The organism is Chryseobacterium pennae (genome assembly GCF_003385515.1).
Taxonomy (GTDB): domain Bacteria; phylum Bacteroidota; class Bacteroidia; order Flavobacteriales; family Weeksellaceae; genus Chryseobacterium; species Chryseobacterium pennae.
In genome coordinates this window covers 57,672-98,682 of sequence record NZ_QNVT01000023.1, presented here as the reverse complement: position 1 = coordinate 98,682, position 41,011 = coordinate 57,672, and the positions used below count along the sequence as shown (strand labels likewise).

Here is a 41,011-nt window from a genome sequence, read left to right as displayed (position 1 = left end):
CCAAGATTCAAAAACAACTTATTATATCTACAGAGCGGATGGAACAAAGGTTAAAAAATCAGGAACGGCTGGCTTAGCTACAGATTATCTGGATGGTTTCCAATATACAGAATCGAATTTGAAATTTGTTCCTACTTCAGAAAGTTATTTTAATTTTGAAAATAATAAGTACATTTACAATTACGCAGACCATTTGGGAAATGTACGATTGAGTTATTTCAAAAATGGAACGGGAATAGAAGTTCTTGAGGAGAATAATTATTATCCTTTTGGGTTGAAACATAAAGGGTATAATATATTAGGAAGTAATCCAAGCTATAATTATAAGTACAATGGTAAGGAGCTCCAAGAGACGGGGATGTATGATTATGGAGCAAGGATGTATATGCCGGATCTGGAAAGATGGGGTGTGGTTGATCCTCTGGCGGAGAAAATGAGAAGATGGAGTCCATATAATTATGCTTTTGATAACCCAATGAGGTTTATTGATCCGGATGGACGAGCTCCTAAGACTGATTTCACCTTTAATATAAAAACAGGTGATGTAAAACAAGTTGGAGAAACGAATAATCTTCCTGATAGAATTGTTAAAACAGATAAAAATGGAAATGTAGCATATAATAAAAAAGGAGAAGCTAAAATAGAAGTAGATAATATTGCGAAAGGAATTTTAAAGGATGGGCAAAACTTTAAAACTAGTGACAATATTATTGATGTTGGAGAGAAAGGACAACCTACCTTAAAGCAGTTAGAAGACTTTGCAGTTAAGCTATTTGATTATGTAGGAGTTGAGTTATCTGGAGCCTATTTATCTAATGAAGATTCGAAAGATGCCAAAATTAATAGCGTTTATATGGATGATTATGGAGGTAATTCTTATTCAAGCTCTATTACAACTATTAATCGAAATGACTTAAAGAGACGTGGATTATATACAAATACTAGTTTTCATACGCATCCTACATTGGGGTATAGTAGAAGTGCTAGTACATCTGCTTCACAAGCTGATAGAGATTTTAGGGATAGCTGGAAGGAATACAAATTAGTTCATAATTTTATAATATTAACAAGACCTGAAACTGGACCTGGTGTTGAAAAAGTAGATTATACAAATGATTAAATACTATGAAAATGAAGATATTTTTATGTCTAATAATTTTACAATTATCATTATCTTGTACAGCACAAAATAATACAGCTTCTGTTTCAGATAGTTATAATACCTCTGTAAAGAAAGCTATAGATGACTTTTATAAAACTTCATCATTACTAAAATATGATAAAATTTTTTCGGTTTCTTACAAAAATATAGATCATAATATTATCCAAGTGAATATTATTGGTAATGCAAATAAATTTTATATAGAAAATGATAAGCCTTTAAATAGGTTGCCTACAAAATATGTAGAATATAATGGTAAAATATTTTATTGGAATGATAATAGTCAAGATAAATTAGATTCTTCAGTAATTAATAAATTAGGACAATATGGATTGATTGAATATAATACAGATGTTATTGAATACAATATAGATGATAAGAAGAAAGGAGTTAGTTATTTTTTTTGTATGAAAGATTTAACTAGATATAAAAAAATTACATCAAATATTTCTATAACTCAACCTCCTAAAATAAATTGTAAATAACCCAAGCTGCCACACAAAAGGATTTGTGTGGTATTTTTATTATCAATTAGCTATATTTACCAATACAAGGATCACCTTGGAAATACAAGGATAAGTTTTGGAAGAAATAGCAAAGGCGCTCTTGAGATTACTGATGCCAATGACTATTATCCATTTGGAATGAACCATCTGAAGACCGGGAATGCATTCTTTGGGAAGGGGAGTTATAAAAACTATAAGTACCAAGAACAAGAATTACAGGAAACTGGCTTTTACTCCTTCAAATGGAGGAATTATATGCCGGACTTAGGGAGATTCATTACTATAGACCCGCTTGCAGAAAAATATGTTTATAATAGTCCTTATGCATTTGCAGAAAACAGAGTTATTGATGGTAGGGAATTAGAGGGATTGGAATGGGTAGCGAGTAGAAACTTGGAAAATAAAACTGTCAACTTACATCTTACATACAAACCTGTAAATAATACGGTAGGAGCTCTTTCGAATGTACAAATGTCTACACTGCTTCGAGAACGTGAGGCTCAAATTGTATCTTCTTTCGGAGGAAAAGACTCTGCTGGAAATCAGGTTAATATTACTTTTAGCCAAAGTGATAAATCAACTATGGTATGGGATTATAATATAGGTTATGACGCTAATAATGTTGATGACTTTAAAGGTAAAAGTCAAGAATTTATTGATAATGCTGTAGTTCGTACTGATGGAATGACTGATACTAATAACAATACACAGACAAATAGAACTCAAATTAATGTTTATACCACAACCGGACTTGGTTCTGATGAGGCTGGATATGTAAAATTTGATAATAAAGGTAGGTCTGATGTGGCTAAAACAGGTGCTCACGAAACTGGTCACACGTTAGGAATTAAACATGATGATAAAGCAACTTTAAAATCATCTCCAGATAATTTAATGCGAAGCGGAAGTCCGGGTACAAAAATAACTCCAGAACAGAGAACTAATGCTATAAACCTAGTAGAACAACAACAACAACAACAACAACAACAACAACAACAACAACCAAAAACTAGATAATGAAAACTTTTAATAGAATAGTAATTTGTTTTTCATTTGTTTTTATAAGCTGCTCTGCTTTAAAGACAACTGAAATATATGGTACAGAGATGGAGATTGTTGATAATGTACGATCAAGAGTTATGATTAAAAAATTTAATGCTCAGGATAAAAATAAATCGTTTTTAGATTTTACATCGCAGTTTGATAATCTTATTACAGTCAAAAATGGGGATAGTATAGTTCTCAATGAAAAAAGCAAAACATTGCCAATGTTAGGATATGCAAACTCTTGTTTAATTTTTAATAATAAAGAAGTTACAATCATTATTGATAATGAGCAGACAATAAAATTAAATAAAGAACAATTGCCTAAATACAAGTTTATATATGTTGAAAGAGATAAAAATCATTATAAAATTGAATATACAAACAATGCAAAATCTTTTCAATAAATAATGTTAATAACAAATCCCCCCTCGAAATTGCGAGGGGGATTATCAGTATAAGTACAATGGTAAGGAGTTGCAAGAGACCGGTGCATACGACTTTGGAGCTCGCCAATATATGCCAGACATTGGGAGATGGAGCGTGATTGATCCTTTAGCAGAGAAAATGCGTCGTCATAGCCCTTACAACTATGCGTTTAACAATCCAATTAGGTTTATTGATCCGGATGGAATGCAAAATGAGGACTGGAGAGATAAAAATGGAAAAGAACTATCTTCAGATCAATTAAAAAATGTAAAAGTTTATATTTTTTATAATCCGAGTGCTGCAGATGGATTTAGTGATCAAACGATGAAACAATATGCTGAGTATGAAAAGAAATTTGGGAAAGGGAGCGTTGCTCTTAGTGATGCAATGACAGAAAAAGATTTTGCACAAGATTGGGGTGATATGGAAGGTAAGCCTTCTGAAATTGTCATGAATCATCATGGAAGCAATCAACAGTTACATTTAAATATAGACCCTGATAATAATCTTGAAACTAAGGATGGGGAATATATTGTGTCTACTAATAACGGAAAAACTAACAGTTCACAAACCCCAGGAAAGGAAATATCAGATTTACCTGACCCTAAAGCTGATATTTCAAATGCTACATTATTTTTAAATACATGTAATTCTAATAATCCAGACGCTGCACCAATGACTGCAGGGACAACGTTAGCAAAAGGATTTAGTAGAGATACCGGAGTTGGACAAGTTAGAGGAACAAATAAAAAGGTTAATTTTAATGGTTCTGGTCAAGCAACTACTCAATGGTATTATGGTGGAGTTTGGCAATATTTTAAAAACGGTCAGCAACCATCACAAACAATGAGCCTTCCATCCGGAAACTTTAGAGTCTACCCTTAAAAACCTTACTCATGAATAAAAAAATAATTTTAGGAATATCTATATTATCAATAATACTTTTTCTCATTTATTTTGTTAATAGAGAAAAGAGAGTTGATACTGAATTTATGGGCGAATATAATTTCAAAATTTTTAATGATTCTCTTTTTAAAAGTTCGTATTTTCATGAAAGTTTTGGATATATAATATCGGATTATGATTTAAAAAACATTGGTATTAGTATTTTATCAAATACTAAACTTAGTAAGACAGATGAATACATCTTCGTTATTAATCATCCAATTAAAAAAGTTGTAGAATATGATGACGGAATTGATTACGTAAAAAAAACTCCGATAAAAGTTGAGATTGATTCAACAAAGACTACAAACAAAATATATGTTTATCGATTAAAGAATCAAAATAAATATAGACTTATATTGCCATAGTTTTGTTTTCTTCGTTATCGTACGAATCCTTTAATGTGGAAGATCAAGATAAAACCTCGCAGTTTGCGAGGTTTTTGTGTTTTATGTTGTTCTGTTTTGTATTAGAAAACAGAACAAGAAAAATAAATCTTCAGGATAATACTTAGGAATAGAACGATCTGTCTGACCTGTCGTACCGAATCTGCTTTTGAAGAACAGGCTTACGGAAATCTCGGAACAACCTTTCCTAATATAGGAGATCCCCTAGCATGGAAACTGGATTTTGTACCCACTTCAGAAGGCTTTTACAGTTTCACAGAAAGCTGTTATTTTCACCAGTATAAAGATAAAGATATGATAATATATTGCGCTACGGATATTAATGTAGTAATACCATTTGAACATTTAAATGGTATCTCATTAGAAAATTTAAATCTTCATAGAGCAAATCTAGAAGATGCCGATTTGACAGGTTCAAGTTTTAAAAACTCTAATCTTAGAGGGGCAATTTTATTCAATGCAAAAATGAACGGGTGTAATTTAGAATCAGCTAACTTAATTGTTGCTGATTTAAGAAATACGGATTTATCAAATGCAGTATTAAAGAATAGTACATCAATTTCCACTTTATTTGAAAATGCAAATCTTCAAAATGCAAATTTTGAGGGAGCAAATATTGAAGGAGCAAATTTTCGAAATGCAAATTTAAAAGGAGCAAATTTTGAATATGTTTTAGGAATTGAAAATGCAATATTTGAAAAAGCTGTATTTGATACTAAAACGAAATGGCCTGAATATTTTAATGTTAAAAATTCTAGCGATGAACAAAAGTAGTTATAGCCCCACAGATATCGTGGACTTGAAGTCCGCGATTGATAGTAAAAATAAACCTATCACAATTGCAGTGGATTTTATGTTATAAAGTACCGGCATTTTTAGCGAAAATTGGTAAGCATTTTCTATCCGAGTCTGAAAATGGTTTGCTTATCTTTCTTTTCGGGCTGCTCTATGAAACGAATCTGTTCAGGTTCAGTTTTATTTGCCAAAATTATTTCTTTAGGAATAGAACCGCAGTAATTAATAATCTGATCAATCGATATGTCAAAAGTTGTATCATTTTCTATAGCACTATGCAGATAATAAACTGAATTTTGGGCATAATTCTGAGTCCTGGGCAACAGCTATAACAAGCACTTAAATGGCTTGTCGGATCATTTAAAAAGAAAATTTACTCACAAGAGTAAAAGTATCATATTTTCAATAATAACAAAAAAAACATTACGGGCTTTTCTATATTAACTAGAAGAAATCACCATATTACAAAAAACTGCTATATTTACCCCCAATTAATAATACTTTTAACCAAATGAATGAATTTTCCGGATATGAGAAAATGCCTGATACCTTAAAGAAGATTGGGCTTAATGAGAATGAACTATCAAAATTAGATAAATTAAAATGGGTAGTGACCGAAAAAGTTCATGGTGCTAATTTTAGTTTTTCCTATCAAGATCATAAGCTTCAATATGCCAAAAGAAGGGAATATCTTAATTGGGGAGATGATTTTTTTGGATTTCAGCTTGTTGTTAATCAGTTAGAAAGTACGATAATCAGCTTATTTGAGCACTTGAGTGCTGTAATTCTGGGGAGCAGGTATATTATCTACGGAGAATTGTTTGGAGGGAAATATCCTCACCTTGATGTTCAGGATGTTGAACATGTACAGGCGATCCAAACAGGAGTCTATTACGCTCCGGATATCCATTTTTGTGCTTTTGATATAGGAATCGTCAATGAACAGGGGACAAAGTATTATCTTGATTATGAAACTGCAGTCTCTTATTTTGAGCAATTTGGTGTTCCTTACGTAAAACCTTTATTAATAGGGAAGTTTAATGAAGTTCTGAACTTTAACACCAGGATAAATTCTCCTATTCCCACCCAACAGTTTAACCTTCCGGAATTGGAGCAAAACCTCATAGAAGGAGTTGTGATCAAACCTTATAATTTGAAAAATATCGAATTATTATCCAATCGGCCGATTATCAAATTGAAAAATCCTGAATTTGATGAAGAAGAGAAGTTCCATAAAGCTGAGAAATGGTCATTTATTCCTGATATTTCTTCGAAAGCTGAAAATCTTTCCTTTATTATTGATGAATTAAGAACGTATGTGTCACAAAATCGGCTGGAGAGTGTGCTGTCTAAAGTAGGGGCCTTGGATATCAATAATATGCTTCGTATCTCTGAAATTAAATCTGAATTTTTACAGGATATTATTACTGATTTTAATGAAAATAATGGTGATCTGCTCAAAGAACTGGATCTCGAAGATCAGAGATGGATTACTGAAAGACTTCATTCTGAAATTCAGAAAATAATTTCAATAGCGGCAGAATAAAAATAATGTAATACAGATAAATAAAAAACAGAGCAAATTGCTCTGTTTTTTTTATTAATAGGTTATCTCTCAATCATAATATTTTTAACGAACGTCTGTTCCCCAACTTTTAAAATCCCTACATAAACACCTCTTTCCAAGGTAGAAACATTAATTTTAGTTTCATTATTCACTTTCAATAAAGTTCTTCCTGATATATTTGTTATTTCAAAGCTGAAATTTGCTGTTTTATCAGGCAATTCAATATTAAGAATATTGCTGGCAGGGTTAGGGTAGAGCTTTATATTTTCCAATGAGTTTTGTGGAGCTGTTTTATTTGCGCCTAAGGTTGTGGAAGCTGTTGCAAAATGCTGTAAAGCACCCACAGTAGCCTTTCCAATATTATAAACATAAACAGGATCTACATTCGCAAAAGTATCCTTGGTAGTATGAGGATAGCTGCTTCTTATTCTTTCAAAAAAACCGGTGATCACTTCACCCTTTCGTTCAAAAGGAATATAATCGGTGTCTTCAGCAGGATCTACAGCAGTCTGAAGCGGAGAATAGAGTGCTGTACAGTTTCTGAGCTGTTGGGTTACTGCAGCAGATGCGGCATTATTACTTGAAACACCACCCTGGTCTTCATCACAGTATACGGTATTGTTGTTATTTCCTTTTACACCACCTACCTGATCCAGGTTGAAAACAAGTTTTATATCCAGTTTACGGACACCGCCCTGGTAAGCAACATTATTAACATAATGACTGCTGCCTATCAATCCTTGTTCTTCTCCGGAAAAATGAATAAACTTAATAGAATACTCTGTAGGAACATTTTTCAATATTCTGGCAGCTTCCAGAATGATAGACGTTCCACTGCCATTATCATTTACTCCAGGTCCATAAATTGTATCGAAATGCCCACAGATAATTACATACTTGTTTGGATAAAGCGTTCCTGTTTTAGTAATGATTAAATTCTTTGAATTCGTTGAACCATAGGTAAAAGGACTTTCCTCAATCTGACTGGCAGTATATCCGTAAGACAGATATTTGTTTTTGATCCAGGTTAAAGTATTTGCATTGGCTACAGATCCTGTCTTTTTTATACCCAGATTGCCGAACTCCTGAAGATTTGTAGTAATATTAGTTTGAGTAACCATATCAGCCCGGTCTTTATAAGCCTGAATAAAAGTTTGAGCACTCATAGCTTGCATAATCAGTGAAGTGCATAAAAATGTGGTAATTCTTTTCATATAAATTTATTTATTTGGTACCACGAATGTAGTAAATAAATCACAATAAAGTGTGTAATATTTTATGAATGCCATAGTATTTTATTTGGAATATATAAAATAGAGTAGTGATTCTGTAGAATGCTTATAAATATGGTTAATTGAAAACTAAACCCTTTGAAGGGTTTCAAAGGGTTTAATGTATTTAAAATGAAAATTGTTAAGGTTGAAAAATTACTTGGCAATAATAACTTTTCTTACCACAGTCTGATCTCCAGCTTTTATAACACCAACATAAGCACCATTTTCAAGACTGGAGACATCAATTCTTTTTTTATTGGAAGTTTTAAGGAGTGAGTGTCCCTGAAAATCTGTAACTTCAAAACTGAAATTTTTAATATTAGAATCAGGAAATTCAATACTGATAAAATTTTTAGTAGGATTTGGGTAAAGCTTTATGTTTTCCAATGTGTTTTTTGGACGAACTTCATCCGTTCCTAATGTTCCTGAAGCAACAGCAAAATGTTGTAAAGCACCAACAGCCGCTTTTCCTATATTATAAATATATACGGGATCTGTATTGGCAAAAGTGTCGTTGCCTGTATGCGGAAAGTTACTTCTGTTCCATTCAAAGAAACCTGTAATGGTTTCTCCTTTGTTTTCAAAAGGGATGTAATCTGTATTTTCAGCAGGGTCTACATCTGTCTGAAGTGTAGAATAGAGTGTGGTACAGTTTCTGAGCTGTTGAGTTACTGCAGCAGAAGCTGCATTATTACTGGAAACACCACCTTTATCTTCATCACAGAATACGGTATTATTATTATTTCCTTTTACACCACCTACCTGATCCAGGTTAAAAACAAGTTTAATGTCAAGAACACGGTTATTTCCCTGGTAAACAACATTATTCACATAATGGAAACTTCCCAGAAGTCCCTGTTCTTCTCCAGAGAAATGAATGAATTTAATAGAATATTCAGTAGGTATTGTTCTTAAAATTCTTGCTGCTTCTAAAATAATGGAAGTACCGCTGCCATTGTCATTCACTCCGGGGCCATTGATGGTATCAAAATGTCCACAAATGATAACGAATTTATCAGGATACACTGTTCCTGTTTTCGTAATGATTAAATTTTTGGAACTGCCTCCCCCAAAAGTAAAGGGATCTTCTTCCATTTGGCTGGCAGTATATCCATAAGAAAGATATTTGTTTTTAAGCCAGTTTAATGCATTGGCATTGGCTTGAGAACCTGTTGTTTTAATTCCCCAACCCGCAAACTCCTGAAGATTGGTAATAATATCCGTTTGGGAAACAGCATCAGCCCTGTTTTTATAGGCCTGGATAAAACTTTGGGCTTCTATAGTATAGGTTGCTATGGCAGTTAATAAAAAAGCAGTAATTTTTTTCATCATACAATCTTTATTAGAATTATTATTACACTTCAAGGGAACAACTGATTCATTATTGAAGGCTGATTATTTATCAATGATTACCTTCTTAATGATATGATTTTGACCTGTTTTTACAGATACCATATAAACTCCTTTATTTAATGAGGTAGTGTCTATGTTCCGCTGGTTTTCTGTACGGAGTAATACATTCCCTGTCATGTCAGAAAGTTCAATATTGAAAGGTAGATTACTTTGAGGGAGCTCAACCGTTAGCAGATTCTTTGCAGGATTAGGATAAATGTTGACTGTCTCCAAATCCTTTTGTGCAGCAGTTTCGTGAGTTCCCAGAATGTCATTAGATGTAGAGGCAACGGCAAAATGTTGTAATGCACCTACAGCCGCTTTTCCTACATTAAACACATATACAGGATCGATATTGGCCAAAGTATCATCCGCAGAATGCTCATTATTACTTTTGATACGCTCATAAAACCCGGTAATTGTATATCCTTTCTCCTCAAAAGGGATATAGTCTGAGCTATAGGCATTGGAAATATAAGTCTGAAGAGGAGAGTAGAGGCCGGTACATACTGCCAGTTCCTGCGTTGCAGCAGCAGATGCCGCATTGTTAGCAGATTGCCCGCTAATATCTTTTTCACAGGTAATGGTATTGTTGTTATTTCCCAATTGACCACCTACCTGATCAATATTAAAGACAAGTTTAATATCCTGTTTCCGTACATTTCCCTGATAAGCAATATTATCAGCATAATGATAGCTGCCTATCAGACCCTGTTCTTCTCCGGAAAAATGAATAAATTTAATAGAGTATTCTGTAGGAATATTTCTTAATATTCTAGCTGCCTCCAAAAGAATAGAAGTGCCACTTCCATTGTCACTTACTCCTGGTCCTACTATAGTATCATAATGTCCGCAGATAATGATATACTTATCAGGATACACCGTACCTGTTTTAGTAATCACTAAATTTTTGGAATCGCCTCCCCAGAAGGTAAACGGATCTTCCTGTATCTGGTTTGCGGCATATCCATAAGAAAGATATTTATTTTTAAGCCAGTTAAATGCATTGGTATTTTCTGATGATCCGGTCGTTTTTACCCCAAGATTAGAAAACTCAAGAAGGTTGTTATTAATATTTGCCTGAGAAACCATATCCGCTCTGGTCTTATAAGACGGTATTAGATTTTGTGCTCCAATATGGTGTAATGCTAAGGATGTAAATAAAAAAACAGCTATTTTTTTCATTTATTCAATTGAATTATTTTTCAATTGCTAATATATGAATTAATCATTATTTATTTCGCTTAATTAGCTTTATTAATCGCTATTTAATTGATTTTTCAATAATGATTTATCTTGTTGTATTATTGATCTTAAAACTAATTTAATTTTCATCAGATTACCTAATTATCATATTATTTTTTATACCATGGAGCCATTAAGCTATATAAACAAAAAATCCCGGAAAAATCCGGGACTTATATTGATAACAAAAATAGTATTCTACATTATTTTACTTGATCTACAACAGCTTTGAAAGCTTCAGGGTGATTCATTGCTAAATCTGCTAAAACTTTTCTGTTAAGCTCAATGTTGTTCTTTTTAAGAGCTCCCATAAATTGAGAGTAAGACATTCCGTGCTCTCTAGTTCCCGCGTTGATACGAGTGATCCAAAGTGCTCTGAAGTTTCTTTTCTTCTCTTTTCTACCACGGTAAGCATATTGCATTGCTTTTTCTACCGCGTTTTTAGCTACAGTCCAAACGTTCTTTCTTCTACCGAAAAAACCTTTAGCTTGCTTAAAAATTTTCTTTCTGCGAGCTCTTGAAGCTACTGCATTTACTGATCTTGGCATAATTTAAATTGTTTTTTTTGAAAAGGGCGGTAACAAATGTTACTCTTAATTGGCACCGTTTCAGGGTTAAAATTTTGAATTTGTTTTTGAATTCTTATAAACCGAATATAGATTTATAAAAACTACTTAATTGCTAATTGACGTTGAACGCTTTTCTCATCCACTTTAGCTACGTAAGAAGTAGTAGTAAGATTTCTCTTCTGCTTAGTTTCTTTCTTAGTTAAGATGTGGCTTTTGTAAGCGTTTTTTCTTTTGATCTTACCTGTTCCAGTAAGAGCAAAACGTTTCTTAGCACCTGATTTCGTTTTTAATTTTGGCATTGTTTTGCTTTTTTATTGTTTTTGTTATCAATATCTGTTTTGGCTACTCCTAAAGACGTTAGGAATAATAGTGTGCAAAAGTACGAAAAAAAAGTGATACCTGAAAGGAATTTTTAAGTTTCAGAGGAAGTCTCTTATATTGATACCCTGAATGCATGAATAAAAGAAATTTATGCATTCAGGGTACTATAAATTTTTCTGTCTGAAATTTGTCGTTACAGGTGAGTTGTGAATGAATTAAATAATGATCATTAATAAATCCATCATATTCATAACGCGGATAAGTTCCAGCTGCTTGATCTATTTCTTTGAAGAAATCAGTAAGGCTTCAGAAAAACTATCATCAGAATAGCACACAGTGTATTTTTAAGATTTAATAAACTCCAAAAGATCTCTGTTGATCGTTTCTGCTTCTGTAGTAGGCATTCCATGAGGGAAACCTGGATAAGAAATCAGCTTTCCGTTTTTAAGTAAGGTAGCAGCCACTTTTCCCGTGGTTTCAAAAGGGACGATCTGATCATCTTCGCCATGCATTACCAGTACAGGTATTTCCACACTTTTAAGGTTTTCTGTAAAATCTGTTTCAGAAAAAGCTTTTACACAATCGTAATGCGCCTTAATAGAACCGCTCATTCCCTGTCTCCACCAGTTTCGCTGGATTCCTTCAGACACTTTTGCCCCTTCTCTGTTATACCCGTAAAAAGGGAAAGTTATATCAATAAAGAACTGCTGTCTGTGGTTGGCTGTATTGTTTCGGATATCATCAAAAACAGCAATGGGAACTCCATTAGGATTATTCTCATTCTGAACCATAATGGGCGTTACCGCACTTACCAAAACTGCTTTGGAAGCCCTTCCTTTTCCATATTTGGCAACATATCGGATCACTTCACCACCACCAGTGGAATGGCCAATGTGGATAACGTCTTTCAGATCCAATGCCTCTACAATTTCTGCCACATCTGAAGCATAGGTGTCCATATCATGGCCATAAGGAGTTTGTTCAGATCTTCCATGTCCTCTTCTGTCATGGGCAATAACCCTGTAACCCTGCTCCAGAAAGAAAAACATCTGTGCATCCCAATCATCACTGGATAATGGCCAGCCATGATGAAAAAATAAGGTTTCGCCTTTTCCCCAGTCTTTGTAATAGATTTCTGTTCCGTCTTTTAGTTTTAGTGTGCTCATTGTTTTTATTTTTAGATTAGTTTATTCAACTTTTTATATTCACAAATGTAGATAGGAAATCTTCAGAATACATTGATGTAAGATAATAATTGATCGGAATAAAAAAAACGGGTAAACCTATCATTAACGTTAATTTAACACCCTGAGATCAGGAAGACTATTAAAAAACGAAGTATGAAACAGAAACCGTTTTACCTGTTATAAAATATAGCTGATAATCGGGATTGTATTATGTTTTACACCTCTTTAATATTGATGAATATTTCGGAGTATGAAAACAATAGTATGTAGTATCTTTTTTATGTTGACCTCGGTTATGGCCTGTACACAGGAAAAAACAAACAAATCTTTACCAGATCCTTCAAAAATGAAGAACATAAATAGTGTCCCATTTTTAACCAGGCAGAAACTTTTTATGTACGTAGATAAAACAAGTCTGAAACCTGTCATCAATCAAAAATTCAAAAGCGCATCCGTATTTACTTCTACAGGTTTTGCTGTTGTTGTAAATGAAAAAAATGAATATGCTGCCATCGATGAAAATGGAAAGATCGTATTAGGCTTTTCAGCTGAGGAAATCAATTTGAATGTGATCAACGGGCTTACATTTTATAAAAAAGATATTGAATATGAGAAGAAAATGCCGGTCTGGAAATGGGATTGGAATATTATGGGAAGTGGCATTAAAAAAGAACAGACCTATCACAAAATAGAAATTGGAGTAGTAGAAAGTCAGCAAGTGCTACTCAGTGAAGATGTTCCATATTTAGAAGATAATTATTATCTCAACTTCATTTCTGTGGACGAGACCCATGTATTTTGGAACGGAACTCTTTATGAAGTTAAAAAGAACCGCTTACATAAAATTGAAAACAATATTGCAGAGCTGTTAGAAAATAAACGGTGGCTCAAAGGCTCAGATGCAGAATTTTCAATGTATGGATTAAGTCAGAAAAAAGCAATTCACAGCGGATTAAAAGGCTCTGAAACCCTTTCAGTACAGTTTGAAAAAGAAATCATAACACTGAATGAAGTCAATAAAGAACGGTATGCACCGGAAGTACCTAAGCTTTTAGCAGATAACAAAACCAATGATGTTTATATTTTCCCACAATATGAAAAGGTATTTCCCAGGAAAATTACAAAAGCAACATCTTCGCAGATTGAGTTTATTAGAAAAACTTCTCTAGTGTATTCGATCACCAATTCCCCATATTTTTTATTGGGTGTTTTTAATTATGATCATGACATTTGGGCTTATAGCTGGCTTTATATCGATACCGAAGGGAATATTACGGATTCCATTGGTAGCTATGATTTTAAAGTCTTGGACCGGGTCGGAAATTTGGTGTGGCCAGATAGAAAAATGATTTTGCCCGATGAGTTCATTAACAAAGACTGGAAATTCGGAAAAATAAAATACTATAGTGGAATGGATGACTGCTACCTTATCGCAATTGAAGATGAAAAGCAACTGAGAACCATTGGATTGTGGAACAGCCGTGAAAAGATCTGGGAAATAAAACCTCAATACTATGATATTTCAGTTTTGGATACCAAGAAACAAATCTATGCACTTCAAAAAGAACAAGACGGATTGTATACACTTTTGGACAATAAGACTAAGAAGAGTATCGGATCAAAAGCTTATAAGTCTATTAATTCAGAAGGGATGGTGAGTATTAAAAATACTTTAGGAGAAACTGTGTATTATTATATTGATGTGTATTCCGGAAAAGAATATAAAGAATGATAAATATTGCCAGAAGCTGGAAGAAGGAGGCTGGAAGTTACCTTCTGTCATAATTGGCAATGATCATTTCGTAATTAAATTACTTTAAAAGATCAACAATTATTCTTTATGTTCATCATGACTTCCTTCTTCCTTCTTCCGGCTCCCGGCTTCCAACTATTGCATTCTAACCCATTAAAAACCACCGTTATCAGGGATATTTTGAGCCAACATCTTTGATTACCTTTAATTCGAAGATTTATTAAAGAGAAGAGGGTGAAACATTTCGTGATTTTAACTTCATTTTTTGCATTGCTAGGGTGTAAAAGCAATGCTCAGAAATTGCAGGTGACTCCCATCTACACAGAACCGCAACGGGTTACCAAAGAGATTCCTGAAACAGGGAGAATCCAAACATATACAACTCTTAAGGCGGTTGTAGAGCGCCTTAACCCAATGATTTTCATGCTTTCAAAAAATGCTGAAACGCTACAGTTGCGAATACAGGGAAATATCAGTTCCGGTGGACATTCTGTTCATCAGGTGAGAAAAATTGGTTTTGAAAAAGGAGAACGAAATGGCAATACCATTACACTACGATATTACGTAGAGATCAAAAAGATTCCTGGTAAAGAAAGTGCTGATGTGAGTGGATATAATTATACAAAAGATGAAATCTACAAAATACCGGATGATGTTAAGATCATAAGAATTGAATTGTACGAAGATAAGATCAATACTCCATCAGATAGAAATCCACAGCTTGTTGCTCATCAAACCTTTAATTTCTTTGCAAAAATCTAATGACACTATATAATAGGTTCAGTCTATCTCCGGATTTTATGACAAATACGCCGAATATAAATCTCAAAAAAAAGGTTATGCTTGAAGAATTTATTAAACTGATTAAAAAAGCAGAAATACTGGATGAAGATCCTAAATTTTATGGATCCAATTCCGAAGAAAATATCAGCAGAGTAGAGAATGCTTTAAAAATAAAATTTGATGATTTTCTGAAAGCTTACCTGCTTGAATACGGCGGCGGCGGAATTCCTGACCTGTTGCATACCAATGGAATTTTACCTGAAAATCCATTGAGTGATAATCAGTACACATTTTATGGAGCCACTGTTTATGCACGGCAGGAGTTTCAGTTACCAGATCATTTTTTAGTTATAAATTCCAATTTTCCGTCCGATGTTTTGGTTTTAGATAGCCATTCCGGAACAATTTACAATTATGAGATGTACTCCCAAAACAGAAGCTCAACATTGTATCCTAATTTTGAAAATTATCTTTTAACAGAATGGGAAGCCCTTATTGAAGAATATTGAATCAAACATTAGATTATTATGATGAAAAAAAAGTTGGCAAATCCACCATCAGATAAGCGTGATCGTGAACTGTGGATGCAGCATGGAGTAGGTTATATTGTTTTTGAAAATATCCGGAAATATGCAATTGGTAACATACCGTCAGAGATAGATGAAACCCTTCGTGAAGCTCATTTGAAAGCTATTGATAATACTATTTATGGAATGATGATGCAAATGGACGGAATTTTTAATCCTTTAGAAAATGAAAACTACCACTTAGCACTACAAACCAATATTGTTTTATATAAAGATGGAAAAGTGATTGAAGAACTCAACACTCTTGATGGTGATGGAATGTGCATGGGATTTCATGGGTGGATTGATGATGATTTTGGAAATAACGAAATTGTAATTCCAATCCCTGAAAAATGAATTCTGATTAAAAGAATAGCTACAGTAGCCAATCACTAAAAAAAAGATGTAATGATAAATCTTACCTCAGAACAACAAAATTTTATCAACGATAACTTCTACGAAGGCATTCTACAAAATGAGTTGAAAGAGTCAAAATTCAAACAATTAACAACGTCTGAAGAATTGCATTATCTTGCTACTCAACATAACTGGGATGATGGGGTGAAAGTTTTACAATGGATTGCAGAAAGCCCTGTTTGCTCTGAAGCAACTGCCTTGGAGTTATTTTGGTTGGCACAGCCGCAGGATTTCCAACAGTATGCATTAGATCACACACTCAAGAATGAATCTCAAAATGAGGTATTTACCCTTTTGAAAATACTTCTGAAAAATTATCCCAATCATTTTTATCAAAAAACAGCGATTGAGTTTGATCCTACATCATTTTGTGACAGTGAATTTATGATTCCTGACTGGATTTTTCAAAAAACAAATGGCGAAGAAAGTTATATATATTATGAAGAAAGCGATGTAGAAGTATGGTTTGACAGAGAGTGGGAAAACAATATCAGATGGGCTAAATCTACAATTGAACTATTCAACATTGCTTATTTTATAGAGGAACCTGAGTATGCAGCATTGGTATTACAGAATCGGTTCTGTGACAAAGGAACTGCAGTGCTGGTATTCTGGCGATTGTATACCGAGTGTTCTCTTTATACCTATACAAACACAATGCTGCAGGGAATTATTAATAAGATTGAAAACAACCATTATCCCGAAATATTGAGCTATAACCCTCAAACTGATGAGAAAGTTGATTACAAAAAGAAAAAAATAGCTTGGGAACTCCCTGAGATTTTTAGAAAACCTGTTTAAAACATATCTATGAACACTTTACAAGACTTAGAAAAAGAATATAATTTTACCTATCCCGAACTCTACAAGCAATTGTATACTGATAAAATGCTCGATTGGGGGGCAGAAGGAAACGGCTGGTATACCAATGTTTTTCCAATGCTCAAAGAAAATCCACCTTTGCTTTTATTTGGAAATGATATTGAGATCTGGGATCCTATTGCTTATCGTCACGGAATCAGAGAAATTATCAAGCATGAAGTGTATGATATTAACCCTAAATACAGGATGGTTCCCTTCGCTAAAAATGGGGCAGGGGATTTGTATGTTTTTCAGTTTGATATGGAGGTCAGTGGTGAAGTTCCCATTACGTTTTTTGGTCATGATTCAGATGCTGAAATTTTAGCTAAAAACCTTCAGGATTTTATTTTCAGACAACTTTTAGAATCTTTGACAGAAATGGATGAATATTCTATGTTTGAAGGAGATTCTGAAGAAGAAATCAAGATTAATCTGCAAAACCAATTAAACACACACCGGAAATATTTAACTCCAAAACAAGTTGAAATTTTAGAAGATATTTATAAACGTGATATGTTTGAATACACCTATAAGACTTCTAATGGTGGTGAATTTGAAGCTAAAGGCATGTTGACTTTTGATGAACTGGAAAAAATTGTTAATAAAGAAATTGCTTTTGAAAAACTGAACCAAAGATTCGATTACTTTGAATAAGTAACTATAAAGAATGATGACAATGAAAAATATTTTTGTTTTCCCATTTCTGTTTGCGGTGTTGATTACAGTATTCAGCTGCAAAGAACCTGAACGGGAAAAAACAAACTTCCCGAATTATCTGAAAAATACCGAATGGATTGTAAATGAAGGCGGACTTATCACTCCGGATGGAGTGAAAACCTATTATATGTCTCCAAGAGATACGGCATTGATTTTCAATTTTCATGCAGTACACTTTTTAGATGCAGAAAAATTCAAAAGCTATGATGCCTGGCAGTGTGGAAATGATTGCTTTACAGAAATACATGGAAGGTATTATTTCACAGAAAAGAATCAAATACAAATGGAAATCGACAGTATGAGTAAGTCTGAGTTCTGTGATGCACCAACACAGATTTTCAAACCATCAAAAAATATGACTTTTGATCTTACAAAAGAAGGGAAACAGTTAAAGCTAACAAGAAAATAAAATGACAGATTTAATAAAAATTTTTCCGGAATATGAAGATGTATTTCATGATGATATTGAAAATCATAAAAAATATTTTCTTCCGATTTGTTCAATTAACCTGAAAATTATCAATCCATCGGAAGATCAGTGGCTGCATATTATTTCTGTAAAAGAAATTTACGATGGCTGCGTTGGAGAAAATAAACCGGAATATCATACAGAATATACCAAAGCAGATATGTTTGGCTTTGATGTCATTGATGGCAAATATAAATTTGATGCAGACTGGAATTATTTCTCAGTACATACCGAGATTTCTCCGGAAGATTATGGAAATAAATATTCAGATCTAGAGATTGAATACAATATGAATGAGGCAATGTATCAATTGAAAAAAGAATATTATCAAAAACAGAATAAGCTTTATGATAAAGACAATGATCGACCGGGCTTAATGGTGGATGATATCCGTCGTTTAGAACGTTTACGTCAACTTACAGTTGAAAATCTGGAGAAAGATAATTATTCAGAATATCTGGAAGAGCGTCTTCAGAAGAAGGTTTTTGGAATTTTTGATGAGCTGAATACGGCAGCTCTTCCGTTAGAAGAAACTCACTTCGGTGGAGATAACCTGATTGAGAAGCCATATAAAAAAGATAATAAAGTAATGGATTATATTGGATGTTTAGAAGGCTATGATTTTCAAAATGCATCAGCTGATCTATTGTATTTATTTTATGACAAAGAACTTAAAAAAGCGGTTATTTGTTTAGAATACACATAATCTGAAAGAACTGACAATTGAAAATTACCAGGTAAAAGTATAAAGAATGGAATTATGGCATAAGCAAAATCTTGATCAACTAATAGGTAGAATAGTTGATCAGTTTTTGTACTTGTATAAAAAATGCACAGAAAATAATGATAAAATATATGGAATGACCATTCACTGCAATTCATTTTGTATAACCTCATATCTGGCTGTTGCATCACATAGTCAATTAAAAGAAGAATATGATGAGTTAAAGTGGCAACTTGATGAATGGGTAATTACAGTTGATGATGGTGTTTATGCTGATGATTTTTTAGATCAATTTAATAAAGATATTAGAGACTATTTTGGAGAAATAATGCTGCCAAAACTTCAAAATGGAGCTGATGAAAAAGAAGAAACTGAAAAAAACATACAGTTTTATATATTAGGAATGAAAAAAGCTAAAAAGTCATTATTTAATATTTTAGGTTTAGAGATTGAGAATATTGTATTCATTTTATCGGTAAATGAGCATCCTGATGTAGCACTACGTTCGGCATTAGAGATAAATTCATACTCTGATTCCTTACAAGAATTTGTTGAATATAAAAATCAGAACAGCTAAACTATTAGGTTTTTTACATAAGTAATTTTCTTTTGCAGGTTTGAATTCTTAGATTGATTAGGCATAAAAGAAAGCTGAAAAAAGCCATTAATTACTCTTAATAGCTTCGCAGGTATTTTACTTATATTTACGTTCTTTACCACAATAAAAATTAATAGAGATAAGGTTTTGATGTACAGGTTATTATTGATGTTGACTTTATGCATTTGTCCGTTTTTTGCTTATGCACAAGATGTTTTAAGCAAATTAGAGAAGGAATATAATAATGCTTCAGACAAAACAACAGAGCAGTTGAGCCTGGCTCCTAAATATGCTACGGCCTTATTTTTCCATAAATTTAAACCGGAATCCTATCAGATTTTAGCCCATAACATTTCCATTGCAACAAAACAGAATGACGGGAAATATGCTACCATTTTGTATGCTGTGCAGGCAATGAATTACAGACTTGACAATAAACAAGCAGAATCTTCAAAAAGTCTGGACATGGCCAGGATCTATAGCCTAAAAACCAATAGTAATGAAGCTAAAGGCTATATGGAATATGCTAAAGGCTGGATTCTCACCCGTAATAATAAAACGACAGAAGCTGTTACTGCTTACCTGAAAGCAATTAATTATTATGAAAATTCACCAACGACTTCTACATTGTACGGAAGATTCGGGAATGTAGCCAAAGAATTATCCACTATTTATTCTAACCTGAATGAATATCAGCTGGAAGAAAAATACAGCAAACAGTTTCTATTGCTAGCTTCCAAACAAAACGATCCCAATCTTATTTTCGATGCCTATATGCGAATGGGCTATATGTACGAACAGAAATATGCTCAAAATCCCTCAGATATACAGTTGAGAAACAAAACAGAACAGTATTATCTGCAGGCTATTGCTACTTTCAACAAAAATAAAGGATCTATGCTCAATAAGAGCAATCTTTCTTATGCAGCCATTAATTTAGCCAATTTATATATCGAGTTTAACCCTGATAAAGCCATGCAATATGCTCAACTGGCCAACAAAATAAGTCTGGAGACCGGTGATCCTATTCATATTGCTTCTTCATTTGGGATTTTGGCAGAGCTGGCCATTCAGGATAAAAATTACGATTTGGCAAAATCTTATTTCCTGAAAGCCTCTATGGAAATTGGGAAAAGCCCTGTCAGAGACCACAATATAGAATTATCTATTCTTGAATCTTTATCGCGAATCAGCGAAGAACAGGGTGATTACAAAGATGCATTGACTTATTATAAAAGGTATGTAGATCAATACAAAAGTGTTTATGATCAGGAAAAACTGGATATTACCAAAAGATTAGAGTCACAGTTTGAAAAAGAACGACAGGAACAAAAATATATAAAGCTGCAGCTTGAAAGTGATAAAAAAGCACAACAAATTAAACTGATCAACATTCTGCGTGCACAGCGCGAACAGGTATACAATAACTTAAAACTGGTAGAGGAAAATCAAAGGGAACGCCTAAAGTTTTCAGAACTTGAATCAGAGAAAAAAGAACAGCAGCTTCGTCTGGCAAAACTGGAAACCCAGCAAAAGAACAACGATATCAACAGTTATAAAAAGCTGTTGGCCTTCAAAGAAAAAATTAACACCTACTATATTGTTTTTATTTTCATCTTCATCATCCTGATTTTCCTATTGCTTTACGCCTATAAACAACGGGTAAAATCAATTAAGCAAAGAGACGAATTACATGCCTTAGCCATGGAAAAAGAAAAACAAAACTCCAAGATCTCTACGCTTACTGCATTGCTGGAAGGGCAGGAGCAGGAGCGTGGCCGCCTGGCGCGGGATCTTCATGACGGATTAGGAGGTTTACTTTCAGGAACGAAACTTCAGTTGTCTATTTTGAATCCTAATCAATCTGAAAACATAGAAGAAGGGATTTCAAAATCAATTAATCAGATTGATGGTGCAGTAGAAGAACTGAGAAGGGTAGCCCATAATTTAATGCCTGATTTACTCATGAAATACGGTCTGGTAGCTGCTATTCAGGAATTTGCTTCCCGAATGTCTAACAGCGCATTAAATATTCATACCGAATTTATCAATTACCAAAATTCTTTATCAGAAGAAAAACAGCTGCTTATTTACAGGGTCATTCAGGAATTGGTTAACAACGCCATAAAACATGCTAAAGCCACTGAAATTATTATTCAGATCAGTGAAGAAGAAAATATATTGCATCTTACTGTAGAAGATGACGGTAAAGGATTTAACCTCTCCGACTTAGACTTTAGAAAAACTGCAGGTTTTCATAATATAGAATCAAGAATACAATTTTTAAAAGGAACAATGAATATCAATTCCCAATTAAATATTGGGACCAGTATAGAACTTCAAATTCCTACCCAATAAACATGATAAAAGTAGCCATAACAGACGATCATCCGCTTCTATTGGAAGGGTTGAAAAATATTTTAGGAAATAACGAAAATATAGACGTTGTAGATTGCTTCAAAAACGCTTCAGAGATGAATGCCGGTTTGAAAAAACAGACAGTCGATATTTTACTCTTAGACATCAATTTAGCAGATATCAACAGCATAGAACTCATAAAACCATTAAAGAAAAAATATGAGAACCTTCAGGTTATTATGCTTAGCGTTCACAATGAATTGCCTGTCATCAACAGTACTTTAGCTGAGGGGGCATTAGGCTATATTCAGAAAAATGCTTCAGTTTCCGAAATCCTGGAAGGGATTAATACCGTATATGCCGGTAACCGGTTTTTATGTTCACAAACCCGTTCTGTTTTGGAGAAAAAATCATCAGACGGCTTAAGTCAGGTACCTAAATTAACGCGAAGAGAAAAGGAAATTCTGGCTGAAGCAGCAAAAGGATTGACTACCAATCAAATGGCCGAAAAGCTTTTTATAAGCCCGCATACCGTAGAAAGTCACCGAAAAAATCTTATTGAAAAATTCCAGACCTCTAATCTGAGCTCAGCCATTAAACTGGCTATAGAATATGGTTTGATTATCGAATAATCTATTGATAAGGAAGCGCAATCTGTGGGAGCTTAAACATAGGTTCTCACAGATTGTACAAATTTCACAGATGATATTGAAAACATTCTGGATAATTACTTCAAAATCTATGTCTTTATATGGTTAAATACCTTTAACGCATCAAAAACTATCGCTTCATCAGAATCGATAAAATCGATTCAATTCTTAGCTTTAGCCATTGTCTTACCTTACCTTACCTTTTCCTCTTAAAAATCTTAATGGTTTAATATATTTCAAAACTTTAGCCATATTCAAACAACAAAAAGGCCTGCTTACATCGTAAAAGCAGACCTTTTCTATATATAATCAAATAATTAGGTGTGTAATCTTTAGTCTTTGAATCTCAACGCAGCCTGGAATAGGTTTTTCTTTCCTGTCAAATCATATTCTTTATTATATTCAGGCTGATACATCAATAGATAAACTCTTCCGTCAAAATCTTTTAAATTGATAGTTTGATCTACCATCACATCATAAAACCTTGTAATGGTTCGCGTAGCTGTCCATTGTTTTAAGTTGCCTTTAGGGTTTTTATCAAACCTGTGATCTTTTACATCTGTATAATACCAGTATGATGGTGCAGAATCCATTAATAATAGTTCTTTATCCTTGTTATAAAGTTCCTCTGCCATTCCTGTACTCTGAAACCATGGAACCTCCGTATTGAAAATACCTAAAGCCCCTGCATAGATATCCTTATCCGTTGTAGCTCCTACTAAAAAGCCTTCAAGATTAGTAGCCGTAAACTCAAATACAAAAGGTGATTTTTTCAGATCATAAACATCATTTACAGGTTCAATTACTTTTCCGTCCTGCTTAATAACTACTTTTAAAGCTTGTGCAAAAGTCATAAAACTTAATAGACAGAAAAGGAATGTCAAACTTATTTTTCTCATGGTATATCTTTAAATAACTGCTGCAAAGATATTGGACTTTACTCCCATAAACACTGGCTGATTTCAGGGGTTTTTATTTGATTGCAGGCTCAAATACAGTTTTCTTAAAACAGATTATCCTTCAGCTGAATTTTTATAAAAGCAGTTTTTTGCTTTTTACCAGGTGCCGCTGCTGAATTAATAGGATACACTTCAGCATAAAAAGTTTTATCATCCTTCCAGAAAGCCTTCGTTTCGTTAGCAATTTTAAAATTGGTAAAGTTTACATACAAGAGGTTTTCTTGATTATGGGTTTGCTCCAGATATTTATTGATCTCAAAATTGCTTCCTACATCACTATTTGAAGAGATTGAAGAAATCCAGTTTTTTCCGGGAAGAATCTGAGGATATCCTCCTGTAAACAAAGCAAAATCAGCTGTTGATTTTACATTATAAAAAGAATAGTATGTATCTATGGTCTCTACTGAATTTTCTTTGAAAACCTCCAGATGCAGGTAAGGAGACTGTCCAATATATTCATTGGATAAAGTTCCGTCTTCTGTAGATACATTTTCATGTTGTGTAATCACGGTTTCTTTTGAGGTATCTGTATAGATCCAATTTTCGCCTTTTAATTTAATCTGAGGATTCTTTACTAACACTTCATCAATTCTATTTTTAGAAGCTGTTATAAATTCCTGTTCCGAAATTTCGTTGATTGTACCATATTTACTGAATGATTTATTTTTTAAGTCCTGAGACTTCTTCAAGGTACTGCTTCTGATCTGATAAAGATCTACACCTTTTAAAGTAAGGTCAAATGAAGCCGTGAATTCTGATTTCAAAACAAAAGCTTCAATACTGTTTGAAATAGTATTATTAATGCTATAGTGAATAGAGTAGAAGTCATCAAACTCTTCAAATCCATAATAATTATCGAACTTATTATAAGCTATTTTCAGATGGACAGCGTTTTTATTCGGAGATACAAAAAACTGTACAGAATCCAACTTGGTAGAGAGTTCAAAAGGGACCTCCTGCACATTGTCTACTCCTTTTATCTTTTTAAAATCAGCAAATGTTATTATCTTCTGGCTAACTTCAGTTTTTACATTATGTGTTTCTGATGTTTTATTTTGTGGGTTACATCCCATCAGAACCACTGTAGATGATATGAAGAATTGATATAAGGGTTTCATTTTTTATTTTTTGACAAATGTATCGGTATTCAGATGAGTGGGCAACAAAACCCCTGAATATGGGCAATAAATGGCTGAAAACAGGGATATATTGAATGATGAATTTTAGGCATTTTTGCAAATGATAAAACTAAGTATTGATTGCAGATGAAAAACGTAATAACCAGCTTTTCAGTTGCGGTCGCTTTATTGGCTTCCTGTTCACCTTCTACAGAGAAAAAAGGGAACAGAGCAGATGCTGCGGTTGCAAAAATAGATACCGTTTCCAAACCTACCCCTAAAAAGGATACTGTTTCAGCAATAGAAGAGATACCGGAAGATTTCTCGGCATTGGTTCCTATTGATGTATTGAATACAAAAAGTACAGATGTATATGAGAAATATGGTATAGAGTTCTCTGGAAACTGTTATTCGTGTGATTTGGCAAGTCTGTCCATAACAAAGAATAAAATTGAATGGACCAATGTCTGTGATGAAAAGGATACTTTTGAAATTAATGATTTTTCATTTTCCGGCGAAGGAAATAAGATGATTGTAAAAACACCAGAGAGAATCTATATTTTAACTCAGATCGATAAGGCACCCGTTTATGAGCTGGCCGTAGAAGGACAGAAACTCGAATTAAAAAATAAAAGAGTAGCAAAATATTTTACGACCCGAAAAGCTTTACCGCTTTTTAAAGAGCATAACTGTGGTGATTTTGAAGGATAAAAACTAAGACTAACCTGTAGAAATGGGGGGCAATACAAATGATGACTACATAGCCCCTCTTTCTATTTCTGATGAAACGATACCATGAAAATTTAAAATAAAAAAACCTCAAAATAATTTGAGGTTTTTTTATATGTAAAATAATGACTTAATTATTTTGCTGGTTTTTTAGGACTCATCATCATAATCATTCTCTTTCCTTCAAGCTTAGGAAGCTGATCTACTTTACCCACATGCTCCAGTTCCTGAGCAAGTTTTAAAAGCAAGATTTCTCCCTGATCTTTAAAGATAATCGAACGTCCTTTAAAAAATACGTAGGTCTTCAATTTAGAACCTTCTTCAAGGAATTTTTCAGCATGCTTCTTCTTGAATTCGTAATCATGGTCATCTGTCTGAGGTCCGAAACGGATCTCTTTCACCACCACTTTTACTTGTTTAGCTTTAAGTTCCTTCTGTTTTTTCTTTTGCTCATATAAGAATTTTTTATATTCTAATATTCTTGCAATAAAAGGTTCTGCTTTATCAGAAATTACTACTAGATCCAATTCCTGTTCCGCAGCAATCTGTCTTGCTTTGTCAATTGGATAAATTCCTGGCTCTACGTTATCGCCCACCAAACGAAGCTCTCTCACACGAATTTTATCGTTGATCAAGTGTAAGTCCTCCTGTACAGGACGTCTTTGTGGGCCCCTGTTGTTAAATCTTTGTGCTATTGTATTATAATTTTATTGGTTAACTACTTATTGATATTAAAAGATTGAGAGATTTTGAAATTAATAATCTCTCAATACCTTATTTTAATTTATTAAATGGCAGCTTCCTTTTTGAAGTAAGCTACGAAATCTTCCATATTCATTACTCCAAGGTCTCCTTCACCACGTCTTCTTACAGAAATTGTACCATCCTTTTCTTCATTTTCTCCTACTACAAGCATGAAAGGAATCTTCTTCAATTCAGCATCACGGATTTTTTTACCTGTTTTCTCGTTTCTGTCATCAATCTGACCGCTAATATCGTGATTTTCCAAAAATTGTGAAACTTTTTTTGCATAATCTACATACTTTTCACTGATTGGTAGAATAATAAACTGATCCGGGCTCAGCCATAATGGGAAATCTCCGGCAGTATTCTCCAATAAGATTGCGATAAAACGCTCCATAGAACCGAAAGGAGCTCTGTGGATCATTACCGGTCTGTGCTTCTCATTATCATTTCCGATATAGTGAAGATCAAATCTTTCCGGTAAGTTATAATCTACCTGGATTGTTCCAAGCTGCCATTTTCTTCCCAATGCATCTTTCACCATGAAGTCAAGCTTAGGACCGTAGAATGCAGCTTCACCGTATTCAACAACTGTTTTTAAGCCTTTCTTCTGAGCAGCATTGATGATCGCGCTCTCTGCCTTTTCCCAGTTCTCATCAGAACCGATATATTTTTCTCTGTTTTCAGGATCCCTTAAAGAAACCTGAGTCACAAAATCTTCAAAACCTAAAGATTTGAAAACATAAAGTGTGAGATCAATTACTTTTTCAAATTCTTCAGAAAGCTGATCCGGAGTACAGAAAAGGTGAGCATCATCCTGAGTAAATCCACGAACTCTTGTTAATCCGTGAAGCTCTCCACTTTGCTCATATCTGTATACAGTACCGAATTCCGCATATCTTTTCGGAAGATCTCTGTAGCTCCATTGTGAAGTCTTGTAGATCTCACAGTGGTGCGGACAGTTCATAGGCTTCAGCAGGAATTCTTCTCCTTCATTCGGAGTTTTAATCGGCTGGAAGCTGTCTGCTCCATATTTATCCCAGTGTCCGGAAGTTACATACAATTCTTTGGCTCCAATGTGTGGAGACATTACGAATTCATATCCTCCTTTTTTCTGGGCATCAGAAAGAAAATTTTCTAATTTTCTTCTTAAAGCTGTTCCTTTTGGTAACCAAAGAGGTAGACCGGCACCTACTTTTTCAGAAAATGCGAAAATACCAAGTTCTTTACCCAGTTTTCGGTGGTCTCTTCTTTTAGCTTCCTCTAATCTTTCAAGGTATTCCGTAAGTTCTTTCTGTTTAGGGAAAGAAATACCATACACTCTTGTTAATTGAGGGTTCTTTTCATTTCCTCTCCAATAAGCTCCTGCAGCATTTAAGATCTTTACAGCCTTTACAATTCCTGTATTCGGAATGTGGCCTCCACGACATAAATCTGTGAAGTTATCGTGTGTTACAAAAGTGATTTCTCCATCGTTCAGATTAGAGATCAGTTCCACTTTGTAAGGGTTGTCAGCATATGTTTTTAAAGCATCTTCCTTTGAAACAGGATATAATGAGAATGTAGATCCTTTTTTTGCATTTTCAAGGACCTTTTTTTCAATCTTTTCAAAATCTTTTTCAGATAAACTTTCATCCCCGAAATCTACATCATAATAAAATCCGTTTTCAATTGCCGGACCAATAGTCAGTTTAGCGTTAGGATAAAATTCCAGGATAGCCTGCGCCAAAAGGTGAGCAGAAGAATGCCAGAAAGCTTTCTTTCCAAGATCATCATTCCAGGTCAAAAGTTGTATCGTAGAATCCGTGGTTATAGGTGTGGTTACTTCTACTTGTTTATCATTAACAATTGCGGAAATGGTATTTCTAGCCAATCCCTCGCTTATAGATTTTGCCACATCTAGAGGAGTAACTGCTCCCTCGAATTCTTTGACACTATTGTCTGGAAGTGTAATTTTTATCATTGTTTACTAAAAAATTTTAAGATGCAAAAATACGCATTTTTTACATAAAATACTATATTAGCCCTATTAATATTTAATAATGAAAAAGATCTTCTTCGTTTTTGTCTCACTGACTTCTACATTAAGTTTTTCCCAGAAAAAAAGCCCTAAATTTTCTGTTGCCTACAACAAGAATATTGAAACATACTTCCTCGCAGAAATACTTTCAGCAGACCACCGTAAACATAATAAGGATTTTGAACTCTATAAAATAAAAGAATGTTATGATTATCAGCCTGTTGTAAAAAATGCATTAAAGAAATATGAACAATTGAAGAACTCTGATATTGCGGTTGCAACGGCAAGGATCAATGATCTTTTGCTGGAAAAATACGGTTCAGGGAATGATATTCTGATGAAACCTTTACTGTACCATAAAGAATTTCCTTCCACGGAATGGATCAATGAATACCGGTATGACAGCAATAATCTGACAAAGGAACAGAATGAAGAAGTTACCCGATTAATTAAAAATTATTTTTCTGAGCTGTCAAAATTCTACAATAAGGAAAATATTGAACAGTTTTTTGCCGAAAACAAGTCTTTTTATGATGGGGGAATAAAAGAATACAGCCAGCAGATACCGTCCGGCTTTACCAATGCAATGGAAGGCTTGTATGGTGAAGCATTTAACTCTTATACTGTTCTTATTTCACCCATGATGATGTGGCCTATTGAAGATAATGAAGGCAGAGGTATTGGGACAGATGTTATTTTAAAATCAGGAGCTCAAAATATCTATGAAATAGCAAGTCCTTTTGTGAAGGTACAGAAAGAGGGACAATTTGGGTATGACAATCAGTTTCAGGCAAGATTTCTCAGTGTTCATGAGTTTGGGCATTCTTTTGTAAATAAGGAAGTGTATCAATATAAAGATAAGCTTGAAAAGTTTAAAGATTTGTTTGAAAAATCAAACTTAAAGGAAACAATGATCAAAACAGGAGGTTATGGTGACTATCAAACCTGTGTTGCTGAGCATTTGGTGAGATTGGGAGAAATTGAGACGGCAAAAATCCAGAAAGATTTTGAAAGAGCCGAAAAACTGAAAGAATATCATTTAAAGAATAACTTCATTTTTATTCCTTTATTAGAAGAAAAATTGAAAGATTATAATTCCAACAGAAAAAAATACAAGAAATTCGGGGATTTTGTCCCGCAATTGCTGGAGATTTTTGAAAATACAAACATTGAATTTATCAATAATGCTTTAACTCAAAACAAGAAATAAAAGCTATAAATTGCATCCTACTATGAATACAATAAACATTGATCTGCACTGTGACCTGTTATATTATTTACTGAGGTCAAATTCAACTATTGACGACAAAGAACTGGGATGTTCACTGCCTTATCTACAGGAAGGAAATGTAAAACTTCAGGTAATGGCCATGTATGCCGGAACCGGTGAAGGAAGTACAGCTTACGGATTGCAGCAAAGCCAATTGTTTTCTGAACTGATCAAAAATGAAAACTTTTTCCTGTTTGAAAATGAAAACTATAAAAACCCGGAGAATGAAAACCGGGTAGGAGTGATTGCATCCATTGAAAATGCATCTGCTTTCTGTGACGAAAATGAAAGCCTGGAATCAGGATTTAAGAATCTGGAAGCCATTATCGAAAATACTCAGAAAGTACTTTATATCGGAATTACCCATCATTCAGAAAACCGTTTTGGAGGCGGAAATAATGCTACTGTCGGACTAAAGGAAGACGGAAAAGTTTTGATTGATTATATTGCTGACCGGAAAATTGCCATAGATCTTGCGCATACAAGCGATCAGCTGGCTTATGATATTTTCAGTTATATCAATCAGAGAAATTATTCAATTCCTATTCTGGCAAGCCATTCCAATTACAGAACCATTTATAAGAACAACCGGAATCTTCCTGATGAACTGGCAAAAGAAGTGATCAACAGAAATGGACTGATTGGCCTGAACTTCATTAAGGATTATGTAGACCTGGAGGATCCTGAAAGACTTTATGAACACATCCAATACGGACTTGACCTGGGGGGAGAAGACAACATCGCCTATGGAGCAGATTATTTCTATTGGAAAGATCATCTGGATACCTCACGTCATCCGTTTTTCTTTGAAGAACATTCTAATGCATCGGTTTATCCATCTATTAATAAAGAAATTGAACAGAGATTCTCTGCTGAGCTTGTAAAAAAGATAAGTCATCAAAATGCCTTAAATTTTATAAAAAACATTTATAAATAGTAGAATTAGGTTTAAAAATGAATAAAAAATGTTTCGGCGGGCTCAAAGAGCCCGCCGAAACATTTTCACCCCCTTCATCAGGTAAGTTCACCTGCTCACTCTTAGCTCCATAAAAATATACAGCCATCATCATAAAGCTTTACGTATAAATAAAAAACCTCACGCAGATCAAGCAATATCGCGTACTATAATCCCAATGATCTGCTTAATCTCCGAAATCAGAGAGAAAAATTCGTTAGCCTTTCCTCTTGTATCTCACTTTCTGCTTAATAATCTCGATTACATCTACATTCTGAACCTTAGATTTTATCCACCCATGGATATCAATATAAAATAATGATCGTCTATAGTATTCATTGTGAGAAAAATCTTCTAACTTCTTATCAAAAATCTCAAAAGCCTTCTGTCTTTGATCCGGTAACTGATTATTCACATTTTTAAAAAACTGAATGCTTTCAAAGTGAAATTCCTCAGGCTTTTTCATCTTTCGGGCAAATTTCAGAGTAGAAGCAATGAACTCATCATAATCTTCATCATTTCCGGATTCATACTTGGACATCAGAATCAGAATTCGAGTGTGAAACAACAGGTCTTCCTGTACATTTCCCTTCGATTCTATAACTCTCATAGAGTATTCAATCGACTTTTTGTACATCTTGCTTCCAAAGAACATGGCAGCCATTTTAAGATAAAGGATCATAAAATGGTGCTCATCAATTCGTTCTCTAAGTTTTTCCATTTTCAACTCGATTTCAGGAATAAGCTTGGTTCCTGTAAAAAACTCACCTTTAACAAAATGAATGTTCATCAGCGTATTGTAATGCGTAAGGAAAATAAGGGACTGAAGATTCTCATTCTGGGAAAAATTTTCAGCATTAACTCTTATATTAAATTCCTTAAAATTCTCTTCCAGAATATCAATATTTCCGTACAGAAACAGGATTTTCAACAGATAAGTATTTCCTTTAATATACCAAACCGGATGGCTGAAGATCATTTCCGGACTTTTATGAAACAAATCCACCCATTGATAAGCATATTTCAAGGTGTATTTATAATCCTGTAACAACTGATTTTTCCAGACATGCGCTTTAAAATACCATAGTTTCTCTGTAAAATTCAGCTTGTCGAACCTGATATTTTTAATATGAGAATTGAAAATATCCAGAATTTCTTCACGATCTGTATCATTTTTTACATAACCATGAGTCAGCATTTCACTGTATAACTTCAGAGAAAGGTTGGATAATTTTGTAGTATAACGGTTTTGTTTGCTTAATTCCTGGGACTGTCTTATTAGCTCCTCCGCACGCCCTTCAATACTTCTGGTAATGAATTGGGATTCAATTACTTTTTCAAGGTCTATAACTTCGGAGGCGATACTTTTCTCATCCAACTCCAAAGCCGTCTGTTTGGTTTTGTCAAGGATCTTTAAAGCCTGTTTGTAAAGCCCTTTCTGGTACAGAATATTGGCAAAATCCAACTGCTCCCGGAGCTGAATTCTATAATTCTGATGACTGGGGTTCATGCGGAGGCTTACAAGAATTTGTTTATAAAGATGTGCTTTAAGATTAGAAAGCTGTTGTTTCGTAGATATTTTCTTCTCGATAATTATACTTTCATCATACTCTTTCATCTTATCCATTTCAGCAAATAAAAGCAGAAATTTAGCATCTACATTAATTCCGAGACGGTTCACATATAACTTAAACTGTCGCTTTTCGGAAGTCGTCAATGACTTTACCAATACAAACAAAAAATCTTTCTGCAATTCTGCCATTGTAAATTTTTAAAATTTAAATAATTAATTATCAATAAGATAAAACTAATTCTTCAACTGTTGAATATTGTAATTTTCTGGAAAACTGAAAATGAAAAAATATTGCAAGCTGTAGTTTTGAATCAAAATTAAGTAAAAAACTTCATTTATGAATTCCGAAAAAATTGAAATTTTTGATACCACACTACGAGATGGGGAGCAGGTTCCTGGTTGTAAACTGAATACAAAACAGAAACTGATTATTGCTGAAAGGCTTGATGAATTGGGCGTTGATATCATTGAAGCAGGGTTTCCTATTTCCAGTCCTGGAGATTTTGAATCCGTTTCTGAAATTTCAAAACTCGTACGAAATGCAAAAGTATGCGGATTGACAAGGGCAAATAAAAAAGATATTGATACTGCTGCTGAAGCTCTAAGGTTTGCAAAGAAACCAAGAATACATACAGGAATCGGTACTTCCGATTCACATATCAGATATAAATTCAACTCAACAAGAGAAAATATTATAGAACGTGCAGCTGAAGCAGTAAGATATGCCAAAAACTACGTAGAAGATGTAGAATTTTACGCTGAAGATGCGGGAAGAACAGATAATGCTTACCTGGCACAGGTTTGTGAAGCTGTAATTAAGGCTGGTGCTACCGTTCTGAACATCCCTGATACTACAGGATACTGTTTACCGGAAGAATATGGCCAGAAAATAAAATACCTGAGAGAAAATGTAAAAGGAATTGAAAAAGCAGTTCTGTCATGCCACTGTCATAATGATTTAGGCTTAGCTACTGCAAATTCTATTTCCGGAGCCATCAACGGAGCCCGCCAGATCGAATGTACGATTAATGGATTGGGGGAAAGAGCAGGAAATACAGCCTTAGAAGAGGTCGTCATGATTCTGAAGCAACACAAACAGTTGAATCTCCATACAGACATCAATTCCAGAATGTTGAATGAACTGAGCACTATGGTTTCAGATCTAATGGGAATGTCTGTACAGCCTAATAAGGCCATTGTAGGAGCCAATGCGTTTGCCCACAGCTCAGGAATTCATCAGGATGGTGTGATCAAAAATAGAGAAACTTATGAAATTATTGATCCGGCTGAAGTGGGTGTAAATGCTTCTTCCATCATTCTTACAGCCAGAAGTGGACGTTCAGCATTAGCTTACCGTTTTAAACATATTGGTCATGATGTCACCAAAGATGAATTGGATTACCTGTATCAGGAATTCTTAAAAATAGCAGATCTTAAAAAGGAAATCGGTAATGAAGATCTGGCATTGATCATGGAAACATGCAGCAGAAAAATAGGATAGGGTTTGATTTAATTCAAGATAAAGTAAAAATGAACGAAAATAGAAAGACACTTTTTGATAAAGTTTGGGATGCTCATGTAGTAGATACGGTTCCTGACGGGCCACAGGTCATCTATATTGATAAACATCTGATCCATGAAGTAACCAGTCCACAGGCATTTGCAGAGCTTGAATCCAGAAATCTGGAAATATTCAGACCGGAGCAGATCGTGGCTACTGCAGATCACAATGTACCAACACTTCATCAGGAAGAACCAATACGTGATGAATTGTCCAGAAATCAGGTTCAGCAGTTAACTGAAAATTGTCAGAAAAATAATATCGAATTATTCGGATTGGGACATCAGTATCAGGGAATTGTCCATATTATCGCTCCTGAACTAGGGATTACACAGCCGGGAATGAGTATTGTATGTGGAGACAGTCATACTTCAACGCATGGAGCATTTGGAAGCATTGCCTTTGGAATCGGAACCAGTCAGGTAGCTCAGGTATTTGCAAGTCAGTGCCTGTTACTTAACAAGCCTAAATCAATGAGAATTACTGTAAACGGTAAGCTTAATGATAATGTTCAGGCTAAAGATGTTATCCTTTACATTATTTCAAAAACAGGAACTGATGGCGGCACAGGATATTTTTGTGAATATGCCGGAAATGTTTTCGAAGAAATGTCGATGGAAGGAAGGATGACGGTGTGTAATATGAGTATTGAAATGGGAGCCAGAGGAGGAATGATCGCTCCGGATGAAACCACTTTTGAATACGTTAAAGGAAGAAAATTTGCTCCACAAGGAGAAGAATGGGAAGAAAAAATAGCGTATTGGAATACATTAAAGACTGACGAAGGAGCTGTTTTTGATCAGGAACTTACCTTCGATGCATCAGATATTTATCCAATGATTACCTATGGAACGAATCCAGGAATGGGGATTTCTATCCATGAAACTATTCCTGTCCCTCAAAACGAATCTGAAGCAAAAGCTTTACAGTATATGGGACTGGAAGCCGGACAGACTCCATCCAGTATAAAAATTAATTATGTATTTATAGGAAGCTGTACGAATGCAAGGATTGAAGATTTTAGATCCGCAGCTCAATATATCAAAGGGAAAAGCAAATCTGATGCTGTAAAAGCATTAATTGTTCCCGGTTCTCAGCAGGTTGTAAAACAGATCTATGAGGAAGGACTTGACAAAATCTTTAATGATGCGGGATTCCAGATCCGCCAGCCCGGATGCTCTGCTTGCCTGGCCATGAACGATGATAAAATTCCGGAGGGAGAGTATTGTGTCTCTACTTCAAACAGAAATTTTGAAGGAAGACAGGGGCAAGGTTCCAGAACAATTCTGGCAAGTCCGCTTACTGCAGCGAAAGCCGCAATAGAAGGTAGAATTTCAGCTTTTGAAAGTTTAAATTAAAAATTACATGCAAAAATTAGTTATTATAAAATCCAGTGCAGTTCCATTGCCGGCAGAAAACATAGATACAGATCAGATTATCCCTGCAAGATTCCTAAAAAGTATTGACAGAAAAGGTTTTGGAGAAAATCTGTTCAGAGATTGGAGATACAATATTCACACCCATGAGCCTAATCCTGATTTTGTACTGAACAATCCAAAATTCAGTGGCAAGATTTTAGTAGCAGGAAATAATTTCGGATGTGGAAGCAGTCGGGAGCATGCCGCATGGGCATTAACGGATTATGGATTCAAGGTTATTATTTCCAGTTATTTTGCTGACATTTTTAAAGGAAATGCTTTAAATAACGGCCTTCTTCCGGTAAAAGTTTCTGAAGAATTCTTAAAGGAAATTTTAGAAGGAATCAATGAAAATCCGGATAATGAAATTGCTATTGATGTAGAATTGCAATCTATCAGTTTCAAAGATACCACAGAAACTTTTGAACTTGATTCTTATAAAAAAATATGCCTTATGAATGGCTATGACGATATTGATTTTTTAATCAGCAAAAAAAAGGCGATCGCAGAATTTGAACTAAAGACACAGAAAAAAAATGAGCAACAATTATTTTAAAATCGCAGTACTTCCCGGAGACGGAATTGGCCCTGAAATCATCAGTGAAAGCATCAAGATTTTGGATGTGATTGCTGAAGCTTTCCAATATAAATTCCACTTTGATTACGGGTTGATAGGAGCAGAGGCTATTTTTAAAACAGGAGATCCCTTACCGGAAGAAACCCTTAAGATCTGTAAGGAATCTGATGCTGTGCTTTTCGGAGCGATAGGAGATCCTGTATTTGACAATAATCCTGATTCCAAGATAAGACCGGAGCAGGGGCTATTGAGACTTCGTAAGGAATTAGGATTATTTGCCAACATCCGTCCTTTAAAAACATATGCTTCTCTGATTGAAAAAAGTCCGCTTAAAAGAGAGATCATTGAAGGTGCGGATATTCAGATTTTCAGAGAACTTGTAAGCGGGATTTACTTCGGAGAAAAATTTACTGATCCGGAAGGAGCATATGCTTATGATATATGCAGGTACAGCAGAGAAGATATTCTTCCTATTGCCCATATGGCATTTCAGGAAGCACAGAAAAGAAATAAAAAACTGACTTTAATAGATAAAGCTAATGTTTTAGATACTTCCAGATTATGGAGAAAGATCTGCCAGGAAATTGCTTCTGAATATCCGGATGTACAGTTAGATTATATGTTTGTAGATAATGCAGCCATGCAGTTGATCCTTAATCCAAAGCAGTTTGATGTTATTTTAACGGAGAATATGTTTGGGGATATTATTTCTGATGAAGCCAGTGTGATTGGAGGGTCTATCGGATTGCTTCCGTCGGCATCAGTAGGAGAGAATAATGCATTGTTTGAGCCTATTCACGGTTCTTATCCACAGGCAAAAGGAAAAGGAATTGCCAACCCTATTGCTTCTATTTTAAGTGTGGCAATGATGCTGGATCATCTTGGATTACAGTCTGCCGCCAACAAACTGAGGCAGTCTGTAGAGTATGCGATCGAAAATAAATATGTGACGATAGATCTTAATACCAAACAATATTATTCTACCAGTGAAGTGGGAAGCTTTATTGCGGATCATATCAGGTATTCGGAGAAGTCCTATTATAATTTTGAAAATGTAAAAATTGGAAAATCTACCATTGTGTAGTTATATGTGAAGGTTCACTTAGATAGATAGTTAGAAGAAAGGATCTGCCTCTTATGAGACAGATCCTTTCGTTTTATTTCTGAAATATTTAAACCTTAACAGTTTTTTTACTCTTATGTATTATCCGTTTTTCCTGATTTGTTTTTGGAAGCTTTTTGAATGTCTTCCTTGTCGATATCAGGGGGATTAACCTTTTTCGATGAAGCAGGAATATTCTGGAAATCCTGATTTTGCTTTTGGGTTTCTGCGGTATTGGCAGATTCCTTTTTCTTGTTATTTCCTTTTGAGTCCATTGCTGAATTATTTTTAGAGTCCAAGAATACCGATCTTTCCGGTCTTATCTTCTATAGTATAATTCAAAGCCTTTGCCAAAACAAAAATATTATCAAGATTTTCCATCAATTGCTTTCGTCCTTCAGTTCTCAACTGGTTCTGATCAATAGATTTAGTTGCTGTTTCCTTAGCTTTTGCCGTTACATTTTTAATATCCTTCTCAGAAATTCTATTAAAAAAGGAATCATCCAGGGATTGAATTTCAACACTGGGTGTAATCCTGATGTCTGCATCAGGAAGTTCAGTGATGACCAGCTTCTTGTTGATGGAGTCTACTTCAATCTTCATTTTATTCAGATCATAAGAAACCTGTGCATTGGTTTTTGTAAAGGTAATAATACTGTTACTGGAAACCTCTTTACCCATGAATTCATAGCCCATTTTGGTTTTCTGCATGCTGGAATTGTTCTGTTCTATCACCACCATCTTATTCATTTTGGAGATCTGGTTGGTCAGGATATAATAATCTGACTTTTCCGTTTTCTTACCAAGATTAAGACAGGATTTAAGCCCAAAAAACAGAAGAACCATAACACCGGCCCCCGCTGCAAACGATAAAATTGGTTTATAATTTCTCAAATCTATTTAAAAATTTCTTTAATTATAGAGGAGTCATTCTTTTTCAGAATTTCAGCTAAATCTCTTTCAATATATCCACTGGTAGGCATTTCTACAATTCTACCTACTTCTTTTCCATATCTTTTCAGGATAATGGTAGGAACTTTCTGGATGTTATAAAGAGATTCGTCTCCACTAGGAGATTCTTTTTTACGGTTAACAGCGATAATGGTCAGCTTGCTTTCAGGATAGCTTATATCTTCCAGAATTTTCATCAGTCTTGGAAAATCTCTGTGACTGTCTTCACACCAGGTTCCCATGAAAACTATGATATCATAAGATCCCAGCCTTTCCTTTCTCAGTTCACTGACTGCCTTCTGGTCCAAAGCATATTCATCATGCTCTTTTACATACCAGTCAGCATAAGGAGCTTTCAAAAACTGTCCCTTCAACTGATGTCCCAGAAGCATTTTGCCATCTTTTTCGGTGGTGACTTCGCGGTTAACCACTACTTTCTGAGCACTAAGCTCTTGGGTAGCTAAAAATAAACTTGAAGCGGCAACAATATTTGTAATAAATTTTTTCATATTTTATTTCTCAATAATTGACTTTAGATCAGCAGGAGAGTAGTATTTGTTTTTTAATACTTTATGATCTGCTTTTCTGTACACATTGAACTTTTCACCAGATTTCTCATAAAAAGATTCTACGTCCTTTTCTTTATAGAATTCAACGGTTTCATTAGCCTGTTCCTCATTATCACATGCTTTAGACATATTAGAACGCTGAACTTCGTTGAATAGCTCTACAAATTTGTTGCCAAGTCCGAATTCCAGTACAGCACCACTTAAAACATACTGTAAATCACAAAGAGCATCTGCAATTTCTACAATATTATTGTCGGCAATCGCTTGTTTCAGTTCATTAAGTTCTTCCTGTAGAAGTTCTACTCTAAGATTGCATCTTTCCGGAGAAGGAATTTGTGGGGTGTCTAGAATAGGGGCTTTGAAAGTAGTATGGAATTCTGCTACTTGGTTCAAACTATCAATTTTATCCATGAAATTTTTTATTTACCACAAAGATAAAAAACGAATTGTAAACTCATAAAGTAAACTTTCACAAAATATCATGAATGAAGGGAAAATAGAAGAAATGCTGGGTTGAAATAGGTTTCTAGACCACAGATGACGTAGATTTTCACAGATGTTTATGTTTTTAAATGGTTTTGGAAAATTTTAAGTGTCAGTAATTTTTAATACGATACAAAAAACCACAACTCTAAAGCTGTGGTCCTTATTTAAAATCTATTGGTGGTATTCAATTTTAATTATTCCAATTCCTGATATTCCCAAATTCCGGAGATATTTAATATTTCTAAACCTGGCTGTTTTTCTCCATAGCTAAATATACAAATATAGTTTGTGCTGCAGGATGTGCAGGAGGTTCCGAAGTATAATGTAGGCAGATCATTTACTGTTAATTCTCCATAATGTTGCATTCTCTGTGAAGTTTCGGTAACCATTCCCATTTTTAACAGTTCTGATTTTGATGCTACCAGATCTTCATGGTAGATTTTCATGATCGGAAAACCTGACTGATAGGGAGTGATTTCAATTGAATTTTCATGACTACATTCACAGCAGGCAAACTGGGTTATGGCTGCCGGAATTACTTCGTCATTAATGAACCTGTCTTTCTTGAGCAGGGCTTTTTTACCAATTCTTATTTTTTTTGATATTGAATACATCTGAGCTTAATTGTTTACTGGATCACAGTCCCTTCCAGGTTAGGGTATTTTCCACTTGGGCTTTTTTTAATGGTAATTTTAATATATCCTTCTTCTGCTAATTTATTCCAAGTTTTCGGAAATCCGGTATTAATGTCAATGGGAATTTTCCACATGGTCTGTTTTCCGTTTCCGGTTTGATTAAACCAGGGAATAATATCTGCCGTTTGAGATCTAAAAGGTAATGCATTAAGGACATCTATTTGATAATAGAAATCATATTTGTTTTCAGGCTGGTTTAAAGCCCTTTCTGTGAAAGTATATACATATCCATTGATGATTGGGCTGGTAAAATTCCCGCCTAACGTTGGATTTCCGGTTCCGTTATAGCTTCCAACGGCACCACTATATCTGTCATATTTTTGTCCGGCCTGTATTGCAACATCATCTACAATATTGTAACCGCCGTTTGCCGGTGGCCAGCCGCTATTCAGGTTATTAGTCTGAAATAGTTTTTCAAGCTCTTTCCAGTTTCCCTGTTTATACAGGTCAAATGCCCGCATCCTGATTGTTTGGTTTACTTTATTGTCCGGATCATAAGTGGTCGCAAAATCATCAGCATTTTTGAAAAACATGATTTTTACCGGGCTTGGCTGGATAATAATTTCTTCTTCTCTGTCATCAGAGCTACAGGCCATAGAAAAAGATGCCATGGCCAGAAATAAAATGTACTTAAATAAATGTTTCATATATATATAAATTAAATTATGTAAAAATTTAAATAGGTATTATCAGGGATGCAGGCCAACAGCAATGCTTATATAGAATAGATTATCTTTTACAAGTGTACAGGTGTTTTCTTTATCAAAGAATATTTGATTTAATATAATGAACCTTGTCTTCTAAAATGAAGGAAAAAGGAATCAAAAGAATAGAATGATCCATCATAAGAAAAGCTATGGAAAGCCTCCTTTAAATACAAACTGGTAACGGTACTGGTCTTGAGCGATAAATTTAAGTTAAAAAAATGAATTTATAGTATATTTTTAATATATAAGATTTATATTACGAATTATGTGATGTTTTTTGGAACTATAGAACTGTTTTTATTAAACATAAATAATTATGAACAGTTTTTTTATTTAAAAATTACTCATACACACCAACAAAAATATTATGAAAGAAAATCAAATCTTATTTAATGGATTAAGATCACAAATGTACAAACAGGCTCTTAACGATTATCCCGACGCAAGAGAAAGTGATATATATGTAATGAAAAAATATCTTGCTCCCCAATCTCATGAAGTTATTCTGGAAGCAGGTGCAGGAAGTGGATTCTTTTCAGGAATATTGGCGGATATGTTGCCTGCAGGGAAACTTATTGTTTCTGACCCGTCAGACGATCAGCTTAATGGAGTTAAAGGATTAAAGAAAGAAAATATTGAGGTTTTACAAGAGGGAGCAGATCATATTTCGCTTCCAGAAGAAAAAGTTGATGCTGTTTGGAGCTTTGGTGCACTACATCATTGTTTTGATAAAACAAAAGCCTTTGGTAATTTTTCCCGTATTCTGAAAAAAAATGGCAGGTTGGTAATTGGTGATGTATGGTCATCTACTAAATTAGCTGATTATTTTGACAGACAT

Annotated in this window: 44 protein-coding genes and 1 pseudogene (1 of these 45 running past the window's edge); 28 read left to right on the top strand and 17 right to left on the bottom strand. The window is 34.3% G+C overall.

Annotation, left to right across the window (positions count from 1 at the left end):
• The 8 genes and pseudogenes from DRF65_RS20410 to DRF65_RS20370 form a co-directional block, all read left to right on the top strand.
• Positions 1-1,120 (top strand): RHS repeat domain-containing protein (locus DRF65_RS20410; protein WP_133297837.1); only part of this gene is annotated, 1,120 nt, incomplete at its 5' end.
• An 11-nt stretch (positions 1,121-1,131) separates the two neighbouring features.
• On the top strand, positions 1,132-1,647 hold the full coding sequence (locus DRF65_RS20405; RefSeq protein ID WP_123947401.1) for a hypothetical protein: 516 nt from the start codon (positions 1,132-1,134) through the stop codon (positions 1,645-1,647).
• 27 nt (positions 1,648-1,674) lie between these two features.
• Complete coding sequence (locus DRF65_RS28950; protein ID WP_228438845.1) at positions 1,675-2,685, top strand: RHS repeat-associated core domain-containing protein; 1,011 nt, start codon at positions 1,675-1,677, stop codon at positions 2,683-2,685.
• Positions 2,685-3,119 carry a hypothetical protein gene (locus tag DRF65_RS20395; protein WP_123947400.1) on the top strand — a complete coding sequence of 145 codons (435 nt, stop codon included), beginning with the start codon at positions 2,685-2,687 and terminating at the stop codon, positions 3,117-3,119. Before DRF65_RS28950 ends, DRF65_RS20395 begins: the two co-directional genes overlap by 1 nt.
• A gap of 43 nt (positions 3,120-3,162) precedes the next feature.
• A pseudogene (locus tag DRF65_RS20390) lies at positions 3,163-3,348 on the top strand (RHS repeat domain-containing protein); the annotation flags it as partial.
• Positions 3,349-4,037: 689 nt separating this feature from the next.
• Positions 4,038-4,454, top strand: a complete 417-nt coding sequence (locus tag DRF65_RS20385) for a hypothetical protein (protein WP_115972585.1) — start codon at positions 4,038-4,040, stop codon at positions 4,452-4,454.
• A gap of 333 nt (positions 4,455-4,787) precedes the next feature.
• Positions 4,788-5,267 (top strand): pentapeptide repeat-containing protein, encoded by a 480-nt coding sequence (locus DRF65_RS20380; RefSeq protein WP_115972584.1) that lies wholly within the window; start codon positions 4,788-4,790, stop codon positions 5,265-5,267.
• A gap of 532 nt (positions 5,268-5,799) precedes the next feature.
• Complete coding sequence (locus tag DRF65_RS20370; protein ID WP_228438842.1) at positions 5,800-6,834, top strand: RNA ligase family protein; 1,035 nt, start codon at positions 5,800-5,802, stop codon at positions 6,832-6,834.
• A 62-nt stretch (positions 6,835-6,896) separates the two neighbouring features.
• Here DRF65_RS20370 and DRF65_RS20365 read toward each other — a convergent pair whose 3' ends face one another.
• From DRF65_RS20365 to DRF65_RS20340, 6 genes are all read right to left on the bottom strand, one after another.
• Positions 6,897-8,069: a M28 family peptidase gene (locus DRF65_RS20365; RefSeq protein WP_115972581.1), complete on the bottom strand. Its 1,173-nt coding sequence runs from the start codon at positions 8,067-8,069 to the stop codon at positions 6,897-6,899.
• Positions 8,070-8,282: 213 nt separating this feature from the next.
• Positions 8,283-9,461 carry a M28 family peptidase gene (locus tag DRF65_RS20360; RefSeq protein ID WP_317126207.1) on the bottom strand — a complete coding sequence of 393 codons (1,179 nt, stop codon included), beginning with the start codon at positions 9,459-9,461 and terminating at the stop codon, positions 8,283-8,285.
• A 63-nt stretch (positions 9,462-9,524) separates the two neighbouring features.
• A complete protein-coding gene (locus tag DRF65_RS20355; protein WP_115972579.1) occupies positions 9,525-10,706 on the bottom strand; it encodes a M28 family peptidase in 1,182 nt (393 codons plus the stop codon).
• Positions 10,707-10,969: 263 nt separating this feature from the next.
• Positions 10,970-11,314 carry a 50S ribosomal protein L20 gene (rplT, locus tag DRF65_RS20350; protein ID WP_034694451.1) on the bottom strand — a complete coding sequence of 115 codons (345 nt, stop codon included), beginning with the start codon at positions 11,312-11,314 and terminating at the stop codon, positions 10,970-10,972.
• Positions 11,315-11,436: 122 nt separating this feature from the next.
• Positions 11,437-11,634 carry a 50S ribosomal protein L35 gene (gene rpmI, locus DRF65_RS20345; protein WP_034676300.1) on the bottom strand — a complete coding sequence of 66 codons (198 nt, stop codon included), beginning with the start codon at positions 11,632-11,634 and terminating at the stop codon, positions 11,437-11,439.
• Between the two features lie 366 nt (positions 11,635-12,000).
• Positions 12,001-12,822: an alpha/beta fold hydrolase gene (locus DRF65_RS20340; RefSeq protein ID WP_115972578.1), complete on the bottom strand. Its 822-nt coding sequence runs from the start codon at positions 12,820-12,822 to the stop codon at positions 12,001-12,003.
• Between the two features lie 321 nt (positions 12,823-13,143).
• On the opposite strand from DRF65_RS20340, the gene DRF65_RS29290 reads away from it, so the two are divergent.
• The 12 genes from DRF65_RS29290 (at position 13,144) to DRF65_RS20285 (ending at position 22,721) form a co-directional block, all read left to right on the top strand.
• A complete protein-coding gene (locus tag DRF65_RS29290) occupies positions 13,144-13,206 on the top strand; it encodes a hypothetical protein (protein ID WP_394337824.1) in 63 nt (20 codons plus the stop codon).
• Positions 13,190-14,575 carry a hypothetical protein gene (locus DRF65_RS20335; RefSeq protein WP_228438840.1) on the top strand — a complete coding sequence of 462 codons (1,386 nt, stop codon included), beginning with the start codon at positions 13,190-13,192 and terminating at the stop codon, positions 14,573-14,575. Before DRF65_RS29290 ends, DRF65_RS20335 begins: the two co-directional genes overlap by 17 nt.
• A 255-nt stretch (positions 14,576-14,830) precedes the next feature.
• Positions 14,831-15,358 carry a hypothetical protein gene (locus tag DRF65_RS20330; RefSeq protein WP_228438838.1) on the top strand — a complete coding sequence of 176 codons (528 nt, stop codon included), beginning with the start codon at positions 14,831-14,833 and terminating at the stop codon, positions 15,356-15,358.
• Positions 15,359-15,435: 77 nt separating this feature from the next.
• Entirely contained in the window at positions 15,436-15,888 is a 453-nt protein-coding gene (locus DRF65_RS20325; RefSeq protein WP_165852278.1) for an SMI1/KNR4 family protein, read from the top strand.
• A gap of 18 nt (positions 15,889-15,906) precedes the next feature.
• Positions 15,907-16,302 (top strand): hypothetical protein, encoded by a 396-nt coding sequence (locus tag DRF65_RS20320; protein ID WP_115972574.1) that lies wholly within the window; start codon positions 15,907-15,909, stop codon positions 16,300-16,302.
• A gap of 51 nt (positions 16,303-16,353) precedes the next feature.
• Positions 16,354-17,163, top strand: coding sequence for a DUF4274 domain-containing protein (locus tag DRF65_RS20315; RefSeq protein ID WP_115972573.1), 810 nt, complete (start codon positions 16,354-16,356; stop codon positions 17,161-17,163).
• A gap of 9 nt (positions 17,164-17,172) precedes the next feature.
• Positions 17,173-17,877, top strand: a complete 705-nt coding sequence (locus DRF65_RS20310) for an SMI1/KNR4 family protein (protein WP_115972572.1) — start codon at positions 17,173-17,175, stop codon at positions 17,875-17,877.
• A 22-nt stretch (positions 17,878-17,899) separates the two neighbouring features.
• Positions 17,900-18,349 carry a hypothetical protein gene (locus tag DRF65_RS20305; RefSeq protein WP_228438836.1) on the top strand — a complete coding sequence of 150 codons (450 nt, stop codon included), beginning with the start codon at positions 17,900-17,902 and terminating at the stop codon, positions 18,347-18,349.
• 1 nt (position 18,350) lies between these two features.
• Entirely contained in the window at positions 18,351-19,115 is a 765-nt protein-coding gene (locus DRF65_RS20300) for a hypothetical protein (RefSeq protein WP_115972570.1), read from the top strand.
• Between the two features lie 46 nt (positions 19,116-19,161).
• The gene (locus DRF65_RS20295; RefSeq protein WP_115972569.1) at positions 19,162-19,710 is read left to right on the top strand and encodes a DUF4303 domain-containing protein; all 549 of its coding nucleotides are present in this window, start codon (positions 19,162-19,164) and stop codon (positions 19,708-19,710) included.
• Between the two features lie 171 nt (positions 19,711-19,881).
• A complete protein-coding gene (locus tag DRF65_RS20290; protein ID WP_115972568.1) occupies positions 19,882-22,089 on the top strand; it encodes an ATP-binding protein in 2,208 nt (735 codons plus the stop codon).
• A 2-nt stretch (positions 22,090-22,091) separates the two neighbouring features.
• Complete coding sequence (locus DRF65_RS20285; RefSeq protein ID WP_115972567.1) at positions 22,092-22,721, top strand: response regulator transcription factor; 630 nt, start codon at positions 22,092-22,094, stop codon at positions 22,719-22,721.
• A 350-nt stretch (positions 22,722-23,071) separates the two neighbouring features.
• On the opposite strand, the gene DRF65_RS20280 is transcribed toward DRF65_RS20285, so the two are convergent.
• A complete protein-coding gene (locus DRF65_RS20280) occupies positions 23,072-23,638 on the bottom strand; it encodes a hypothetical protein (RefSeq protein ID WP_115972566.1) in 567 nt (188 codons plus the stop codon).
• Between the two features lie 104 nt (positions 23,639-23,742).
• On the bottom strand, positions 23,743-24,816 hold the full coding sequence (locus DRF65_RS20275; RefSeq protein ID WP_115972565.1) for a resolvase: 1,074 nt from the start codon (positions 24,814-24,816) through the stop codon (positions 23,743-23,745).
• Positions 24,817-24,963: 147 nt separating this feature from the next.
• On the opposite strand from DRF65_RS20275, the gene DRF65_RS20270 reads away from it, so the two are divergent.
• Complete coding sequence (locus DRF65_RS20270; protein WP_115972564.1) at positions 24,964-25,527, top strand: hypothetical protein; 564 nt, start codon at positions 24,964-24,966, stop codon at positions 25,525-25,527.
• A 152-nt stretch (positions 25,528-25,679) separates the two neighbouring features.
• Here DRF65_RS20270 and infC read toward each other — a convergent pair whose 3' ends face one another.
• Positions 25,680-26,180 carry a translation initiation factor IF-3 gene (infC, locus tag DRF65_RS20265; protein ID WP_172625635.1) on the bottom strand — a complete coding sequence of 167 codons (501 nt, stop codon included), beginning with the start codon at positions 26,178-26,180 and terminating at the stop codon, positions 25,680-25,682.
• Positions 26,181-26,332: 152 nt separating this feature from the next.
• Positions 26,333-28,252 (bottom strand): threonine--tRNA ligase, encoded by a 1,920-nt coding sequence (gene thrS / locus DRF65_RS20260; protein WP_115972563.1) that lies wholly within the window; start codon positions 28,250-28,252, stop codon positions 26,333-26,335.
• A gap of 79 nt (positions 28,253-28,331) precedes the next feature.
• Here thrS and DRF65_RS20255 point away from each other — a divergent pair, with 79 nt between their 5' ends.
• Together DRF65_RS20255 and DRF65_RS20250 are read left to right on the top strand one after the other, a co-directional pair.
• Positions 28,332-29,519: a DUF4932 domain-containing protein gene (locus DRF65_RS20255; protein ID WP_115972562.1), complete on the top strand. Its 1,188-nt coding sequence runs from the start codon at positions 28,332-28,334 to the stop codon at positions 29,517-29,519.
• Between the two features lie 22 nt (positions 29,520-29,541).
• On the top strand, positions 29,542-30,516 hold the full coding sequence (locus tag DRF65_RS20250) for a dipeptidase (RefSeq protein WP_115972561.1): 975 nt from the start codon (positions 29,542-29,544) through the stop codon (positions 30,514-30,516).
• Positions 30,517-30,751: 235 nt separating this feature from the next.
• On the opposite strand, the gene DRF65_RS20245 is transcribed toward DRF65_RS20250, so the two are convergent.
• On the bottom strand, positions 30,752-32,296 hold the full coding sequence (locus DRF65_RS20245) for a hypothetical protein (protein WP_115972560.1): 1,545 nt from the start codon (positions 32,294-32,296) through the stop codon (positions 30,752-30,754).
• 148 nt (positions 32,297-32,444) lie between these two features.
• Here DRF65_RS20245 and DRF65_RS20240 point away from each other — a divergent pair, with 148 nt between their 5' ends.
• Genes DRF65_RS20240 through leuB form a run of 4 tightly spaced genes read left to right on the top strand, consistent with a single transcriptional unit; the run spans position 32,445 to position 36,747 of the window.
• Positions 32,445-33,608: a 2-isopropylmalate synthase gene (locus tag DRF65_RS20240; RefSeq protein WP_115972559.1), complete on the top strand. Its 1,164-nt coding sequence runs from the start codon at positions 32,445-32,447 to the stop codon at positions 33,606-33,608.
• A 29-nt stretch (positions 33,609-33,637) separates the two neighbouring features.
• Positions 33,638-35,026: a 3-isopropylmalate dehydratase large subunit gene (gene leuC / locus DRF65_RS20235; protein ID WP_115972591.1), complete on the top strand. Its 1,389-nt coding sequence runs from the start codon at positions 33,638-33,640 to the stop codon at positions 35,024-35,026.
• 7 nt (positions 35,027-35,033) lie between these two features.
• Positions 35,034-35,642, top strand: a complete 609-nt coding sequence (gene leuD, locus DRF65_RS20230; protein ID WP_115972558.1) for a 3-isopropylmalate dehydratase small subunit — start codon at positions 35,034-35,036, stop codon at positions 35,640-35,642.
• Positions 35,623-36,747, top strand: a complete 1,125-nt coding sequence (gene leuB / locus DRF65_RS20225) for a 3-isopropylmalate dehydrogenase (protein WP_115972557.1) — start codon at positions 35,623-35,625, stop codon at positions 36,745-36,747. Before leuD ends, leuB begins: the two co-directional genes overlap by 20 nt.
• A gap of 113 nt (positions 36,748-36,860) precedes the next feature.
• Here the strand turns inward: leuB and DRF65_RS20220 are convergent, their stop codons facing one another.
• The 6 genes from DRF65_RS20220 to DRF65_RS20195 form a co-directional block, all read right to left on the bottom strand.
• Entirely contained in the window at positions 36,861-37,040 is a 180-nt protein-coding gene (locus tag DRF65_RS20220; protein WP_115972590.1) for a hypothetical protein, read from the bottom strand.
• Positions 37,041-37,053: 13 nt separating this feature from the next.
• Positions 37,054-37,659: a DUF4230 domain-containing protein gene (locus DRF65_RS20215; RefSeq protein WP_115972556.1), complete on the bottom strand. Its 606-nt coding sequence runs from the start codon at positions 37,657-37,659 to the stop codon at positions 37,054-37,056.
• Between the two features lie 2 nt (positions 37,660-37,661).
• A complete protein-coding gene (locus tag DRF65_RS20210; RefSeq protein WP_115972555.1) occupies positions 37,662-38,225 on the bottom strand; it encodes a TlpA family protein disulfide reductase in 564 nt (187 codons plus the stop codon).
• A gap of 3 nt (positions 38,226-38,228) precedes the next feature.
• Positions 38,229-38,696 (bottom strand): pyrophosphohydrolase domain-containing protein, encoded by a 468-nt coding sequence (locus DRF65_RS20205; RefSeq protein WP_045496588.1) that lies wholly within the window; start codon positions 38,694-38,696, stop codon positions 38,229-38,231.
• Positions 38,697-38,965: 269 nt separating this feature from the next.
• Positions 38,966-39,385: a hypothetical protein gene (locus DRF65_RS20200; protein ID WP_115972554.1), complete on the bottom strand. Its 420-nt coding sequence runs from the start codon at positions 39,383-39,385 to the stop codon at positions 38,966-38,968.
• Between the two features lie 14 nt (positions 39,386-39,399).
• Entirely contained in the window at positions 39,400-40,113 is a 714-nt protein-coding gene (locus DRF65_RS20195; protein WP_115972553.1) for a glycohydrolase toxin TNT-related protein, read from the bottom strand.
• A 427-nt stretch (positions 40,114-40,540) separates the two neighbouring features.
• Here DRF65_RS20195 and DRF65_RS20190 point away from each other — a divergent pair, with 427 nt between their 5' ends.
• Positions 40,541-41,011, top strand: partial view of a class I SAM-dependent methyltransferase gene (locus tag DRF65_RS20190; protein WP_115972552.1) — the 5' portion only. 297 nt of this gene lie beyond the right edge of the window; only the first 471 of its 768 coding nucleotides appear in the window; its start codon is at positions 40,541-40,543; its stop codon lies beyond the right edge, outside the window.

Coding starts and splice junctions, on each gene's coding strand:
- DRF65_RS20275 (WP_115972565.1), bottom strand. CDS start 24,816: ATGAAACCCTTATATCAATTCTTCATATCATCTACAGTGGTTCTGATG.
- leuC (WP_115972591.1), top strand. CDS start 33,638: ATGAACGAAAATAGAAAGACACTTTTTGATAAAGTTTGGGATGCTCAT.
- DRF65_RS20280 (WP_115972566.1), bottom strand. CDS start 23,638: ATGAGAAAAATAAGTTTGACATTCCTTTTCTGTCTATTAAGTTTTATG.
- DRF65_RS20405 (WP_123947401.1), top strand. CDS start 1,132: ATGAAGATATTTTTATGTCTAATAATTTTACAATTATCATTATCTTGT.
- DRF65_RS20370 (WP_228438842.1), top strand. CDS start 5,800: ATGAATGAATTTTCCGGATATGAGAAAATGCCTGATACCTTAAAGAAG.
- DRF65_RS20355 (WP_115972579.1), bottom strand. CDS start 10,706: ATGAAAAAAATAGCTGTTTTTTTATTTACATCCTTAGCATTACACCAT.
- DRF65_RS20220 (WP_115972590.1), bottom strand. CDS start 37,040: ATGGACTCAAAAGGAAATAACAAGAAAAAGGAATCTGCCAATACCGCA.
- rplT (WP_034694451.1), bottom strand. CDS start 11,314: ATGCCAAGATCAGTAAATGCAGTAGCTTCAAGAGCTCGCAGAAAGAAA.
- DRF65_RS20335 (WP_228438840.1), top strand. CDS start 13,190: ATGAAGAACATAAATAGTGTCCCATTTTTAACCAGGCAGAAACTTTTT.
- DRF65_RS20255 (WP_115972562.1), top strand. CDS start 28,332: ATGAAAAAGATCTTCTTCGTTTTTGTCTCACTGACTTCTACATTAAGT.
- DRF65_RS20290 (WP_115972568.1), top strand. CDS start 19,882: ATGTACAGGTTATTATTGATGTTGACTTTATGCATTTGTCCGTTTTTT.
- leuB (WP_115972557.1), top strand. CDS start 35,623: ATGAGCAACAATTATTTTAAAATCGCAGTACTTCCCGGAGACGGAATT.
- DRF65_RS20245 (WP_115972560.1), bottom strand. CDS start 32,296: ATGGCAGAATTGCAGAAAGATTTTTTGTTTGTATTGGTAAAGTCATTG.
- DRF65_RS20395 (WP_123947400.1), top strand. CDS start 2,685: ATGAAAACTTTTAATAGAATAGTAATTTGTTTTTCATTTGTTTTTATA.
- DRF65_RS20340 (WP_115972578.1), bottom strand. CDS start 12,822: ATGAGCACACTAAAACTAAAAGACGGAACAGAAATCTATTACAAAGAC.
- DRF65_RS20195 (WP_115972553.1), bottom strand. CDS start 40,113: ATGAAACATTTATTTAAGTACATTTTATTTCTGGCCATGGCATCTTTT.
- DRF65_RS20385 (WP_115972585.1), top strand. CDS start 4,038: ATGAATAAAAAAATAATTTTAGGAATATCTATATTATCAATAATACTT.
- DRF65_RS20310 (WP_115972572.1), top strand. CDS start 17,173: ATGAACACTTTACAAGACTTAGAAAAAGAATATAATTTTACCTATCCC.
- DRF65_RS20305 (WP_228438836.1), top strand. CDS start 17,900: ATGAAAAATATTTTTGTTTTCCCATTTCTGTTTGCGGTGTTGATTACA.
- DRF65_RS20210 (WP_115972555.1), bottom strand. CDS start 38,225: ATGAAAAAATTTATTACAAATATTGTTGCCGCTTCAAGTTTATTTTTA.
- DRF65_RS20325 (WP_165852278.1), top strand. CDS start 15,436: ATGCTTGAAGAATTTATTAAACTGATTAAAAAAGCAGAAATACTGGAT.
- DRF65_RS20205 (WP_045496588.1), bottom strand. CDS start 38,696: ATGGATAAAATTGATAGTTTGAACCAAGTAGCAGAATTCCATACTACT.
- DRF65_RS20360 (WP_317126207.1), bottom strand. CDS start 9,461: ATGATGAAAAAAATTACTGCTTTTTTATTAACTGCCATAGCAACCTAT.
- DRF65_RS20200 (WP_115972554.1), bottom strand. CDS start 39,385: ATGTATTCAATATCAAAAAAAATAAGAATTGGTAAAAAAGCCCTGCTC.
- DRF65_RS20285 (WP_115972567.1), top strand. CDS start 22,092: ATGATAAAAGTAGCCATAACAGACGATCATCCGCTTCTATTGGAAGGG.
- rpmI (WP_034676300.1), bottom strand. CDS start 11,634: ATGCCAAAATTAAAAACGAAATCAGGTGCTAAGAAACGTTTTGCTCTT.
- DRF65_RS20300 (WP_115972570.1), top strand. CDS start 18,351: ATGACAGATTTAATAAAAATTTTTCCGGAATATGAAGATGTATTTCAT.
- DRF65_RS20320 (WP_115972574.1), top strand. CDS start 15,907: ATGATGAAAAAAAAGTTGGCAAATCCACCATCAGATAAGCGTGATCGT.
- leuD (WP_115972558.1), top strand. CDS start 35,034: ATGCAAAAATTAGTTATTATAAAATCCAGTGCAGTTCCATTGCCGGCA.
- DRF65_RS20250 (WP_115972561.1), top strand. CDS start 29,542: ATGAATACAATAAACATTGATCTGCACTGTGACCTGTTATATTATTTA.
- DRF65_RS20315 (WP_115972573.1), top strand. CDS start 16,354: ATGATAAATCTTACCTCAGAACAACAAAATTTTATCAACGATAACTTC.
- DRF65_RS20295 (WP_115972569.1), top strand. CDS start 19,162: ATGGAATTATGGCATAAGCAAAATCTTGATCAACTAATAGGTAGAATA.
- DRF65_RS20270 (WP_115972564.1), top strand. CDS start 24,964: ATGAAAAACGTAATAACCAGCTTTTCAGTTGCGGTCGCTTTATTGGCT.
- thrS (WP_115972563.1), bottom strand. CDS start 28,252: ATGATAAAAATTACACTTCCAGACAATAGTGTCAAAGAATTCGAGGGA.
- DRF65_RS20365 (WP_115972581.1), bottom strand. CDS start 8,069: ATGAAAAGAATTACCACATTTTTATGCACTTCACTGATTATGCAAGCT.
- DRF65_RS20240 (WP_115972559.1), top strand. CDS start 32,445: ATGAATTCCGAAAAAATTGAAATTTTTGATACCACACTACGAGATGGG.
- DRF65_RS20380 (WP_115972584.1), top strand. CDS start 4,788: ATGATAATATATTGCGCTACGGATATTAATGTAGTAATACCATTTGAA.